The organism is Leclercia sp. CFBP8987 (assembly GCF_034044995.2).
In the GTDB taxonomy this organism is placed as follows: domain Bacteria; phylum Pseudomonadota; class Gammaproteobacteria; order Enterobacterales; family Enterobacteriaceae; genus Enterobacter; species Enterobacter tamurae.
In genome coordinates, this window is the sequence record NZ_CM188255.1 from 1381021 (window position 1) to 1437860 (window position 56840).

54 protein-coding genes and 1 riboswitch (2 of these 55 only partly in view) are annotated in these 56840 nt (G+C 59.2%); of the genes, 23 read left to right on the forward strand and 31 right to left on the reverse strand.

Annotation, left to right across the window (positions count from 1 at the left end; all coding sequences use genetic code 11):
• Positions 1-569 carry the 5' end (the start) of a putative acyl-CoA thioester hydrolase gene (locus SOM40_RS06550; protein WP_320530730.1) on the reverse strand. Its footprint begins 715 nt before the window's first position, so the window shows 569 of its 1284 coding nt (coding positions 1-569); the start codon lies at positions 567-569; its stop codon lies beyond the left edge, outside the window.
• A gap of 224 nt (positions 570-793) precedes the next feature.
• On the opposite strand from SOM40_RS06550, the gene hutI reads away from it, so the two are divergent.
• The 5 genes from hutI to hutH all read left to right on the forward strand — a co-directional run bounded on the left by hutI (position 794) and on the right by hutH (position 7062).
• Positions 794-2017 carry an imidazolonepropionase gene (gene hutI, locus SOM40_RS06555; protein WP_320530784.1) on the forward strand — a complete coding sequence of 408 codons (1224 nt, stop codon included), beginning with the start codon at positions 794-796 and terminating at the stop codon, positions 2015-2017.
• Positions 2014-2952, forward strand: a complete 939-nt coding sequence (gene hutG, locus SOM40_RS06560; RefSeq protein ID WP_320530729.1) for a formimidoylglutamase — start codon at positions 2014-2016, stop codon at positions 2950-2952. Before hutI ends, hutG begins: the two co-directional genes overlap by 4 nt.
• A 44-nt stretch (positions 2953-2996) precedes the next feature.
• Complete coding sequence (locus tag SOM40_RS06565; protein ID WP_106992405.1) at positions 2997-3731, forward strand: histidine utilization repressor; 735 nt, start codon at positions 2997-2999, stop codon at positions 3729-3731.
• 125 nt (positions 3732-3856) lie between these two features.
• Complete coding sequence (gene hutU / locus SOM40_RS06570) at positions 3857-5542, forward strand: urocanate hydratase (RefSeq protein ID WP_320530728.1); 1686 nt, start codon at positions 3857-3859, stop codon at positions 5540-5542.
• Complete coding sequence (gene hutH, locus SOM40_RS06575) at positions 5542-7062, forward strand: histidine ammonia-lyase (protein WP_261642351.1); 1521 nt, start codon at positions 5542-5544, stop codon at positions 7060-7062. Before hutU ends, hutH begins: the two co-directional genes overlap by 1 nt.
• A 93-nt stretch (positions 7063-7155) precedes the next feature.
• On the opposite strand, the gene SOM40_RS06580 is transcribed toward hutH, so the two are convergent.
• Positions 7156-7632 carry a kinase inhibitor gene (locus SOM40_RS06580; RefSeq protein ID WP_320530727.1) on the reverse strand — a complete coding sequence of 159 codons (477 nt, stop codon included), beginning with the start codon at positions 7630-7632 and terminating at the stop codon, positions 7156-7158.
• A gap of 44 nt (positions 7633-7676) precedes the next feature.
• Entirely contained in the window at positions 7677-8966 is a 1290-nt protein-coding gene (gene bioA, locus SOM40_RS06585) for an adenosylmethionine--8-amino-7-oxononanoate transaminase (protein WP_414672292.1), read from the reverse strand.
• An 87-nt stretch (positions 8967-9053) separates the two neighbouring features.
• Here bioA and bioB point away from each other — a divergent pair, with 87 nt between their 5' ends.
• The 4 genes from bioB to bioD are packed head-to-tail and all read left to right on the forward strand — an operon-like array spanning position 9054 to position 12705.
• Positions 9054-10094, forward strand: coding sequence for a biotin synthase BioB (bioB, locus tag SOM40_RS06590; RefSeq protein WP_166181901.1), 1041 nt, complete (start codon positions 9054-9056; stop codon positions 10092-10094).
• The gene (gene bioF, locus SOM40_RS06595; protein WP_320530726.1) at positions 10091-11248 is read left to right on the forward strand and encodes an 8-amino-7-oxononanoate synthase; all 1158 of its coding nucleotides are present in this window, start codon (positions 10091-10093) and stop codon (positions 11246-11248) included. Before bioB ends, bioF begins: the two co-directional genes overlap by 4 nt.
• Positions 11232-11987 carry a malonyl-ACP O-methyltransferase BioC gene (gene bioC / locus SOM40_RS06600; RefSeq protein ID WP_320530725.1) on the forward strand — a complete coding sequence of 252 codons (756 nt, stop codon included), beginning with the start codon at positions 11232-11234 and terminating at the stop codon, positions 11985-11987. Before bioF ends, bioC begins: the two co-directional genes overlap by 17 nt.
• Complete coding sequence (bioD, locus tag SOM40_RS06605; protein WP_320530724.1) at positions 11980-12705, forward strand: dethiobiotin synthase; 726 nt, start codon at positions 11980-11982, stop codon at positions 12703-12705. The genes bioC and bioD overlap by 8 nt, the downstream gene beginning before the upstream one ends.
• Here bioD and SOM40_RS06610 read toward each other — a convergent pair.
• The gene (locus SOM40_RS06610) at positions 12644-13342 is read right to left on the reverse strand and encodes an ABC transporter ATP-binding protein (protein WP_261642362.1); all 699 of its coding nucleotides are present in this window, start codon (positions 13340-13342) and stop codon (positions 12644-12646) included. The genes bioD and SOM40_RS06610 overlap by 62 nt on opposite strands.
• Before the next feature lie 745 nt (positions 13343-14087).
• Between SOM40_RS06610 and uvrB the strand changes: the two genes are divergently transcribed.
• Positions 14088-16103 (forward strand): excinuclease ABC subunit UvrB, encoded by a 2016-nt coding sequence (gene uvrB, locus SOM40_RS06615; protein ID WP_106992415.1) that lies wholly within the window; start codon positions 14088-14090, stop codon positions 16101-16103.
• A 96-nt stretch (positions 16104-16199) separates the two neighbouring features.
• On the opposite strand, the gene yvcK is transcribed toward uvrB, so the two are convergent.
• Positions 16200-17108, reverse strand: a complete 909-nt coding sequence (gene yvcK / locus SOM40_RS06620; RefSeq protein ID WP_106992416.1) for a uridine diphosphate-N-acetylglucosamine-binding protein YvcK — start codon at positions 17106-17108, stop codon at positions 16200-16202.
• A gap of 225 nt (positions 17109-17333) precedes the next feature.
• Positions 17334-17468, forward strand: a riboswitch (molybdenum cofactor riboswitch).
• Here yvcK and moaA point away from each other — a divergent pair.
• The 6 genes from moaA (at position 17456) to SOM40_RS06650 (ending at position 20921) form a co-directional block, all read left to right on the forward strand.
• The gene (moaA, locus tag SOM40_RS06625; protein ID WP_320530723.1) at positions 17456-18445 is read left to right on the forward strand and encodes a GTP 3',8-cyclase MoaA; all 990 of its coding nucleotides are present in this window, start codon (positions 17456-17458) and stop codon (positions 18443-18445) included. Its footprint overlaps the riboswitch before it by 13 nt.
• Positions 18446-18464: 19 nt before the next feature.
• On the forward strand, positions 18465-18977 hold the full coding sequence (gene moaB / locus SOM40_RS06630; RefSeq protein ID WP_320530722.1) for a molybdenum cofactor biosynthesis protein B: 513 nt from the start codon (positions 18465-18467) through the stop codon (positions 18975-18977).
• Between the two features lie 3 nt (positions 18978-18980).
• Positions 18981-19466 (forward strand): cyclic pyranopterin monophosphate synthase MoaC, encoded by a 486-nt coding sequence (gene moaC / locus SOM40_RS06635; protein ID WP_059308466.1) that lies wholly within the window; start codon positions 18981-18983, stop codon positions 19464-19466.
• The gene (moaD, locus tag SOM40_RS06640) at positions 19459-19704 is read left to right on the forward strand and encodes a molybdopterin synthase sulfur carrier subunit (RefSeq protein ID WP_262673057.1); all 246 of its coding nucleotides are present in this window, start codon (positions 19459-19461) and stop codon (positions 19702-19704) included. Before moaC ends, moaD begins: the two co-directional genes overlap by 8 nt.
• A gap of 1 nt (position 19705) precedes the next feature.
• Positions 19706-20158, forward strand: a complete 453-nt coding sequence (gene moaE / locus SOM40_RS06645; RefSeq protein ID WP_320530721.1) for a molybdopterin synthase catalytic subunit MoaE — start codon at positions 19706-19708, stop codon at positions 20156-20158.
• A 58-nt stretch (positions 20159-20216) separates the two neighbouring features.
• Entirely contained in the window at positions 20217-20921 is a 705-nt protein-coding gene (locus SOM40_RS06650; RefSeq protein ID WP_106992421.1) for a Bax inhibitor-1/YccA family protein, read from the forward strand.
• Positions 20922-20965: 44 nt separating this feature from the next.
• On the opposite strand, the gene SOM40_RS06655 is transcribed toward SOM40_RS06650, so the two are convergent.
• The 3 genes from SOM40_RS06655 to SOM40_RS06665 are packed head-to-tail and all read right to left on the reverse strand — an operon-like array spanning position 20966 to position 23927.
• Positions 20966-21928, reverse strand: a complete 963-nt coding sequence (locus SOM40_RS06655; RefSeq protein WP_225759261.1) for a lysylphosphatidylglycerol synthase transmembrane domain-containing protein — start codon at positions 21926-21928, stop codon at positions 20966-20968.
• On the reverse strand, positions 21928-23169 hold the full coding sequence (gene clsB, locus SOM40_RS06660; protein WP_106992428.1) for a cardiolipin synthase ClsB: 1242 nt from the start codon (positions 23167-23169) through the stop codon (positions 21928-21930). The genes SOM40_RS06655 and clsB overlap by 1 nt, the downstream gene beginning before the upstream one ends.
• Positions 23166-23927 (reverse strand): endonuclease/exonuclease/phosphatase family protein, encoded by a 762-nt coding sequence (locus SOM40_RS06665; RefSeq protein WP_166181909.1) that lies wholly within the window; start codon positions 23925-23927, stop codon positions 23166-23168. The genes clsB and SOM40_RS06665 overlap by 4 nt, the downstream gene beginning before the upstream one ends.
• Before the next feature lie 132 nt (positions 23928-24059).
• On the opposite strand from SOM40_RS06665, the gene SOM40_RS06670 reads away from it, so the two are divergent.
• Positions 24060-24470, forward strand: a complete 411-nt coding sequence (locus SOM40_RS06670; protein WP_106992430.1) for a YbhQ family protein — start codon at positions 24060-24062, stop codon at positions 24468-24470.
• Here SOM40_RS06670 and SOM40_RS06675 read toward each other — a convergent pair.
• From SOM40_RS06675 to cecR, 5 genes are all read right to left on the reverse strand, one after another.
• The gene (locus tag SOM40_RS06675) at positions 24432-25538 is read right to left on the reverse strand and encodes an ABC transporter permease (protein WP_225759259.1); all 1107 of its coding nucleotides are present in this window, start codon (positions 25536-25538) and stop codon (positions 24432-24434) included. The genes SOM40_RS06670 and SOM40_RS06675 overlap by 39 nt on opposite strands.
• Before the next feature lie 88 nt (positions 25539-25626).
• A complete protein-coding gene (locus SOM40_RS06680) occupies positions 25627-26760 on the reverse strand; it encodes an ABC transporter permease (RefSeq protein ID WP_106992432.1) in 1134 nt (377 codons plus the stop codon).
• Positions 26753-28489: an ATP-binding cassette domain-containing protein gene (locus SOM40_RS06685; RefSeq protein WP_320530783.1), complete on the reverse strand. Its 1737-nt coding sequence runs from the start codon at positions 28487-28489 to the stop codon at positions 26753-26755. The genes SOM40_RS06680 and SOM40_RS06685 overlap by 8 nt, the downstream gene beginning before the upstream one ends.
• Positions 28482-29474 (reverse strand): secretion protein HlyD, encoded by a 993-nt coding sequence (hlyD, locus tag SOM40_RS06690; protein ID WP_106992433.1) that lies wholly within the window; start codon positions 29472-29474, stop codon positions 28482-28484. The genes SOM40_RS06685 and hlyD overlap by 8 nt, the downstream gene beginning before the upstream one ends.
• Positions 29471-30148: a transcriptional regulator CecR gene (gene cecR, locus SOM40_RS06695; RefSeq protein ID WP_225759258.1), complete on the reverse strand. Its 678-nt coding sequence runs from the start codon at positions 30146-30148 to the stop codon at positions 29471-29473. Before cecR ends, hlyD begins: the two co-directional genes overlap by 4 nt.
• Before the next feature lie 271 nt (positions 30149-30419).
• On the opposite strand from cecR, the gene rhlE reads away from it, so the two are divergent.
• A complete protein-coding gene (rhlE, locus tag SOM40_RS06700; RefSeq protein WP_320530720.1) occupies positions 30420-31802 on the forward strand; it encodes an ATP-dependent RNA helicase RhlE in 1383 nt (460 codons plus the stop codon).
• A gap of 95 nt (positions 31803-31897) precedes the next feature.
• Positions 31898-34075 carry an ATP-dependent DNA helicase DinG gene (gene dinG / locus SOM40_RS06705; protein ID WP_320530719.1) on the forward strand — a complete coding sequence of 726 codons (2178 nt, stop codon included), beginning with the start codon at positions 31898-31900 and terminating at the stop codon, positions 34073-34075.
• Here the strand turns inward: dinG and SOM40_RS06710 are convergent.
• The 5 genes from SOM40_RS06710 to SOM40_RS06730 are packed head-to-tail and all read right to left on the reverse strand — an operon-like array spanning position 34062 to position 39392.
• Entirely contained in the window at positions 34062-34562 is a 501-nt protein-coding gene (locus SOM40_RS06710; RefSeq protein ID WP_225759256.1) for a fimbrial protein, read from the reverse strand. The genes dinG and SOM40_RS06710 overlap by 14 nt on opposite strands.
• Positions 34563-34570: 8 nt before the next feature.
• Positions 34571-35560 (reverse strand): fimbrial protein, encoded by a 990-nt coding sequence (locus SOM40_RS06715; RefSeq protein ID WP_106992438.1) that lies wholly within the window; start codon positions 35558-35560, stop codon positions 34571-34573.
• 16 nt (positions 35561-35576) lie between these two features.
• Positions 35577-38117, reverse strand: coding sequence for a fimbria/pilus outer membrane usher protein (locus tag SOM40_RS06720; protein ID WP_320530718.1), 2541 nt, complete (start codon positions 38115-38117; stop codon positions 35577-35579).
• 7 nt (positions 38118-38124) lie between these two features.
• The gene (locus SOM40_RS06725; RefSeq protein WP_106992440.1) at positions 38125-38799 is read right to left on the reverse strand and encodes a fimbrial biogenesis chaperone; all 675 of its coding nucleotides are present in this window, start codon (positions 38797-38799) and stop codon (positions 38125-38127) included.
• A gap of 56 nt (positions 38800-38855) precedes the next feature.
• Positions 38856-39392 (reverse strand): fimbrial protein, encoded by a 537-nt coding sequence (locus SOM40_RS06730; RefSeq protein WP_166181918.1) that lies wholly within the window; start codon positions 39390-39392, stop codon positions 38856-38858.
• A gap of 278 nt (positions 39393-39670) precedes the next feature.
• Between SOM40_RS06730 and ybiB the strand changes: the two genes are divergently transcribed.
• Positions 39671-40636, forward strand: coding sequence for a DNA-binding protein YbiB (gene ybiB / locus SOM40_RS06735; protein WP_106992442.1), 966 nt, complete (start codon positions 39671-39673; stop codon positions 40634-40636).
• 112 nt (positions 40637-40748) lie between these two features.
• Here the strand turns inward: ybiB and ybiJ are convergent, their stop codons facing one another.
• From ybiJ to mcbA, 5 genes are all read right to left on the reverse strand, one after another.
• Complete coding sequence (gene ybiJ, locus SOM40_RS06740; protein WP_106992443.1) at positions 40749-41009, reverse strand: DUF1471 family protein YbiJ; 261 nt, start codon at positions 41007-41009, stop codon at positions 40749-40751.
• A gap of 285 nt (positions 41010-41294) precedes the next feature.
• The gene (locus tag SOM40_RS06745) at positions 41295-41561 is read right to left on the reverse strand and encodes a DksA/TraR family C4-type zinc finger protein (protein WP_106992444.1); all 267 of its coding nucleotides are present in this window, start codon (positions 41559-41561) and stop codon (positions 41295-41297) included.
• Between the two features lie 72 nt (positions 41562-41633).
• Positions 41634-42311, reverse strand: coding sequence for a PKHD-type hydroxylase YbiX (gene ybiX / locus SOM40_RS06750; RefSeq protein ID WP_106992445.1), 678 nt, complete (start codon positions 42309-42311; stop codon positions 41634-41636).
• A 41-nt stretch (positions 42312-42352) separates the two neighbouring features.
• Positions 42353-44638: a catecholate siderophore receptor Fiu gene (locus tag SOM40_RS06755; RefSeq protein ID WP_320530717.1), complete on the reverse strand. Its 2286-nt coding sequence runs from the start codon at positions 44636-44638 to the stop codon at positions 42353-42355.
• A gap of 274 nt (positions 44639-44912) precedes the next feature.
• A complete protein-coding gene (mcbA, locus tag SOM40_RS06760; RefSeq protein WP_106992447.1) occupies positions 44913-45173 on the reverse strand; it encodes a DUF1471 family periplasmic protein McbA in 261 nt (86 codons plus the stop codon).
• Positions 45174-45415: 242 nt separating this feature from the next.
• On the opposite strand from mcbA, the gene rlmF reads away from it, so the two are divergent.
• A complete protein-coding gene (gene rlmF, locus SOM40_RS06765) occupies positions 45416-46330 on the forward strand; it encodes a 23S rRNA (adenine(1618)-N(6))-methyltransferase RlmF (RefSeq protein WP_262673069.1) in 915 nt (304 codons plus the stop codon).
• 8 nt (positions 46331-46338) lie between these two features.
• Here rlmF and ybiO read toward each other — a convergent pair whose 3' ends face one another.
• From ybiO to rhtA, 6 genes are all read right to left on the reverse strand, one after another.
• Positions 46339-48552 (reverse strand): mechanosensitive channel protein, encoded by a 2214-nt coding sequence (gene ybiO, locus SOM40_RS06770; protein ID WP_320530716.1) that lies wholly within the window; start codon positions 48550-48552, stop codon positions 46339-46341.
• A 125-nt stretch (positions 48553-48677) separates the two neighbouring features.
• The gene (glnQ, locus tag SOM40_RS06775; RefSeq protein ID WP_106992450.1) at positions 48678-49400 is read right to left on the reverse strand and encodes a glutamine ABC transporter ATP-binding protein GlnQ; all 723 of its coding nucleotides are present in this window, start codon (positions 49398-49400) and stop codon (positions 48678-48680) included.
• Positions 49397-50056, reverse strand: coding sequence for a glutamine ABC transporter permease GlnP (gene glnP / locus SOM40_RS06780; protein WP_106992451.1), 660 nt, complete (start codon positions 50054-50056; stop codon positions 49397-49399). The genes glnQ and glnP overlap by 4 nt, the downstream gene beginning before the upstream one ends.
• 80 nt (positions 50057-50136) lie before the next feature.
• A complete protein-coding gene (gene glnH, locus SOM40_RS06785) occupies positions 50137-50883 on the reverse strand; it encodes a glutamine ABC transporter substrate-binding protein GlnH (RefSeq protein WP_032617174.1) in 747 nt (248 codons plus the stop codon).
• Between the two features lie 361 nt (positions 50884-51244).
• A complete protein-coding gene (gene dps, locus SOM40_RS06790) occupies positions 51245-51748 on the reverse strand; it encodes a DNA starvation/stationary phase protection protein Dps (RefSeq protein WP_106992453.1) in 504 nt (167 codons plus the stop codon).
• A 281-nt stretch (positions 51749-52029) separates the two neighbouring features.
• Positions 52030-52917 carry a threonine/homoserine exporter RhtA gene (gene rhtA / locus SOM40_RS06795; RefSeq protein WP_261642391.1) on the reverse strand — a complete coding sequence of 296 codons (888 nt, stop codon included), beginning with the start codon at positions 52915-52917 and terminating at the stop codon, positions 52030-52032.
• Between the two features lie 355 nt (positions 52918-53272).
• Between rhtA and ompX the strand changes: the two genes are divergently transcribed.
• On the forward strand, positions 53273-53791 hold the full coding sequence (gene ompX, locus SOM40_RS06800; RefSeq protein ID WP_106992455.1) for an outer membrane protein OmpX: 519 nt from the start codon (positions 53273-53275) through the stop codon (positions 53789-53791).
• A gap of 480 nt (positions 53792-54271) precedes the next feature.
• Here the strand turns inward: ompX and SOM40_RS06805 are convergent, their stop codons facing one another.
• Positions 54272-55855: a phosphoethanolamine transferase gene (locus tag SOM40_RS06805; RefSeq protein WP_261642394.1), complete on the reverse strand. Its 1584-nt coding sequence runs from the start codon at positions 55853-55855 to the stop codon at positions 54272-54274.
• A 279-nt stretch (positions 55856-56134) separates the two neighbouring features.
• Positions 56135-56260, reverse strand: coding sequence for a manganase accumulation protein MntS (mntS, locus tag SOM40_RS06810; RefSeq protein ID WP_106992457.1), 126 nt, complete (start codon positions 56258-56260; stop codon positions 56135-56137).
• 184 nt (positions 56261-56444) lie between these two features.
• Here mntS and mntR point away from each other — a divergent pair, with 184 nt between their 5' ends.
• Positions 56445-56840 carry the 5' portion of a manganese-binding transcriptional regulator MntR gene (mntR, locus tag SOM40_RS06815; protein ID WP_106992458.1) on the forward strand. Its footprint extends 78 nt past the window's final position, so the window shows 396 of its 474 coding nt (coding positions 1-396); the start codon lies at positions 56445-56447; its stop codon lies off the right edge, out of view.

The following is a 56840-nucleotide window of genomic DNA, read 5'->3' on the forward strand; positions in this document are numbered from 1 at the left end:
CTGTGCTTGCTCTGGCAACGGTCAAACATGTACCAGGCCGGTTTACCCGGCATGTATTTACCGCCCGGGTTAACCAGACGACGCCAGGTGGCGGTATCGATTTCGGAGTCGATCGCCAGACCAATTTTCACATCAATCGGTTTTTCGCCCGTCCCGTACAGGGTCACGCTACCTGGTGCGGCAGGCACATACACGGTGCCTTCGTATTCGCCTGGTAAAATGGCGATGTACTGACGGGAGCTGCTGTGCTTAGCAATGGCTGCGTCAACCGCCGCCTGAATGGTGGTATGCGTAACACCCTGGGTTCCCGCCGGGCCAACCACAAAGTTTGGCTGTGCAGGCAGTCGAATAGCGTACGGGCTCCACGGCGTCGCGTTAGGATCCATGGCCGTAAAGTAGCGAGCCTGCTGGAAGTTTTTCGCTTCTTCGGCAGAAAGGATCGGGCGGGAAGCCGTGCCAGGTGCAGCCTGCTCTGAAGGCAGTTGATCCGGCGGAGTAGAGCTGCACGCAGACAACGTCACGCCAAATGCGAGCGCCAGCGCCAGACGAGAAATCCTGGAAATGTTCAAGGGAAAGCTCCTGCTAAGCATATCAATAGGGGGATAACCGAAATAGCCTGCTTTTTTATACTAAGTTGAGCGAAACGGGAAGATTAAAAGGCAAAAAGTTACTTTTTATTCCCACGCTTAGCGGTAAAGTTGTCACAAATAAATAACAATTTCGGTAAAGGCGATTGACAGGGCGACGGGAATGAAAATAAATGTCTATACAACTCATGACAAGCGGAAGCCCGATGCTGCAACTTCATCCCGACGACGTAGTCTGGCGTAACCTGCGCCTTGCGACCCTGGATCCCGACCACGGCACACCTTATGGCCTGCTGGAGAACCGGGCGTTAATCGTGCGCGGTGAGACCATCCTGTCGATCGTACCTGACGCCGACCTGCCTCAGGATCTCCCCAATGCCATCGATTTACAGGGGCGGCTGGTCACGCCGGGCCTGATCGACTGCCACACCCACCTGGTGTTTGGTGGCGACCGGGCCGCCGAGTGGGAGCAGCGGCTGAACGGTGTCTCCTATCAGACCATCAGCGCCCAGGGCGGCGGGATTAACGCCACGGTGACCGCTACCCGGGAGAGCACGCCGGCGCAGCTTGAGCAGCTGGCGCAGCAGCGTTTACAGCGGCTGATGCGCGAAGGGGTCACCACTATCGAAATCAAATCGGGTTACGGCCTTAACGACGAAACGGAAGAGAAGATGCTGCGCGTGGCCCAGCGTCTGGCTCAGACCAACCCCATTGAGATCAGCCCGACGCTGCTGGCCGCCCACGCCGTGCCGAAAGAGTATCGTCAGGATCCGGATGCGTACATCGCCCACGTGTGCCAGCACACCCTCCCGCAGCTGTGGGAGAAAGGCCTTTTCGACGCCGTGGATGTCTTCTGCGAGAACGTCGGTTTTACCCCTGAACAGAGCGAGCGGGTATTCCAGGCGGCACAGGCCCGGGGGATCCCGATTAAAGGCCATGTCGAGCAGCTCTCAAACCTCGGCGGCACCGCGCTGGTAAGCCGCTATCACGGGTGGTCTGCGGATCACATTGAATATCTCGATGAAGCCGGGGTATGCGCGATGGCGCAGAGCGGCACCGTGGCGGTGTTGCTGCCCGGCGCATTCTATTTCTTGCAGGAGCGCCAGCGCCCGCCGGTTACCCTGTTGCGCCAGCACGGGGTGCCGATGGCGGTTGCTACCGACTACAACCCCGGCACCAGCCCCTTTGCCAGCCTGCATCTGGCGATGAACATGGCCTGCGTCCAGTTTGGTTTAACCCCCGAAGAGGCGTGGGCAGGGGTGACTCGCTACGCCGCCCAGGCGCTGGGTCGCGGTGCCACGCACGGCCAGCTGAAAGCCGGGTTTGTCGCCGATCTGGCAGTCTGGGATGCGAAAAGCCCGGTGGAGATGGTGTATGAGCCGGGGCGTAATCCGCTTTATCAGCGCGTATTCAGAGGAAAAGTCCAATGAGCCTGTGGCAGCCGGTAGCACCTGATATCTGGCAGGGGCGCGACGACACCCGCGAGGCCAGCAACGCGCTGCGCCTGTTCCAGACCGTGCAACTTAGCGATTCGCCACATCCGTCTGGGGAGGGTATCGCCCTGATCGGCTTTGCCTGCGACGAAGGGGTCAGACGCAACCAGGGCCGGACCGGTGCGGCGCAGGCTCCGGACCTGTTACGCCGTGCGCTGGCGAACATGGCAAGCCATCAGGGCCACGCGCGGTTAACCGACATGGGTAACATTCACGTGGAAGGGGAGTCGCTCGAGCCCGCCCAGCAGGCGCTGAGCGAGACGGTCACCGCCTGCCAGCAGTCCGGGATGCGCACCCTGGTCTTCGGCGGTGGACATGAGACCGCCTGGGCCCACGGCCGCGGCGTGCTGGATGCTTTTCCCAACGAGCGGGTGGTGATTATCAACCTCGATGCGCATCTCGATCTGCGACATGCCAGCCAGGCGACCTCCGGGACGCCGTTCCGCCAGCTGGCGCTGTACTGCGCCGAACAGCAGCGTGAGTTTCACTATGCCTGCCTCGGCGTCAGCCGGGCGGCCAATACCCAGGCGCTGTGGGATGAAGCGGTCCGACTTAACGTCACTCTGGTGGAAGATCTCGACTTCCAGCAGCAGGCGCTGCCGGTGCTGGAAAGCACCCTCAGTCATGCCGATCGGGTCTATCTCACCATCGACCTCGACGTGATGCCTGCCGGGGAGATGCCCGCCGTGTCGGCACCTGCCGCACTGGGGGTTCCGGCCCGGGATCTGCTCCCGGTCATCGAGCGAATCTGTCGCAGCGGCAAACTGCAGGCGGCAGATCTGGTGGAATTGAACCCCGGTTTTGACCGCGACGGCCAGGGAGCGAAGCTCGCCGCCCGACTGGCCTGGCAAATAGCTCACTGGTGGGCGTAAAGCCTGTATATACTCGACTTTTTATCACGGCTTAAGGAATTGCTATGTTCTCTCGCGCCCCGCAGCAGCAGGCCAACACGCCAGCCCCTTTCTATGAAAAGGTCAAACAGGCGATTAGCCATCAGATCGCCACCGGCGTCTGGCGCCCGCACGATCGCATTCCGTCCGAGGCAGAGCTGGTGGCACAGTTCGGCTTTAGCCGGATGACCATCAACCGCGCGCTGCGGGAGCTGACCGATGAGGGGCTGCTGGTGCGTCTGCAGGGGGTGGGCACCTTCGTGGCCGAGCCAAAAGGGCAGTCGGCGCTGTTTGAAATTCGCAGCATTGCCGACGAGATTGCCTCCCGCAACCATCAGCACCGTTGTGAGGTGCAGTTCCTCGAAGAGACCCAGGCCAGCGCCGCACAGGCGACGGCGTTGAACGTCAAAGAGGGAACACGTATCTTCCACTCCCTGATGCTGCATTATGAAAACGACACCCCGGTACAGATCGAGGATCGCTGCGTCAATGCCGCGCTGGTGCCGGATTACCTGCTTCAGGACTACACCGCCACCACGCCCCATGCGTATCTGTCGCTGGTCGCGCCGCTGACGGAAGGGGAGCATATCGTTGAGGCGGTGCGCGCTACCCCGCAGGAGTGCGAGCTGCTGCGCATAAAAGAGCAGGACCCCTGCCTGCTGATCCACCGCCGTACCTGGTCAGCCTCGCACATTGTGTCCCACGCCAGACTGCTGTTCCCGGGTAACCGCTACCGGCTGCAGGGTCATTTCATGTCATAAGCCAAAAGCGTGATTGCTGACGCAATATAACAAAAATGTATCTAAATTGTTAAAACCAGCCTTGTGTGCACTTGTCTATACAAGTATATCTTACTGTATATTCTGTCCCCAATGAGGAGCACACAATGTCGTCAGGAAAGTATCGCCAGCAAGAGATCCGCGCCCCCCGTGGCACCACGTTAACGGCCAAAAGCTGGCTCACCGAAGCCCCGCTGCGCATGTTGATGAACAACCTCGATCCCGACGTGGCGGAAAACCCGAATGAGCTGGTGGTGTATGGCGGGATTGGCCGCGCGGCGCGCAACTGGGCCTGCTATGACGCCATTGTCAAATCCCTCACCGAACTGGAAAACGACGAAACCCTGCTGGTGCAGTCCGGCAAACCGGTCGGCGTGTTCAAAACTCACGAAAACGCCCCGCGGGTGCTGATTGCCAACTCCAACCTGGTGCCGCACTGGGCCACCTGGGAACACTTTAACGAGCTGGATGCGAAGGGGCTGGCGATGTATGGCCAGATGACCGCCGGGAGCTGGATCTACATCGGCAGCCAGGGCATCGTCCAGGGTACTTACGAGACCTTTGTCGAGGCCGGTCGCCAGCACTATAACGGCTCCCTGAAAGGGCGTTGGGTCCTGACCGCGGGCTTAGGCGGTATGGGCGGCGCACAGCCGCTGGCGGCGACCCTGGCGGGGGCCTGCTCCCTGAACATTGAGTGCCAGCAGAGCCGCATCGATTTCCGTCTGCGTACCCGTTACGTCGATGAGCAGGCCGACTCCCTGGATGACGCCCTGGCGCGCATTAACAAATACACCCAGCAGGGCAAAGCGGTCTCGATTGCCCTGTGCGGCAACGCAGCCGATATCCTGCCGGAAATGGTGGCCCGCGGCGTGCGTCCGGACCTGGTCACCGACCAGACCAGCGCCCACGATCCGCTCCACGGCTACCTGCCCAAAGGCTGGAGTTGGGAAGCGTACCAGCAGAAAGCGCAGCAGGATCCGGAAGGCACCGTGCTGGCGGCGAAGCGTTCGATGGCCGAGCACGTCAACGCGATGCTGGCCTTCAGCCAGCAGGGTGTTCCGACCTTCGATTACGGCAACAACATCCGCCAGATGGCGAAAGAGATGGGCGTCACCAACGCCTTTGACTTCCCGGGCTTTGTTCCCGCCTATATCCGTCCACTGTTCTGCCGAGGGATCGGCCCGTTCCGCTGGGTGGCGCTCTCCGGTGATCCGGAAGATATCTACAAAACCGACGCCAAAGTGAAAGAGATTGTCGCCGATGATGAGCATCTGCATCACTGGCTGGACATGGCCCGGGAGCGCATTAGCTTCCAGGGGCTGCCGGCGCGTATCTGCTGGGTCGGGCTGGAGTGGCGCCAGAAGCTGGGCCAGGCCTTTAACGAAATGGTTCGCAGGGGTGAAGTCTCCGCGCCAATCGTCATCGGTCGCGACCATCTCGACTCCGGCTCGGTTGCCAGCCCGAACCGCGAAACCGAAGCGATGCAGGACGGCTCCGACGCGGTCTCCGACTGGCCGCTGCTGAACGCGCTGCTCAACACCGCCAGCGGCGCGACCTGGGTCTCGCTGCACCACGGCGGCGGCGTCGGGATGGGCTTCTCCCAGCATGCCGGGATGGTGATCGTCTGCGACGGCACCGATGAAGCCGCGGCCCGTATTGCCCGCGTCCTGCACAACGATCCGGCGACAGGCGTAATGCGCCATGCGGATGCCGGGTATGACATTGCCATCGACTGCGCGAAAGAGCAGGGCCTGAACCTGCCGATGATCGCTGCGACACAAGGACAGCACTGATGAACGCCTTAACCCTGACCCCCGGTACCCTGACACTGGCCCAGCTGCGCCGGGTCTGGCAACAGCCGCTCCAGCTGACGCTCGACGAGTCGGCCCATAAAGCGATTAACGACAGCGTCGCCTGCGTTGAAGCCATTGTTGCCGAAGGGCGCACCGCCTACGGGATCAACACCGGTTTTGGCCTGCTGGCGCAAACGCGCATCGCCACCCATGATCTGGAAAATCTGCAACGTTCGCTGGTGCTGTCCCACGCGGCGGGCGTTGGCGAGCCGCTGGACGACGACATTGTGCGCCTGATGATGGTGCTGAAAATCAACAGCCTGGCGCGCGGTTTCTCCGGCATCCGCCTGAGCGTGATTCAGGCCCTGATTGCTATGGTCAATGCCGGAGTGTACCCGTGGATCCCTGCCAAAGGCTCGGTCGGCGCGTCCGGCGACCTGGCCCCGCTGGCGCACATGTCCCTGACCCTGCTCGGGGAGGGTAAAGCCCGCTACCGTGGGGAATGGTTACCGGCCACCACCGCTCTGCAAAAAGCGGGTCTGGCTCCGGTGACGCTGGCGGCGAAAGAGGGGCTGGCACTGCTGAACGGCACCCAGGCCTCCACCGCCTTTGCGTTGCGCGGCCTGTTTGAAGCCGAAGATCTGTTTGCCTCGGCGGTGGTCTGCGGGGCGCTGACCACCGAAGCGGTGCTCGGCTCCCGTCGTCCGTTCGACGCGCGCATTCATGAGGTGCGTGGCCAGCGCGGACAGATTGACGCTGCGGCGCTGTTCCGCCACGTCCTGACCGACACCAGCGCCATTGCCGAGTCGCATCATAACTGCGACAAGGTGCAGGACCCGTATTCCCTGCGCTGTCAGCCCCAGGTGATGGGTGCATGCCTGACCCAGATGCGCCAGGTGGCGGAGGTGCTGCTGGTGGAATCCAACGCTGTTTCCGATAACCCGCTGGTATTCGCCGCGGAAAACGAAGTGGTCTCCGGGGGCAACTTCCACGCCGAACCGGTGGCGATGGCGGCGGATAATCTGGCCCTGGCAATTGCCGAGATTGGCGCGCTGTCGGAGCGCCGTATCGCCCTGATGATGGATAAACACATGTCGCAGCTGCCGCCGTTCCTGGTGCGCAATGGCGGGGTTAACTCCGGGTTTATGATTGCCCAGGTCACCGCCGCCGCGCTGGCGAGCGAGAACAAGGCTCTGTCGCACCCGCACAGCGTGGACAGCCTGCCGACCTCGGCGAATCAGGAAGATCATGTCTCGATGGCCCCGGCGGCAGGTCGCCGCTTATGGGAGATGGCGGGCAACACCCGCGGGGTGCTGGCGGTGGAGTGGCTGGCGGCCTGTCAGGGGGCGGATCTGCGCGATGGTCTGACGTCGAGCCCACTGCTGGAGCAGGCGCGGCATATCCTGCGGGAGCAGGTGGCGCATTATGATGACGACCGCTTCTTTGCCCCGGATATCGAGGCGGCGATTAGTCTGCTGAATAAAGGCAGTCTGGTCGGGTTGTTACCGGCCTTCCTGTAAAAACACGCCCGGTGGCGCTGCGCTTACCGGGCTTACAAACGACAAAACGCGATCGTAGGCCGGGTAAGGCGCAGCCGCCACCCGGCGGTTTTTTTACGAATACATCGCTGTAATCGACGCGCTGCCCAGGGTGTGGAAATGGACGTTAAAGCCTACCATCGCGCCGCTCGCCTCTTCATCCACCTCTATTCTCTCCACATTCAGCGCATGCACCGTGAAGATATAGCGATGGGTTTCGCCTTTCGGCGGGGCCGCGCCGCCGTATCCCGCTTTACCAAAGTCGGTACGGGTTTCAACGGCACCCTCCGGCAGCGCCACCAGCGAGGAACCGGAGCCTTGCGGCAGCACGCGGGTATCGGCGGGAATATTGGCGACAATCCAGTGCCACCAGCCGGAGCCGGTAGGGGCATCCGGATCGTAGCAGGTCACAACAAAGCTTTTGGTGCCCGACGGCACCTCGTCCCACGCCAGATGCGGGGAGATGTTATCCCCCTCGTAACCCATGCCGTTAAACACATGGCGCAGCGGAAGTTTATTGCCGTCGCGCAGATCCTGACTGATAAGTTTCATCCTGTTTCTCCGTAATGAGCTCTGCCAGAAGTGTAACCTATAAACTAACGCGTAAAGTGCGCAGGCGCCTGAACGGCATCCACCACCGCCCGGGTCAGCTTGCTGAGCTGGTCCGGGCGAATCACATACGGCGGCATCAGATAGATTAACTTGCCGAACGGCCGTACCCAGACGCCGCGCGCCACGAAGAAGCGTTGCAGCGCCGCCATGTTCACCGGATGGGTGGTTTCGACAACGCCGATTGCCCCCAGCACCCGCACGTCGGCGACAAACTCCGAATCCCGCGCCACCGCCAGCTCCTCCTGCAACTGAGATTCGATGGCGGCCACCTGATCCTGCCACTCGCCGCTCTCCAGCAACGCCAGGCTCTCGCTGGCGACCGCGCAGGCCAGCGGGTTGCCCATAAAGGTCGGGCCGTGCATAAAGCAGCCTGCTTCACCGTTGCTGATGGTCTCCGCCACCTGACGGGTAGTGAGGGTAGCCGACATCGTCATGGTACCGCCGGTCAGGGCTTTGCCGAGACAGAGAATGTCCGGGGTGATGCCCGCGTGCTCGCAGGCAAACAGCTTGCCGGTACGCCCGAAGCCGGTGGCAATTTCATCGGCAATCAGCAGAATACCTTCCCGGTCGCACATCCTGCGAATACGCTTCAGCCACTCGGGATGGTACATGCGCATCCCGCCCGCGCCCTGCACGATGGGCTCGAGGATCACCGCCGCAATCTCATGACGGTGGGCGGCCATCAGGCGGGCAAAGCCGACCATGTCCATCTCATCCCACGCGCCGTCAAAGCGGCTCTGCGGCGCCGGGGCGAAGAGGTTTTCCGGCAGATAGCCTTTCCACAGGCTGTGCATCGAGTTGTCGGGATCGCACACCGACATCGCGCCAAAGGTATCGCCGTGGTAGCCGTTGCGGAAGGTGATAAATCGCTGGCGACTTTCGCCCTTCGCGTGCCAGTACTGCAGGGCCATTTTCATCGCCACTTCCACCGCCACCGAGCCGGAATCGGCCAGGAAGACGCACTCCAGCGTCTCTGGGGTCATCGCCACCAGCCGACGGCAGAGATCCACTGCCGGTTGATGGGTGATCCCGCCGAACATCACGTGCGACATGCGGTCAATCTGGGCTTTCATCGCCGCGTTGAGTCGGGGGTGGTTGTAGCCATGAATGGCCGCCCACCAGGAGGACATACCGTCCACCAGCTGTTCGCCGCTGGCCAAAGTCAGCTCGCAGCCGTGCGCTTCCGCTACCGGATAGACCGGCAGGGGCTGGGTCATGGAGGTGTAGGGATGCCAGATGTGTTGCCGATCGAAGGCGAGATCGTCCGTTGTCATAATCGACTTGTAAACCATTTTGAAAACATTTAGGTTTACGAGTATAAACCGAACCCATCCTGAACTAAACCCCTTTGGAGACGCCCCATGGCTCACCAGGCTCGCTGGACATTGTCGCAAGTCACTGCATTATTTGAAAAACCCCTGCTTGAACTGCTGTTTGAAGCGCAGCAGATCCACCGTCAGCACTTCGACCCGCAGCAGGTTCAGGTCAGCACCCTGCTGTCGATCAAGACCGGGGCCTGCCCGGAAGACTGCAAATACTGCCCGCAAAGCGCGCGCTACAAAACCGGTCTCGAGTCCGAACGCCTGATGGAGGTGGAGCAGGTGCTGGAGTCGGCCCGTCAGGCGAAAAACGCTGGTTCGACCCGCTTCTGCATGGGCGCAGCCTGGAAAAACCCGCACGAGCGTGACATGCCGTATCTCGAGCAGATGGTGCAGGGCGTGAAGGCGATGGGCCTCGAAGCCTGTATGACCCTCGGCACGCTGGACGATACCCAGGCCCAGCGCCTGGCTTCGGCGGGGCTGGATTACTACAACCACAACCTCGACACCTCCCCGGAGTTCTACGGCAACATCATCACCACCCGTACCTATCAGGAGCGCCTGGACACGCTGGACAAAGTGCGCGATGCGGGGATTAAGGTCTGCTCGGGCGGAATTGTCGGCTTAGGCGAAACGGTGACCGATCGCGCCGGTCTGCTGCTGCAGCTGGCGAACCTGCCGACCCCGCCGGAGAGCGTGCCGATCAACATGCTGGTGAAGGTCAAGGGCACCCCGCTGGCGGACAACGACGACGTCGACGCCTTTGATTTTATCCGCACCATTGCGGTGGCGCGGGTGATGATGCCAACCTCGTTCGTACGCCTCTCGGCGGGCCGCGAGCAGATGAACGAGCAGACCCAGGCGATGTGCTTTATGGCCGGGGCTAACTCCATCTTCTACGGGTGCAAGCTGCTCACCACCCCGAACCCGGAAGAGGACAAGGACGTGCAGCTGTTCCGCAAGCTGGGACTGAATCCGCAGCAGACCGCGGTGCTGACCGGCGATAACGAGCAGCAGCACCAGCTCGAACAGCAGCTTTTCAACGCCGATACCGACCAGTTCTATAACGCGGCGACGGTATGACCTGGCAACAACGCATCGATGCCGCCCTCGACGCACGCCGGGCGGCAGACGCCCTGCGCGTGCGCACCCCGGTGGAGAACGGCGCCGGGCGCTTTCTCATCCGTGAGCAGCGGCGGTACTGCAACTTCTCCGGCAATGACTATCTCGGTCTGAGCCAGCACCCTGAGATTATCCGCGCCTGGCAGCAGGGTGCGGAGCAGTATGGGGTGGGCAGCGGCGGCTCCGGCCACGTCAGCGGCTACACCCACGCGCATCAGGCCCTGGAGGAGCACCTTGCCGGGTGGCTCGGCTACCCGCGCGCGCTGCTGTTTATCTCCGGCTTTGCCGCCAATCAGGCGCTGATTGCCGCCCTGACCGGCAAAGAGGATCGCATTGTCGCCGACCGCTTAAGCCACGCCTCGCTGCTGGAAGCCGCCAGCCATAGCCCGGCCCAACTCCGGCGCTTCGCCCATAACGATGTCGCCCAGCTGGACTCGCTGCTGGATAAACCCTGCGACGGACAACAGCTGGTGGTGACCGAGGGGATCTTCAGCATGGACGGCGACAACGCACCGCTGGGTGTGATTCATGCGGCGGCCCAGCTCCGGGGCAGCTGGCTGCTGGTGGACGACGCCCACGGCATCGGCGTCACCGGGCCGGAGGGGCGCGGAAGCGCCGCCAGCCAGGGCGTGAAGCCAGAACTGCTGGTGGTGACTTTTGGCAAAGGCGTCGGGGTCAGCGGGGCGGCAGTGCTGTGCAGCGACGCCGTTGCCGACTACCTGCTGCAGTTCGCCCGACATCTGATCTACAGCACCAGCATGCCGCCTGCCCAGGCGGTGGCGCTGCTGGCGGCGTTTAACGTTATTCGCAGCGACGAGGGCGAAATGCGTCGCCAGCGGCTGGCAGCTTTGATCGACCAGTTCCGCGCGGGCGTGCGCGATCTGCCGGTGCAGATCACCGCCTCGCAGAGCGCCATTCAGCCGCTGATCGTCGGCGAAAACGCACGCGCCCTGCACCTGGCGCAGAGGCTCAGAGAGCGGGGGATCTGGGTAACGGCCATTCGTCCCCCCACCGTCCCGGCGGGCACGGCGCGCCTGCGCCTGACCCTGACGGCGGCCCATCAACCGGCGGATATCACCGCGTTAGTGGAGGCGCTGCATGTCGCAGGTGAATAAACAGGCGATTGCCGCCGCCTTCGGCCGGGCGGCGCAGAGTTATTCCCGCCACGATGCACTCCAGCGGCAAAGTGCCGACGGGCTGCGGGCCTTTCTGGCAGAGACCCGGTTCGCCAGCGTGCTGGATGCTGGCTGCGGCCCGGGGAGCAACAGCCTGGCATGGCGCCAGACCGGGAGCGTTGTGACGGCGATGGATCTCTGCGCCCCGATGCTGGAGGAGGCGCGCCGCAACCAGGCCGCCGACAGCTATCTGCAGGCCGATATCGAAGCCATTCCGCTGGCCGATGCGCAGTTCAGCCTGGTCTGGAGCCATCTGGCGGTGCAGTGGTGCGCCAGCCTGCCCCGGGCGCTGGCCGAGCTCTGGCGGGTGACGCAGCCGGGGGGCAAGGTGGCTTTCACCACGCTGCTCAACGGCTCGCTGCCGGAGCTGAATCAGGCCTGGCAGGCAGTGGACACCCAGCCGCACGCCAACCGCTTTCTGAGCGGGCAGCAGGTGAGCGATGCCCTCTCCGGCTGGCAATACCGCTGTGCGGTTCAGACCGTCACCCTGCTGTTTGACGATGCGCTTAGCGCCATGCACTCCCTGAAGGGGATCGGCGCCACCCATCTGCACGCCGGGCGGGCCGATAAGCCGTTAACCCGCGGCCAGCTGCAGCAACTGGCGCAGGCCTGGCCTCAGCAGGCGGGAAAATTCCCGCTCTCTTATCAACTTTTTCATGGAATTATCGAACGTGACTGAACGTTATTTTGTCACCGGTACCGACACTGAAGTCGGTAAAACCGTCGCCAGTACCGCCCTGTTACAGGCCGCACGAGCGCTGGGCCGCCACACCGCTGGCTACAAACCGGTGGCCTCCGGCAGCGAGATGACTGCGCAGGGGCTGCGCAACAGCGATGCTCTGGCATTACAGCGCAACAGCAGCCTGGCGCTGAGCTACCCGGCGGTGAATCCCTATACCTTCGCCGAGCCGACGTCGCCGCATATCGTCAGCGCTGACGAGCAGCGGCCCATTGAGTTTGCCACCCTCTCGGCAGGATTGCGGGCGCTGGAGATCCAGGCTGACTGGGTGCTGGTGGAAGGGGCGGGCGGCTGGTTCACGCCGCTGTCCCAGGAGCAGACCTTCGCCGACTGGGTGATGGCCGAGCGCCTGCCGGTGATCCTGGTGGTGGGGGTGAAGTTGGGGTGTATCAACCACGCGATGCTGACCGCGCAGGCGATCCGCCAGGCGGGGCTGCATTTTGCCGGTTGGGTGGCGAACGGGGTGGTAGTGCCCGGCAAACGCCATGCCGAATACATGGCGACGCTCAGACGCGTGCTCTCCGCGCCGCTGCTGGGGGAGATCCCCTGGCTGGGCGAGCAGGCCGACACCTCAGCCGTCGGGCAATACCTCGACCTTACTGCGCTGACGCCGTCGGCCCCATCCAGTGGGCAATCAGCGGGTCATCCAGCTCGCTGACCCGGCCCTGCGCCACGTTTCGCCCCCGGTAAAGCAGGCAAAAGCGATCCGCCACTCGCCGGATCAGGGAGAGGTGCTGCTCGGCCAGCAGCACCGATAGCCCGAGCTCCCGGTTGAACCTCAGCAGCAGCTGCGCCAGCTTGACGGTAAACAGCTGCCCGGTGCCGCGGCTGGGCTCGTCGAGGATCAGCAGGCGAGGGCGGGTCACCAGCGCATTCGCCAGCGCCAGCTGATACTGCTGGTCGTCGTTCAGGCCGGAGGCCCGCAGCTGGCGCAGCGGGTATAGCTCCGGGAAAAACTCAAAAACGTCGCGGCTCAGCGACCCGCCCGCGATGCCTTTCGCCATCTGCGCGATATGCAGATTCTCCTCCACCGTCAGTTGCGAAAAGATCCGCCTGTCCTGCGGCACAACGCTAATTTCCGTCCCGGCCTGGTGTACTGCACCGGGAGCCTCGTGCCAGACCATGGTACCGCTGGCGATAGGCAGCAGGCCGGCAATACAGCTCACGAGGGTGGTTTTCCCCATCCCGGGTAGCCCGACGACGCCGGTGCAGACGCCAGGAGGGAGATCGAGGTCAACATTCCACAGGGTGTGGCGATCCCCGTAATACTGATTTACGGCGCGCAGGCTTAACATGGTAATGCTCCTTTTCAGGTAACGGCGACCTTGATACTCTGCAAGACTCTTGCCACTGCCCGGGAAACGGCGATTAAAGCTCCTTTTTTAAGAATTGGCTCAAAAATCAGCACGACGAGGCCCGAACCCTGCACCGCGTCGGGGCCCTGAATGAGGTTGCTGGTGCAGGTGCTATTTTGGTTAAAATGTGAGTAGTGCCTCACCAATTCTTTCGCTGTTTTTTGTCATAAGATCGCCATAATTGGGTGATAAAAATTTTTTACCGCCCCGCTGTGGGTAAAAACCGGGAACGGGCCGAGTCACGTTCCGTATGGGCTGGAGGCAGTTATCCACTATTCCTGTGGATAACCATGTGCATTAGAGTTAGAAAACACAGGGTAAGCGAGAGAATACGCGGCCTGCGCCTGAATTGCTGCGAAACGCGTCTTTTTGAAAACTTTAATGCAGATCAACGCTTTAAATAAAAGCAATCATTGTCATCAAAGTGTCAATTTGATCGGCTACTGTCCGGCGGCTCGCCTTGACAAATGTTAAAAAACAAAAAATTCTGGGGATAACCGACCCCTGTTGGAATTTTATCCCGTTACAGCCGAAATTTTACGCAGCTTCGCTTGATTCCTGCTGGTGGTGGCACAAAATGGCGCGGATGCTACTGGGTTTATATCCAGTATAAATTACTGGCAAAAATAGCCATGAGGAGTAAAATTACACACCTGCCGTATTAACCATCATCAGGTCGCCGTTCATGAGTAAACCGTTCAAACTGAATTCCGCTTTCCGTCCTTCCGGCGATCAGCCTGAAGCGATTCGCCGTCTGAAAGAGGGGCTGGAGGATGGGCTTGCACACCAGACGCTGCTGGGGGTGACGGGTTCGGGTAAAACCTTTACCGTCGCCAACGTGATCGCCGATCTGCAACGGCCGACGATGGTGCTGGCGCCTAATAAAACCCTGGCCGCGCAGCTGTACGGCGAGATGAAAGAGTTCTTCCCCGATAACGCGGTGGAGTACTTCGTCTCGTACTACGACTACTACCAGCCGGAAGCCTACGTCCCGAGCTCTGATACGTTTATCGAAAAAGATGCCTCGGTGAACGAGCATATCGAGCAGATGCGTCTCTCCGCGACCAAAGCCCTGCTCGAGCGTCGTGACGTGGTGGTGGTGGCTTCGGTGTCCGCCATTTACGGCCTCGGCGACCCCGATCTCTACCTGAAGATGATGCTGCACCTCACCCAGGGGATGATTATCGATCAGCGCGCCATCCTGCGCCGTCTGGCGGAGCTGCAGTACACCCGCAACGATCAGGCGTTCCAGCGCGGTACCTTCCGCGTTCGCGGCGAGGTTATCGACATCTTCCCGGCGGAGTCGGACGACTTCGCGCTGCGCGTGGAGCTGTTCGATGAAGAGGTGGAGCGACTGTCGCTGTTTGACCCGCTGACTGGCCACGTGGAGTCGATTATTCCGCGCTTTACCGTCTACCCGAAAACCCACTACGTCACCCCGCGCGAGCGCATCGTGCAGGCGATGGAAGACATCAAGGTTGAGCTGGCGGATCGCCGCAAAACGCTGCTGGATAATAACAAGCTGCTGGAAGAGCAGCGCATCAGCCAGCGTACCCAGTTTGATCTCGAGATGATGAACGAGCTGGGCTACTGCTCCGGGATCGAAAACTATTCGCGCTATCTCTCTGGCCGTGGGCCGGGCGAGGCGCCGCCAACCCTGTTTGACTACCTGCCGGCGGATGGCCTGCTGGTGGTGGACGAATCCCACGTCACCATTCCGCAAATTGGCGGGATGTACCGCGGCGACCGGGCGCGTAAAGAGACTCTGGTGGAGTATGGCTTCCGCCTGCCGTCAGCGCTGGATAACCGTCCGATGAAGTTTGAAGAGTTTGAGGCGCTGGCGCCGCAGACCATCTACGTTTCCGCGACGCCGGGCAACTACGAGCTGGAGAAATCGGGCGACGAAGTGGTGGATCAGGTGGTGCGTCCCACCGGCCTGCTGGATCCGATTATTGAAGTGCGTCCGGTTGGCACCCAGGTGGACGATCTGCTGTCAGAGATCCGCGCCCGGGCATCCATCAACGAGCGCGTGCTGGTCACCACCCTGACCAAACGCATGGCGGAAGATCTTACCGAATACCTCGAGGAGCACGGCGAGAAGGTGCGCTATCTGCACTCGGATATCGACACCGTGGAGCGTATGGAGATCATCCGCGACCTGCGTCTTGGCGAGTTCGACGTGCTGGTGGGGATCAACCTGCTGCGTGAAGGGCTGGATATGCCGGAAGTGTCGCTGGTGGCGATTCTGGACGCCGACAAAGAGGGCTTCCTGCGCTCCGAGCGCTCGCTGATCCAGACCATCGGTCGTGCGGCGCGTAACGTTAACGGCAAAGCGATTCTCTACGGCGACAAGATCACCCCGTCGATGGCGAAAGCGATCGGCGAAACCGAACGCCGTCGCGAGAAGCAGCAGCAGTACAACGAAGAGCACGGCATCACGCCGCAGGGGCTGAACAAGAAGGTGGTGGATATCCTTGCGCTCGGCCAGAACATCGCCAAAACCAAAGCGAAGGGCCGCGGCAAGTCACGTTCACCGGTGGAGGCCGATACCGTTGCTCTGACGCCAAAAGCGCTGCAGCAGAAAATTCACGAGCTGGAAGGGCAGATGATGCAGCATGCGCAGAACCTGGAGTTCGAAGAGGCGGCGCAGATCCGCGACCAGCTGCATCAGCTGCGGGACCTGTTTATTGCGGCGTCCTAGGTAAAAGCAAAATGGCAGCCTTCGGCTGCCATTTTTAGGGTTTGCACCTTCTCCCTGTGGGAGAAGGCCGGGATGAGGGCATCAGGCTGCGCTATCCTAACCCAACCCCTGCACCGCCTTCTCCAGCGCCACGCGGAGTAAATGCCGGTCATGGCGGTACTTAATGTCGCTCGCTTCGAGCGGCTCCTGCACTACCACCCGGCCTTCCATGCCTGATACATCAGTCCCAGGCCCGACCACCACCGCATCGATAATCTTTTTCCCGACATACTGCTCCATCAGCGCCAGCTTAGCGGACAGCGAAAGCCCGGCGGCGGCAGGGCTGAGCTCGCGACCCAGATTGCCGATGTAGACCACGGGCGCCGGTGTCCTGCGCAGCGCCTGGGCCAGCTCGTTAATCAGCAGCAGCGGCATCAGGCTGGTGTAAAAACTGCCGGGGCCGACCAGAATTAAATCCGCTTCACCAATGGCCTCCACCGCTTCACGGGTCGCCGGAACGGTGGGGTAGAGCATCAGCTCTTTCGGCGGCAGCGCCAGCTGGTCGATATTCACTTCGCCATACACTTCATGGTCGTTACTGTCGATCGCCATTAAATCGACCGGAAGTTCGGACATCGGGATCAAAAACGCATCCACTTTGAGCAGGTTGCGGATTAAATTGATCGCCTCCAGAGGCCGCACGCTAAGGTGATCCAGCGCCTTTAACATCAGGTTTCCGAGGTTATGCCCCGAAAGTTCGCCATTACCGCCAAAACGGTACTCAAACATTGCCGAAGCGACGCTGGGTTCGGCGATGAGCTGGTTTAAGCAGTTGCGCATATCCCCCCAGGCGATCCCCCCTTCGGCACGACGAATTCGCCCGGTTGAACCGCCGTTGTCGGTGGTCGTCACGATCCCGGTTAGCCGTGAACCGAGGGATGACAGCGAGGACATCACCCGGCCCAGTCCGTGGCCTCCGCCGAGAGCGACAACGCGGTCGAGATCCGCAAAAGTGCGATTGCGCATAGAAATTCCTTAGTAAGACGAACACCTTAACAGTAACTCAACTACCCCTAAATGACGATGCTCCGCCCGGGGCTAAATGACATATATCAATGCAATAATATGATAATGACGTATTCTGGGACGAAATGGCATGATCATGACGATATATACAAGTTTATATAACGAAAGACGATAATAGCGAAACTGCTTTTAACGAGCTACTATCGGCATAACCACGTTTTCGAAATCGAAAACATACACTCTAGCCTTTGCGCCTGTGTCGACAGATATGGTGCTCTGGCCGTGGCGGTTTCGCCACCAGGGTACAGAAAGAAATGACTGTGCCTCCCGTATCAGGAAAGGTGTACATGGCTTCACAACTTACCGATGCATTCGCGCGTAAGTTTTTTTACCTGCGTTTGTCTATTACCGATGTGTGCAATTTCCGTTGCACCTACTGCCTGCCGGACGGCTACAAACCCGGCGGCATCACTAATAACGGCTTTCTCTCCGTGGACGAAGTCCGCCGCGTGACGCGTGCGTTCGCCGCCATGGGCACGGAGAAGGTCCGTCTGACCGGCGGCGAACCCTCGCTGCGCCGTGACTTCACCGACATCATCGCCGCGGTACGCGAAAACGACAGCATCCGTCAGATTGCGGTGACCACCAATGGTTATCGTCTGGCACGCGATGTCGCCGAATGGCGCGACGCGGGGCTGACGGCCATCAACGTCAGCGTCGACAGCCTCGATGCCCGCCAGTTTCACGCCATCACCGGCCAGGATAAATTCCACCAGGTGATGGAGGGCGTCGATGCGGCCTTTACGGCGGGCTTCGATAAGGTGAAGGTCAACACCGTGCTGATGCGCGATGTGAATCATCATCAGCTGGAGACCTTCCTGGCCTGGATCAAACCCCGCCGCATTCAACTGCGCTTTATCGAGCTGATGGAAACCGGCGAGGGAAGCGATCTCTTCTCCCGCCATCACATCTCCGGCATGGTGCTGCGCGATGAACTGCTCAAACGCGGCTGGATCCATCAGCTTCGCCAGCGCAGCGACGGCCCGGCGCAGGTCTTTTGTCATCCCGACTACGAAGGGGAGATCGGCCTTATCATGCCGTATGAAAAAGATTTCTGTGCCAGCTGTAACCGCCTGCGCGTCTCGTCGGTGGGCAAGCTGCACCTGTGCCTGTTTGGCGACGGTGGCGTGGACCTGCGCGATCTGCTGGCCGATGACGCCCAGCAGCAGGCGCTGGAAGCGCGCATTTCTGAGGCGCTGATGCACAAAAAACAGACCCACTTCCTGCATCAGGGCAACACCGGGATCACCCAGAACCTGTCCTACATCGGCGGGTAATCGCAAAAGGAATCAGAAGATGAGTCAGGTAAGCGCTGAATTTATCCCGACGCGTATTGCTATCCTTACCGTGTCCGAACGTCGCGGTGAAGAGGATGACACCTCCGGCCACTGGCTGCGCGATGCGGCCCACGAGGCGGGGCACCAGATTGTCGACAAGGTCATCGTCAAAGAGAACCGCTACGCCATTCGCGCGGAAGTGTCGCGCTGGGTAGCCAGCGACAACGTGCAGGTCGTCTTAATCACTGGCGGGACCGGCTTTACCGTGGGCGATCAGGCTCCGGAAGCGCTGCTGCCGCTGTTCGATCGCGAGATCGAAGGCTTCGGGGAGATGTTCCGCATGCTGTCGTTTGAAGAGATCGGCACCTCCACGCTGCAGTCGCGCGCCGTTGCCGGTATTGCCAACAACACGGTGATCTTTGCCATGCCGGGCTCCACCAAAGCCTGCCGCACCGCGTGGGAAAACGTCATTGCCCCACAGCTGGATGCCCGTACGCGTCCGTGTAATTTCCATCCCCATCTGAAGAAGTAAGCTATGTCGCAACTGACCCACATTAATGCCGCGGGCGAAGCCCATATGGTGGATGTTTCCGCCAAGGCCGAAACCGTACGTGAGGCGCGCGCGGAAGCGTTCGTCACCATGCTCCCCGAAACCCTGGCCATGATCATTGACGGCAGTCACCACAAAGGGGACGTCTTCGCCACTGCGCGGATCGCCGGGATCCAGGCGGCGAAACGCACCTGGGATCTTATCCCGCTGTGCCATCCGCTGATGCTCAGCAAAGTCGAGGTTAACCTGCGGGCCGAGCCGGAGCATAACCGGGTGCGCATCGAATCACTCTGCCGCCTGACAGGCAAGACCGGGGTGGAGATGGAAGCCTTAACCGCCGCATCGGTGGCGGCGTTAACCATCTACGACATGTGCAAAGCGGTACAGAAAGACATGGTCATCGGCCCGGTTCGCCTGCTGGCGAAAAGCGGCGGTAAATCAGGTGATTTCAGGGCGGAAGAGAATGATTAAGGTACTTTTTTTTGCGCAGGTGCGTGAGCTGGTGAATACCGACAGCCTGACGCTGGAGAGTGAGTTCGACACCGTGGAAGCGCTGCGGGCGCATCTGGCGGCGCAGAGCGACCGCTGGGCACTGGCGCTGGACGCGGGCAAACTGCTGGCGGCGGTGAACCAGACCCTGGTGGAGTTCAACCATCCGGTTACGTCGGGCGATGAAGTGGCCTTCTTCCCACCGGTCACCGGGGGCTGAGATGACAGAGACCAAAATCGTCGTCGATCAGGCGCGTTTCAACGTCGGCACCGAATACACCTGGCTGGCGGAGCGTGACGAAGACGGGGCGGTGGTTACCTTCACCGGCAAAGTGCGTAACCATAATCTGGGCGACAGCGTAAAGGCCCTGACCCTGGAGCACTATCCGGGGATGACCGAAAAGGCGTTAACGGAGATCGTCGATCAGGCGCGGGAGCGCTGGCCGCTCGGTCGGGTAACGGTGATCCACCGCATCGGTGAGATGTGGCCCGGAGAAGAGATCGTCTTCGTGGGCGTCACCAGCGCCCATCGTGGCAGCGCCTTTGCCGCAGGCGAGTTTATTATGGATTATCTGAAAACCCGCGCCCCGTTCTGGAAGCGCGAAGCCACACCGGAAGGGGATCGCTGGGTGGAATCACGCGACAGCGACAAGGACGCTGCCAGCCGCTGGTAGCCGGATTGCGGGGATGTGTTAGGCTATAACAGTGTGTCCACTTAAAAAGGAGTGCGTTATGGACAGATTTCCCCGTTCCGATTCTATCGTGCAGACCCGTAGCGGCCTGCAAACTTATATGGCGCAGGTCTATGGCTGGATGACCTGCGGATTGCTGCTCACCGCGTTTGTCGCCTGGTTTTCCGCAAACACGCCTGCCGTGATGATGTTTGTCTTCTCCAGCAAAATTACCTTTTTTGGTCTGATTATCGCCCAGCTGGCGCTGGTGTTTGTCCTGTCCGGGCTGGTGCATAAGCTCAGTGCCGGGATGGCCACCACGCTGTTTATGCTCTACTCGGCGCTGACCGGCCTGACGCTTTCCAGCATCTTCATCGTCTACACCTACTCCTCGATCGCCAGCACCTTCGTGGTGGCAGGCGGGATGTTTGGCGCGATGAGCCTTTACGGCTACACCACCAAACGCGACCTGAGCGGCATGGGCAACATGCTGTTTATGGCGTTGATTGGTATCGTGCTGGCCTCGCTGGTTAACTTTTGGCTGAAGAGCGAAGCGCTGATGTGGGCGGTGACCTATATCGGGGTGATTGTGTTTGTCGGCCTGACGGCCTACGACACGCAGAAGCTGAAAAATATTGGGGAGCAGATCGACGTCCGCGACAGCTCTAACCTGCGCAAGTACTCGATTCTCGGGGCGCTGACGCTCTATCTGGACTTTATCAACCTGTTCCTGATGCTGCTGCGCATCTTCGGCAACCGCCGGTAAGTGTTTTGCCCGGCGGCGCTTCGCTTGCCGGGCATTTTCCTCCTTCACTTCGCCATCTGCTGCTCGTTTTTGGCCCGCAGCTTCTTCGCCCGGCTCTCCAGCACCAGATAACAGACTGTTGCCAGCCCCAGCGGCAGGAAGTAATAGAGCATGCGATAGGCCAGCAGGGCGGCGATAATGGCGCCATGAGAGACATGTTCCCCTGCCAGCAGGGCGATAAACACCGCTTCCAGCACGCCGATCCCGGCGGGAATATGCACAATCACCCCGGCGATACTGCTCACCAGCAGCACCCCCAGCACGAAGAAGTAGTTAATATCTTCGCCCAACAGCAGCCAGATAATCGCCCCCATTGCCATCCAGTTACCGGCTGAAATACCCATCTGCGCTAACGCAAAGCGCCATGAGGGGAGCACCAGCTTTTGCTTTTTGATGGTCACATGGCGCCGCTTCGCAAATGCACAGGCCCACAAATAGACCGCAATCACCAGCAGCAACACTACCCCAAGAATACGCAGCGTCGTCTGGTCGATGTACCAGTGGTCAGGCAGTTGCACCACCCCGGCGGTAAAGATCACCCCACCCAACAGGATATAGCCCAGCCAGTTAGTGGTGATGCTCAGGGAGAAGATGCGGGTGATGGTGCTGCTGGGCAGTCCCAGGCGGGAGTAAAGCCGGTAGCGCATCCCGATGCCACCCACCCAGGTGCTCAGGGTCAGGTTAAAGGCATAGCAGATAAACGACACCAGCATCACCTGGCGTTTGGCCAGCTTATGCCCGCAGTAGCGCCGCCCGAGCAGGTCGTAGCAGCCATACAGCAGATAGCTCACCACCACCAGCGCAATCGCGCTCAGCAGCGAGACCCGGTCATAGTCACGAATAACCTTCCAGACTTCAGTCCAGTCGACCTTTTTCGCGTAAACCACCAGCAGCACTGCAACGGCAATAAAAAATACCCAGGTGAGGATCTTTTTAGCCAGACGCCAGCGCGAATGTTTTTTGCTCATCAGGGTTTCACTCCCGTATGACCTGCTTCGACCCGGTCCTGGGTCTCCATTTCGGGCTGTACCGGCGGCGGCACCTGCGCCAGCTTCGGCGTATGGGCCGGCAACCAACCCACCAGCGCCGGGAAATGGCGCAGGAAGTGGAACACCACCACGCTTTTACCCAGATTCCACCAGGTGCGTTTCGGCACCATCGTCTCATCCACCCGCACACAATCTTCGGCAATGATGGCGGTGAGATTGTCGCGCAAGGTCTGGTTAAACTCGCGATCGTGAATAATCAGGTTGGCCTCCAGGTTCAGCGACAGGCTGAGGGGGTCGAGGTTGCTGGAGCCGACGGTCACCCAGTGATCGTCCATCAGCGCCACCTTGCCATGCAGGGGACGGCGGCGATATTCGTAAATCTCTACCCCGCCTTTCACCAGATAGTTGTACAGCAGGCGTGCGCCCACCGTGACAATCGGCATATCCGGCTCTCCCTGCACAATCAGTCTGACCTTGACCCCACGTCGCGCCGCATTACGCATGGCGTGCAACAGGCGATAGCCAGGGAAGAAGTAGGCGTTGGCGATAATCACTTCCCGCCGGGCGTTGGTCAGCATCTTGAGATAGTGCCGCTCAATGTCGTCCCGGTGTTCTTCGTTATCGCGCCAGACAAACAGCGCCTGCGCCTCACCGGGTTTAACATTCTCTTCGGGGCGATGACGCCGCTTCCACCAGCGACGCACCGCGGCTTTGCCGGGCAGGTTCTCTACCACAAACTGCAAAATATCCTGCACGACCGGGCCTTCGACCTGGACGGCATAATCCTGTTTTGCCTCCGGACCGTAGTCAGACATGTGTTCAGCGGAGTAGTTAATCCCGCCGACAAACGCCACCTGCTCATCCACCACCACAATTTTACGGTGCATACGGCGGAACACGTTGGTACGCATGCCTAACAGAGGAGGGCGCGGATCGTAGTAACGGAACACCACCCCTGCCGCGGTGAGCTCCCCGACGAAATCGTCGTCGAGATCGGGGGAGCCGTAGCCGTCGAGCAGCACTTCGATATGCACGCCACGCTGGGCGGCGCGCAGCAGGACGGCATGCAGCTTGCGGCCCACGTTGTCATCGAACCAGATGAACGTCTCAAGGAACACCCGGCTCTCGGCTTTCTCAATGGCGGCAAATACCGCCGGATAATAGTGATCGCCATTTTCCAGCAGCTTTATTCGGTTGCCGCTTTGCCATGAACATTTCATAGATGAATCTCCGCACTTAACGGCGCATGGTCGGAAAGGTGACGCCAGTTACTCAGTGCCAGCGCGGTCGGGCTGCTGGCATGGGCATTTTTGACATAGATACGATCGAGACGCAGCAGCGGCAACCTGACCGGGAAGGTACGGGCTGGCTTGCCGTGAGCAAGGGTAAACACCTCCTCCAGTCCAGCTTCCGCTTTCAGCGGATGGCTGGCGCGCTGACGCCAGTCGTTAAAGTCTCCGGCCACCACCACCGGGTCCCCCTCGGGCAGAGCGTTGACCCAGTCGGCCATCATCTGCAGCTGTGCCTGGCGATGTGCTTCCCGCAGGCCCAGGTGCACCGAGGCCACATGCAGGGGGATGTCCAGCTCCGGCACGGCTACCCGGCAGTAGAGCAGGCCGCGTTTTTCGCTCTCGCCAACCGACACATCGTGATTTTCGTAATGTTCGATGGGATAGCGAGAGAGGATCGCATTGCCGTGATGCCCTTCAGGGTAGACGGCATTGCGCCCGTAGGCGTAATCGCTCCACATGGTGTCAGCGAGAAATTCGTAGTGGCTGGTGTCGGGCCAGTTTTCCACATGCAGCGGATGCACTTCATGCGCGCCCATCACCTCCTGCAGGCAGACAATATCCGCGCTGACGGTACGTACGGCGTCGCGCAGTTCGGGCAAAATGAAACGGCGGTTAAAAGCCGCGAATCCTTTATGAATGTTGATCGTTAACACTTTAAGCGAAAAATGCCGGGTTTGTTGGGCCATACACTCCTTCCCGCGTCACTATCCTGATGAAAATAAAGTGTAGTCGTCGTCACAAAAAGGTGCTGTGTTACGGAATTTTCCGTAAAGTGCGATAGTCTGAACAAGCAGAGTAAAATCCTTCAGGAGAGTGCCATGAAGTGGCAACAACGCATACGCGTCGCGACCGGTCTCAGTTGTTGGCAGATTATGTTGCATTTATTGGTGGTGGCCGTACTGGTGATGGCCTGGATGAGCGGCGCCCTGGTGCGTGTCGGCTTAGGATTATGTGTGTTGTACGGCGTTACCGTACTGTTAATGCTCTTTTTACAGCGTCATCATGATCAGCGCTGGCGCGAAGTGGCGGATGTGCTCGAAGAGCTGACCACCACCTGGTATTTTGGTGCAGCCGTCATCGTGTTGTGGCTGTTGTCCCGCGTGCTGCAAAACAACTATTTGCTGGCCGTCGCAGGGCTGGCGATCCTTGCCGGACCCGCGGTCGTTTCGCTGTTAGCCAAAGATAAAAAGCTACGCGATATTGCGTCTAAACATCGCGTACGCCACTGATCCCGTCACGGCCGCTATCACCAGTAGCGGCCACAAACTCCCCCAGACAATATCCAGACTCGCATCCTTGAGATAGATCTGCTTGGTGATATCGGTGAAGTGACGGATCGGGTTCACCCAGGTTAAGTTCTGCAGCCACACCGGCATGTTCTCTACCGGCGAGACATAGCCCGAGAGCAGGATCGCCGGCATCATAAAGACAAACACCCCGATAAACGCCTGCTGCTGGGTTGAGCACAGCGCCGAGATCAGCAGCCCAAACCCCACCAGCGACAGCCCGTAAATCACCATCGTGAAGTAAAACAGTGCCAGCGAACCGGCAAAGGGGATGTGATAGGCCCAGATGCCAATCGCCAGCACGATACTGGCCTGGAAGGTGGCGACAATCAGCGCCGGAACCGCTTTGCCGACGAAGATCTGCCAGGTCGCCAGCGGGGAGACCAGCAGCTGATCCAGGGTGCCCTGTTCGCGCTCGCGGGCCACCGACAGCGAGGTCACAATCATCACCCCGATGGTGGTGATCATGGCGATCAGCGATGGCACCACGAACCATTTGTAGTCGAGGTTCGGGTTGTACCAGTTGCGCACCACCAGCTCGCTGTTGTTCGGTTTCGGTTTGCCCTCCATCAGCTCCTGCTGATACTCCTTCACCACCTGCTGCAGGTAGTTGGCGGCAATCTGGGCGCTGTTGGAGTTGCGTCCGTCGAGGATCAGCTGCATCGGGGCGGTTTGCAGAGTGTCGAGATTGCGGGAGAAATCGGCCGGGAAGCGCACCAGCAATAGCGCCTTTTGCGTGTCGATGGTCGGCTGGATCTCCTGCGGGCTGTTGAGGATCAGCACGTGGGTAAAGGCTTTGGCGCGGGCAAAGCGCTGGGTCAGCTCCACCGAATGTTTGCCGTTATCTTCGTTATAGACGGCGATGGTGGCGTTGGTCACCTCCAGGGTGGCCGCCCACGGGAACAGCAGCACCTGGATCAGCACCGGCAAAATCAAAATCGCCCGGGTCTGCGGCTCGCGCAGCAGGGATTGCAGCTCTTTGCGGATCAAGGTCCATAAACGGTAAAACATAGTCACTCCTCAAAACGCCGGGCGGCACTGCGTTTGCCCGGCCTACAAGACCCGTAGGCCCGGTAAGCGTAGCGCCACCGGGCGAAACCTAATCTAATCGCCGTTTAGTTTTCATCCACGTCAGCCCGATAAACATCACCGCCGAGGCAATCAAAAACAGCAGATTCACAATCAGCACCACCGGGATATTGCCCGCCAGGAACAGGCTTTGCAGGGTGCTGACGAAATAGCGCGCCGGGATAATGTAGGTCGCCGCGCGGATCGCTGCGGGCATACTGTCGATCTGGAAAATAAACCCGGACAGCATAATCGACGGCAGGAAGGCGGCATTCAGCGCCACCTGGGCGGCGTTAAACTGGTTGCGGGTGACGGTGGAGATCAACAGCCCCATCCCCAGGGTACTGAGTAAAAACAGGCTGGTAATAATAAACAGCACCAGCAGCGAGCCGCGGTACGGCACCCCGAGGATGAAGACAGCAACAAGCATACAGAGCAGCATCGCCAGCATCCCGAGGAAGTAGTAGGGGATTAGCTTGCACAGCAGCAGCTCGGTGCGCGTCACTTCGGTGGAGAGCAGGGCCTCCATGGTGCCGCGCTCCCACTCGCGGGCGATCACCAGCGAGGTCAGGATCGCGCCGATCACCGTCATGATAATGGTCACCGCCCCGGGGATAATAAAGTGCTGACTGATGGCCGCCGGGTTAAACCAGTACCGGGTCTGGACGTCAATCAGCGGCTCGAACGTTTCACCCCGATCTTCCGCCCGCTGCATCTGCCACAGCTGCCAAATCCCCTCGGTGTAGCCCTGCACAAAGTTGGCGGTGTTGGGCTCGCTGCCGTCGGTGATCACCTGGATCGGGGCGGTGTCACCCGGGCGCGCCATGCGGGCCGCGAAATCCACCGGAATGACAATCAGGCCACGAATGCGCCCGGCCTGCATCATCTGGACCAGCTGCTGGCGGTTATCGCTGATGGTGGCGTCGATATAGGGCGAGCCGGTCATGGCGTGGGTGAAGTCGAGCGCCTCTTCGCTGCGCTGCTCCAGCAGGATCCCCACCCGCAGCTTGCTGGAGTCGAGGTTAATCCCGTAGCCAAAGATAAACAGCAGCAGCAGGGGGATCACCACCGCAATCAGCCAGCTGCTCGGGTCGCGTACAATCTGTCGCGTCTCTTTGATGCACAGGGCGCGCACCCGACGCCAGGAGAGGGCGGTATCAGACATGGCCGTGCTCCTTATCCCAGTCGTTAATCAGGGTAATAAACGCCTGCTCCATGGTGGGGTCGGGCTGCTGCTCATCCGCCACCTGGGCTTTCAGATCGTCAGGCGTGCCGTGGGCGATCAACTTCCCGCGGTAGACCAGCCCGATGCGGTCGCAATACTCCGCCTCGTCCATAAAGTGGGTGGTGACCATCACGGTGACCCCTTTCTCCACCATGCTGTTGATATGCAGCCAGAACTCGCGGCGGGTGAGGGGATCGACCCCGGAGGTCGGTTCATCGAGAAACAGAATATCCGGCTCGTGCATCAGGGAGCAGGCCAGCGCCAGCCGCTGCTTAAACCCGAGCGGCAGCGCGTCGGTGGCCTGGCTGGCGATAGTGCTCAGGCCAAACGCCTCGCTCATGCGGTTGATTTTCTCATCCTGCGCCCGTCCGCGCAGGCCGTAGACACCGGAGAAGAAGCGCAGGTTCTGCCCTACGGTCAGGTTGCCGTAGAGGGAGAATTTTTGCGCCATATAGCCCAGATGCTGGCGCGCCTTGCCGGAGCTGACTTTCAAATCCATATCCAGCACCAGCGCCTTGCCGGCGGTGGGCACCAGCAGGCCGCACATCATTTTGAAGGTGGTGGATTTGCCCGCGCCGTTGGGGCCCAGCAGGCCAAAGATCTCCCCGCGTTTCACGGCAAAGTTCACGTCATCCGTCGCGGCAAAATCACCGAACTTTTTGGTCAGGGATTTGGCTTCAATCACCGTTTCGCCCGGCGTGCCCTCCACGGTATGCAGGATCGCCCCCAGCGGGGACTCCGCCGTGCCCGCGCCGCCGAGCAGATCGATAAAGGCATCTTCAAAGCGCGGGGCGGTCTCCTCGATGGTCAGATCCGGCAGATCCGCACTCTGGCGCAGATCGTCGGCGCTGGCCTCTTTTTTGAGGATCACCCGTACCGATTTCCCCTGGATCATGCCGTCGCTCACCTGGGGCAGCTTCAACACCCGCTGCAGCAGGCGGCGGTTGTTCTCATGGGGCGTGTGCAATAGCAGGCTGCGCCCGGTCATGCTCTGGGTCAGCTTAGTCGGGTCACCCTGATAGAGCAGTGCCCCTTCGTTCATCAGCAGTACGTCCCGGCACTGCTCCGCTTCGTCGAGGTACGAAGTGCTCCAGAGGATCAACATCCCGTCGCCCGCCAGCTCATGCACCATCTGCCACAGCTCGCGGCGGGAGATGGGATCCACGCCAACGCCCGGCTCGTCCAGCAGCAGCACCTTCGGCTCCCCGACCAGGGTGCAGGCCAGCCCCAGCTTCTGCTTCATCCCGCCGGAGAGTTTGCCTGCCAGCCGGTCGGTGAAGGGGCCAAGGGAAGTAAATTCCAGCAGACGCTGGAAGGTTTTCTCCCGCGTCTCACCGGTGACGCTGCGCAGGTCGGCGTAGAGGGTCAGGTTCTCCATCACGGTCAGATCTTCATACAGCCCGAACTTCTGCGGCATGTAGCCCAGCATGGCGTGCAGGGCGCGATCGTCATTAATGGGGTCCAGTCCCAGGACGCTGGCGGTGCCTTCGTCCGGCTTCAGCAGCCCGGCGAGCATTCGCATCAGGGTAGTTTTACCTGCGCCGTCCGGGCCCACCAGCCCGGTGACGTAGCCTTTCTGCAGCGTGCAGTCGAGCGGCGCGACGGCGGGCTTGTCCATCCCGGCAAAGCGTTTGACCAGGCCGGAGAGCTGGATCACCGCGTCATTCATGGCGTTGACCATCATCGAAGCTCACCGTCACCGGCATCCCCTGGCGCAGGGCGTCATCGGCATCGTTGACGATAATGCGCAGGCGATAGACCAGGTCGGTACGCAGGTCCGGGGTTTCGACGGTTTTTGGCGTAAATTCGGCGGTTGGAGAGACAAAGCCGATTTTGCCGCGGTAAGGCTTATCCGGGCGACCGTCGGTGTAGAGCAGCACCTCGCGGCCCGGTTTTGCCTCCCCGAGACTGGCTTCATTAACATAGGCGCGTACCCACACCGGACGGGTTAACGACAGGGTCAGCACCGTGCTGCCGGCGTTCAGCATGCTGCCGGGCTCGACGGCGCGGGTCAGCAGGGTGCCGTTGGCAGGGGCCACCAGGGTGGTGTCGTGCAGATCCAGTTGTGCCTGGGCCAACTGAGCCTGAGCCTGTTCGAGGCTGGCTTTGGCCTGGGCGATATCCTGCTCGCGGTTGCCGGAGCGGTACTGGCGCAGTTTGTCCTGAGAGGATTTCAGCGTCGCCAGAGCCTGGTCGCGCGCGGAGCGGGCGTTCTCCAGATCGTTGGCCGACACGGTGCGGCTTTTCCACAGCCCCTGCTGACGGTTAAAGAAGTTCTGCGCATAGTCGTAGGCGGCCTGCGCCTGCTTAACGGCGGCGGCGGCCTGGGCCACCTCTTCATCCCGGTAGCCCGCCTGCATAAGATCGTATTGCGCCTGAGCCACGGCTACCCCTGCCTGAGCCTGCAGCAGGGCGTTCTGATAAGGGGCTTTATCCAGCTCGCCCAGGGTCTGCCCGGCGGTAATGGCATCCCCTTCATCCACGGTTAACGACGCCAGCCGTCCGCCGACGCGAAAGCTCATGTTCACGGTGCGAATATCAACGTTGCCGTACAGGGTTAACGTTTTATCCTGCTGGCTCTGATACCACCACCAGCCACCGAATCCGGCGGCCAGCACCACCACTGCCAGAAGAATAACAACCGATTTTTTCATGACTCCAGGCTCCTTTGGGTTAAACCTTGCAGGATCAGATCAACGTGGCAGGTGATGACCTGGCTTATCTGCGCGGCTTTGTCCGCATCAAATTCGGTCCAGCCGGTACGTAATAAAATGGTTTCCCGCCCGAGACGAAAGGCGAGCACTTCGCCCAGCAGGGCATGGGTATGCAATATGGTCTGCGTGTCACTGGCATCGCGGCCGGTGTAGGCTGCCACCAGCCGGGTCAGATGGGTGTGCATCGGGGCGATAACCTGATCGTGCACCAGCTGATAAGCGGCAGAAGGCGAGAGTTGCTCCCGTGAGATAAACTTACTCAGGTTCAGCGTATCGTCATGGGTCAGGAGCTGAATCATGTTGTTGCAGGCGGTTAAGATCAATTCGCGGATGGCAGCGCGATCCGGGGCAGGCTCGTCCAGCAGAGCGGTAGCCGCCTCCACATGGGGGCGAAAGTTGGTGCCGATGAAATCCGCGATCCACTGGGCGCAGGCGAGGTAGAGATCCTCTTTCGAGCCAAAATAGTAGGTGATCGCGGCGATGTTCTGCCCCGCCTGAGCGGCAATGTCGCGGGTGGTGGCGTGCATCCCGTATTCGCCAAACTGCGCCAGCGCGGCGGCAATCAGCTGGCTTTTGGCCTGTTCGCCCTTGGTGGTGGTCGGGATCGGATTCATAGTGTCACTAAAAGTTAATCAATCGATTGATTAAGATTATGACTGTTTTTTGAGCTTGTCCAGTCCGCTTGTTCAATGTTGCGCCGGGCGGCACTGCATTTGCCCGGCCTACGTAATAGCGTGGATGCATCGGTTTACGGGATATTTTATGCGCCACATCACAAAAGCTGTTACACTCCGCTGCTTCGCGACACTGTGGTTTTTGTCCTTCTATTTGTCACTATCTCCCTGAAAACTACACCTGAAATGGTCGGGGCGGTTCGGAGTTTTTATGTCTTTTGATACCCTTGGCCTGAACCCGGAAATTCTGCGTGCTGTAGAAGAGCAGGGCTACCGCGAACCTACCCCAATTCAGCAGCAGGCCATTCCTGCCGTGCTGGCGGGTCGCGATCTGATGGCCAGTGCCCAGACCGGGACCGGTAAAACCGCTGGCTTTACCCTGCCGCTGCTGGAACGCCTGATTCAGAAAGAGTCGCACGCCAAAGGCCGTCGCCCGGTGCGCGCCCTGATCCTGACCCCGACCCGTGAACTGGCCGCCCAGGTGGGTGAGAACGTGCGTGAGTACAGCCGCTATCTCAACATCCGCTCGCTGGTGGTGTTCGGTGGGGTCAGCATTAACCCACAGATGATGAAACTGCGCAGCGGCGTGGACGTGCTCATCGCCACCCCTGGCCGTCTGCTCGATCTGGAACACCAGAACGCCGTCAAGCTCGACAGCGTGGAAATCCTGGTCCTCGACGAAGCTGACCGCATGCTCGACATGGGCTTCATCCACGATATTCGCCGCGTGCTGGCAAAACTGCCGGCCCGCCGTCAGAACCTGCTCTTCTCCGCCACCTTCTCCGACGAGATCAAAGGCCTGGCAGAAAAACTGCTGCACAACCCGCTGGAAGTGGAAGTCGCGCGTCGCAACACCGCTTCCGAGCAGGTGACCCAGAAAGTCCATATGGTGGACAAAAAGCGTAAGCGCGAGCTGCTGTCGCAGATGATTGGCGAGGGCAACTGGCAGCAGGTGCTGGTCTTCACCCGTACCAAGCACGGCGCGAACCACCTGGCGGAACAGCTGAACAAAGATGGGATCCGCAGCGCGGCGATCCACGGCAACAAGAGCCAGGGGGCACGTACCCGCGCGCTGGCAGACTTTAAATCCGGCGATATCCGCGTGCTGGTAGCGACCGACATCGCTGCCCGTGGCCTCGACATCGAAGAGCTGCCGCACGTGGTCAACTACGAGCTGCCGAACGTGCCGGAAGATTACGTTCACCGTATCGGCCGTACCGGTCGCGCAGCGGCCACCGGCGAAGCGCTCTCCCTGGTCTGCGTGGATGAAATCAAACTCCTGCGTGACATTGAACGTCTGCTGAAGAAAGAGATCCCACGCATTGCCCTCGAGGGTTATGACGTTGACCCGTCAATCAAAGCCGAGCCGATCCAGAACGGTCGTCAGGGCGGCGGTCGTGGTCAGGGCGGCGGTCGTGGTCAGGGCGGTGGACGCGGACAGGGCGGCGGCGGTCGTGGTCAGCAGCAGCCGCGCCGTAGCGAAGGCGGCGCGCCGAAAGCGGCCAGCAAGCCACCGCGCCGTGACGGTGACGCGAAACCGGCAGGGGAAGGCCAGCGCCGACGCCGTCCGCGCAAACCTGCCAGCGCACAGTAATCTGGAAGCCCGGTCGTAAAGCCGGGCTTTTCTTTTGCGGCCCGCTGAAGAAAGTGCCACAATAGTGGCTGTTTATACAGTATTTCAGGTTCATCATGGCTTTAACCGCCGCGCTGAAAGCGCAAATTGCCGCCTGGTATAAGGCGCTACAACAGCAGATCCCCGACTTTATTCCCCGCGCACCGCAACGGCAGATGATTGCCGATGTGGCGAAAACGCTCGCCGGTGATGAGGGCCGACATCTGGCAATTGAAGCCCCGACCGGGGTAGGTAAAACCTTGTCCTACCTAATCCCCGGCATCGCTATCGCCCGGGAAGAGCAAAAGACGCTGGTGGTCAGCACCGCCAACGTCGCCCTGCAGGATCAGATCTACAGCAAAGACCTGCCCCTGCTGCGCAAAATTATCCCCGAGCTACGCTTTACCGCCGCCTTCGGGCGCGGGCGCTACGTCTGTCCGCGCAACCTGGCGGCCCTGGCCAGCAGCGAACCGAACCAGCAGGATCTGCTGGCGTTTCTTGATGACGAGCTGACTCCCAACAACAAGGCCGAGCAGGAGCAGTGCGCGAAGCTGAAGACCGATCTTGACGGCTACAAGTGGGACGGCCTGCGCGATCACACCGATCAGGCTATCGGCGATGACCTGTGGCGCAGGCTCAGCACCGACAAAGCCAGCTGCCTGAACCGCAACTGCCACTACTACCGCGAATGCCCGTTTTTTGTCGCCCGCCGCGAGATCCAGGAGGCCGAAGTGGTGGTCGCCAACCACGCGCTGGTGATGGCGGCAATGGAGAGCGAATCGGTATTGCCGGACCCGAAACACCTGCTGCTGGTGCTGGATGAAGGCCACCATCTGCCGGATGTCGCCCGCGACGCGCTGGAGATGAGCGCCGAGATCACCGCCCCCTGGTTCCGCCTGCAGCTGGATCTGTTCTGCAAGTTGATCGCCACCTGCATGGATCAGTTCCGGCCGAAAACCATCCCGCCGCTGGCGGTCCCGGAGCGCCTCAGCGAGCACTGCGAAACCATCTACACCCACATCGCCTCGCTGAATAACATCCTCAATCTCTATCTCCCGGCCACCCAGGAGGCGGAGCACCGCTTTGAGATGGGCGAGCTGCCGGATGAGATCATGGCCATATGTCGCGAGCTGGCGCAGCTTATCGAGAAGCTGCGCGGGCTGGCGGAGCTGTTTTTAAACGATCTCAGTGAAAAAACCGGCACCCATGACGTGGTGCGCGTTCACCGGGTGCTGCTGCAGATGAACCGCGCCCTCGGCATGTTCGAAGGGCAGAGCAAGCTGTGGCGACTGGCGTCGATGGCTCAGGCCTCCGGCGCGCCGGTCACCAAGTGGGCGACCCGGGAGGTCAAAGAGAATCAGGTGCATCTCTTCTTCCACTGCGCGGGCATTCGGGTCAGCGATCAGTTGGAGAAGCTGCTCTGGCGCAGCGTTCCGCATGTGGTGGTCACCTCCGCCACATTACGCTCGCTAAACAGCTTCTCGCGGCTGCAGGAGATGAGCGGCCTGAAGGAGAAAGCAGGGGATCGCTTTGTGGCCCTCGACTCGCCGTTCAACCACTGCGAGCAGGGCAAGCTGGTGATCCCGCGCATGCAGCATGAACCGCTGATCGACAATGAAGAGAATCATCTGGCCGAGATGGCGGCGTACTTCCGCGAACAGCTCGAAAGCAAAAAATATCCCGGGATGCTGGTGCTGTTCGCCAGCGCCCGGGCGATGAATCTGTTTTTAACCTTCGTCACCGATCTGCGCCTGCTCCTGCTGGTGCAGGGGGATCAGCCCCGCTACCGGCTGGTGGAGCTGCACCGTAAACGGATAGACAGCGGCGAGCGCAGCGTGCTGGTGGGGCTTCAGTCCTTTGCCGAAGGGCTGGATCTGAAAGGCGATTACCTGACCCAGGTGCATATCCACAAGATTGCCTTCCCGCCTATCGATAGCCCGGTGGTGCTCACCGAGGGCGAGTGGCTGAAAAGCCTGAATCGCTTCCCGTTCGAAGTGCAGAGTCTGCCGGCGGCGTCATTCAACCTTATCCAGCAGGTGGGGCGTCTGATCCGCAGCCACAGCTGCTGGGGCGAGGTGGTGATCTACGATAAACGCCTGCTGACCAAAAACTATGGCAAGCGCCTGCTGAATGCCCTGCCGATCTTTCCTATCGAGCAGCCCGAGGTGCCCGAGGTAAAAAAACGCCCGGCTAAACTCGCCGCCGGGCGTAAAAAAAGCATCCATGCTAAGAGGCGCGGTCCTACTGGTAAGTGAAGGTAAACTGCACCACGCTGGAGAACTGACCCGCGCTGACCGGGGTATGCGAGGCGTAATAGCGTGCCGCCATCGGGAAATCGGCGGTGTGGGTCACCGGGTCGATCACCGCATTAAAGCGTGACTCCGGGGCCAGAATGATCGAGTCGGTGCGGTCTGCCAGCTCCAGCGCCAGCCCGTTGGCGGTGCCGGTGTTGGCGAACTTAAACGGGTGCAGTTTGTCGCGTTGCCCCTCGAGGTTAATCGTCGCCAGGGTCAGGCTTTGCGGGCAGTGGGAGATGGTGATATCAAAATCCTTCCACACCCCGGTATCCCCCACCGCTTTAAAATCACTGGCCACCGCCTGGCCGAGATCGACCACTTTGTTCTGGCTGGTGCTGTCCACCTCGCAGGCGGTATCGTAGATATTGCCTTTGATGCTGAGGATCACGTCAGTGGCCGTCGCGGGCAGGCTGGCCAGCAGTACGATCAGGGCTACATATTTCATCGGGGATCTCACTGGTATTCAATGTCGATGGTGGCAAGAGTATTGGCTCGCCCGGCTGTCGCCTGAGCGCCCGTCTGGTAATACTGCACCTGGAAGGGCAGGTTGAACGGCTGGTTAGGCACGGTCTGGTCGCCAAAGGGGATCGGATAGTCGTAGCGCAGCGTTACTCCGCCCACCAGCATTTTCACCCCGATACCGGTGGCGCTGTCGCTGCCCGGGGTCAGGTTCAGCACGTCATTGCCGTCCCCGAGCGAGGTGCTGCCGTTGACGCTGGTGACGCGGGCGGTCATGGTCACCGCGTCGGTACAGGTCGCCGTCAGGTTGAAGCTTTTCCAGTCGCTGGTGCTGCCGACGTGGGTAAAGAGGCTGACCGGGAAATCTCCCAGCATAATGACCAGGCTTTTGGGATCGACCGAGCAGGTGGTGGCCTTCAGCGCCAGACTGCCGCCGTAGCGCACGGCATTCAGCTCGCCGAGCTGCTGGTCCGGGTAGATCCCCAGCGACCAGATGCCGTTGTGCACCGTCGTCGACGCATGTTCTCCGGTAGTGCTCGCGGTTTTGATCAGCTGCATCGTCAGGGAGACATTAAAGCTGCCGGAGCCGTCACTGCTGACGTACCCCAGCGGCGTGCTGCGGCTGTCGCAGTGGGCGGCGCGGCCGCGCACCGGCTGTCCGGCGCTGTTCAGCAGTTCAATACCTATCCCCTCGATACCGCTGCGATAAACCCCCGGCATTCCCGGCACTTCCTCGCCTTCGCCAAGATGGCAGGCGGTGATCGGCTTGCCGCTGTCGGCGGCATCACAGTGGCCTTGCACCCTGTGCGAGAGGGCAGAGCCGGGGACGGCATTGCCAATCCCGAGGGTGGTGGGCACCGTCAGCGTCCCCGGCGTGGCGGTCCAGGGCAGATCGGATGTTGTGCAGGCCGCTTTCGCCTGCGGCATAAACAGAAACAGGGCGGCAAACAGGGCCAGAACACAGCCGTAGCGGAAGGGTTTCATCTTTTCCTCGATGCCGTCAGGAGCACTGGGCGGTGACGCTAATCACCGGGTCAGCGGATCGGGACGGCAGTTGATAGTGGGCGGAGCAGTGCGCACCTGCGCCTTTGCCCCAGCTGACGTTGACGCTGCCCCGGGCGTGCATCCCGGTCAGGTAGACCTGGCCGCCATCGCCAACGATAAACTCACCGCTGTCATGGGCCGGGGCCGCCGTGGCGCCAAAGGGCACCGGACGACCGTCGGCGCGGGTAAGGGTCAGCAGTACCCGGCTGCCGACGCGGGTATCAAAGTGGGTTCGCACAATCGCCCCCCGGGTTGGGGTGATCACTTTGGCCGCCTGGCCGACGTCGGCCCCCGCCGGCAGGCTCTCGGTATTCAGCGCCACGGTGTTGTGATGGTACGGCGTGACGTAAGGCACGATGGCGTAGCCGCGAGAGTCGGTTTTGACCCCGGTCTGGTTGTCGATCCCGGTCCCGCTGGCTCCCGGTGCCTCCACCAGGGCGACGGTATCCCCCATTGGCAGGCCGAAGGTGACGCCGTGGGCATGAACAATCATGCTGCCCTGCACCCCGAGGTTGAGCTGGCGCTGCTGGTTATCCTGGGAATAGCCCGCCGTCATTTCGCCGTAAGTGGCTTTGTAATCGCTGTTCAGATTGGTGCTGTAGCCGGAAGCCTGGCTGTGGCCCTGCTGCACCCCCCAGCTGAGGTTATTGTCTGCCAGGGCGGTGCCGTTCAGGCCGACGCTCTGGCTGGTGTCATGCTTGCTGTTGTTAAGGGTGTAATTGACCCAGGTGTTGCTCAGCCAGCGATCCAGCGGAACGGAGACGTTAAAGCCGAAGGTCTGCTCGTTCTCCCGCTGGTTATCGTCATCTTCATCCTGAGTGTTTTTGCTCAGGCCATAGTTGATGCCGTAGCTGATGCCGTGCCAGCTGCCGTTATAGCCGAGGCTCAGCGAGGTCATGCTCTGATCGCTGTGCCAGTAATTCTCTTTCACCAGGCTTAAGGTCATCGACCCAAAGGAATCGCCCAGGGACTGATCGAGAGTCGCCTCCTGACGGTTGCGCCGCCTGTCGGCGGGCGTCCAGTCGTCGTCATGGGTGTGGGAGTCAAACACATCCCCCATGGTGTTAAATCCGGCGCTGTTGTAGCGATACCCGGCCACCGTAAAGTGGGTGCCGGTGGTGGAAAAATCTTTGCTGTAGCGCACCCGCCAGGCGCGGCCCCGGGTGGTTTTTTGCCCCTGCATCTGTGATTTCGCCGCGGTCATATCCACCGAAAACGCTCCCCAATCGCCGATGTTTTTCCCGCTGCCGATCGCCAGGGCATCGTAATACTGGCTGGTCTGGATCCCGCCATAGGCGGTGATGTCCCAGGGCAGGCCGTAGATCCCGGTGCCCTGCAGGAACGGGGTCTGCTCCACGCTGTGGTCATAGCTGCGGTAGCGCCCGCCGGTCAGGCTGTATTTGAACCGGCCTTCACGCTGCAACACCGGTACCGAGGCGTAAGGCACCACGAAGTGCTGCTCGCTGCCGTCGGTCTCTTTGACGGTGACGTTCAGATCGCCGCTGCCGCCGGTAGGGTAGAGGTCGTTAATCTCGAACGCGCCGGGGGCGACATAGTTCTGATAGATCACGTAGCCGTTCTGGCGCACCACCACCTCGGCGTTGCTGTGCGCCACGCCGCGAATGCGCGGGGCAAAGCCTTTCAGGCTGTCCGGCAGCATGTCGTCGTCGGAGGCGATCTGCGCCCCGGTGAATGACAGGCCATCAAACACGTCGGAGGGAGTGGTGCTTTGTCCGAGGGTGACGACGCTGCCCAGCGACAGAATATTGCGCTGGGCGTAGCTGTAGACCGAGGAGAACTCGCGCTGGGTGGTGCGGTCGTCCTGAGTCTGGCTCCAGGTGGAGTAGTTGCGCAGGCGCCAGGCCCCGAGGTTCAGCCCCGGGCGCAGGTTCAGGTACTCATTGCGCTGGTGGCCACCCTCTTCACCCCGGCTGCGGCTGTCCCCGGCGGAGTAGCTGTAGTTCAGCAGGAAGGCGTTGATGCCGTTGTCCATCTCTTCCGGCGCCACGTACCCGTGAGGCACCGGGGTGATGGCCGCCTGGGGGATACTCAGCAGCAGCTGCTGCTGGCCGGGTCGGAAGGTGGCGCTGGCGGCAGGTAACCCAGAGAGATCGACACAGTCGTCATTCTTTGTGACGCTGAATTTATCGCTCTGGATACCCAGGCTTTTGAGGGTGTCTACTGACAGACAAGGTTGCAGGGTGGCCGGGCCGGTGGCCGACTGTTGCAGGCCAAAGGCGATCTTTCGGTTGGCCACTTTGTTGTTATTCACATAGACATCCACCTGATAACTCCCCGGCGCGATACCCGGACCCTTCTCATACACCGAGAGGTCGGTTTTGCCCTGCCCGGGGGTGTCGATGTCCAGCAGCGCCGGGTTGAAATAATCCTCCGCCAGCACCTGCTGGACGCAAAAGCTCAGCGCCGCGCAGCCCAGCGCAATCAGCAGGCTGTGCGCGGTTTTACGCGGCGCTTTGGTGGAGTAGTCCCAGGCCATGGTGGACTTATTGCAATGGCGCAGACCAGGCGTGGCTCACCGCACCATAGTCGTTAATGATTTTCCAGGAAACCGTGCTCCCGGTGATGCCGCCCGGGACGGCAAAGTGCGCGTCGCTGTCGGGTGCCACCCAGGTCACATTGCTGACTTTTTTACCGCCGACGGTGATCGCCTGGAAGTTCATATAAAACGGCGTCGGGTTGCTCACCACCAGGGTATTGCCCTGTTTATGCCAGCGTAATTTCTCCGCCACCTCATCCGGTTTGCCGCTAATTCCCGTCGGGCGATAGATCAGTTTGATCCGCGTCTTAATGGCGATTTGCAGGGTGTTATTGCTCTCGTCGTGGTTGGTTGACGGAATGGATTTGATATTCAGCCAGTAGAGCGATTCGCGATCGGTCGGCAGATTGCCCCCGGTTCGCACCACGCGCAGGATGTTGTCCTGTTTGCCGTCGAGGCGAAACAGCGGCGGGGTGATGAGAAACGGCGCGTTATCCCGCGCATTGTCGGCGCTCTCTACCCAGGACTGCACCAGGTAGTCGAGGTTATCCGGGTTGGAGAGCCCCAACGACGCTTCTTTTTTATCTCCCTGATAAATTAAACGGGTCCCTTCGATAATCACCCCGGCGTGCGCGGCGGTGGTCATGACTAACAGGGAGGCGATGAAAATAGATTTACGCATGGCGAGGCTCTGAATAAAGCTGACGCTGCCTGGCCCTGCGGCCAGGCGTCGCAGGATTAGTTGTACATGACGGTAAAGGTGGAGACGGCGTTAGCCGGGCCGGCGGTGATGGTGCTGCCGGTCTGGATATAGCGTGCGCCAAATACCAGGTCGTTAGTGGTCGTGCCGGACTGCAGCGTATAGCTGGTGGAGGCGGTATACAGGCTCAGTGGATTTTCTGTTTTATCCAGCAGCTGAATACCAACACCGGTCGCGGCACCGGTACCCGGAGTGACGGCCAGCACGTTGGCATTGGTACCGTCCGCAGAACCACCAAAGGTGATCGCCGCGCTGGTGATGGTTTCCGGGCAGTCTTTCAGCTGGATATCAAAACGGGTGGTCGAGGTGGTGGAGCCTGAACCGGTAAAGGCCGTTTGCGAGACTTTGCCCAGCGAGACATCCAGCGGGCTGCTGACGCCATTCACCACCTGGCAGGCGGAGTCGATGATTTCGCCGGTGAAATTAACTTGCCCCTCGCCGCTGTTCGCAGCCCAGGCAGAAACAGAACAACACAATGCAGTGGCAATAAAGGTGCCGGAGACAATTTTACGCATAATAATTCCTGAGTGAATTCCGGTGTTAATAACATCCGTTGTGATTAATTGATGAAAAAAGCGGGGCGACTTTTATCCCGGGCTAATTTACGGAATAAATCGTTGATGGATAACTATTGACCGGGTCAATAGTGATTTCATTAACAGTTGAATTTTTATTTTTGCTTTATTTACAAGGGGATGGTGTTATCGCCGCCCGGCAGCGATAAGAGAAATGTCTGTCCGGGGGCACCTTATCAACGCTATAGTGTTAATAAGATGTCACAAGGAGAAACAACGTGGATTATCGCAAAATTATCAAAGAGGTCGGGCGGGGGAAAAACCACGCGCGCGACCTGGATCAGGAGACCGCACGGGCGCTCTATACCGCGATGCTTAACGGCGAAGTGCCGGAGCTGGAGATGGGCGGCATTCTGATTGCGCTGCGTATTAAGGGTGAAGGCGAAGCCGAAATGCGCGGCTTCTATGAGGCGATGCAGGCCCAAACCCTGCGCCTGACGCCGCCGGTGGCGAAGCCGATGCCGGTGGTGATCCCGAGCTATAACGGCGCGCGCAAGCAGGCCAACCTGACTCCGCTGCTGGCGATACTGCTGCAAAAGCTGGGTTTCCCGGTGGTGGTGCACGGCGTGAGTGAGGACCCCTCCCGCGTGCTGACCGAAACCATTTTCACCCTGCTGGGCATCGAGCCGACCCGCCACGGCGGTCAGGCCCAGGCGAAGCTCGACGGCCATCATCCGGTCTATATTCCCATCGGCACCCTGTGCCCGCCGCTGGAGAAACAGCTGGCGATGCGCTGGCGGATGGGGGTGCGTAACAGCGCCCATACCCTGGCCAAGCTGGCGACCCCCTTTGCGGAAGATGCTGCCCTGCGGCTCTCCAGCGTTTCGCACCCGGAATATGTCACCCGGGTGGCGACCTTTTTTGCCGATATCGGTGGCCGGGGGCTGTTGATGCACGGTACCGAAGGCGAGGTCTATGCCAACCCGCAGCGCTGTCCGCAGCAAACCCTGATCGATCCGACGGCGGGTACCCGGGTGGTGCTGGAGCGTGGGGAAGAGAACAGCGATGTCTCCCTGCCGCAGGCCAAAGATCCGGAAACCACCGCCCGCTGGATTGAGAGCTGCCTCGCCGGACGCGAAGCGGTACCGCACTCTCTGAAGCTGCAGATGGCCTGCTGCCTGCTGGCGACCGGTCAGGTTGAGACGGTCGACGCCGGGCTGGCGCGGGTTAATCAGAGTTTTTAGATAAAAAAAAGCCCGTCCAGCGATGGACGGGCCAAAAAAATAACAACAGGGTCAATGAGGGTTGGAGCAGCCCGCCAGCGAACTGGCGAGCGGGGCAGAGATAAGGGTCAGGTTATTTGTAAATAACCGCAGTACCGCTCAGTTTGTTATTGGTGTTAGCGGAGGTAATGGTGTAACCGGTCGCGCCAGCCTCTTCAGCTTTCGCCGCCAGGCGAGCTTCCAGACCGTCCAGCGTGGTCGCGCCTTCAGCACTCACCACACCGATTTTGTTCATGCTGTTTGCCTGGGCAGCGGTCAAAGATTCCGCAGCGAAAGCACCGAAAGAGAGGGTAGTCAGAGCAACAGCAGCAACAGCATATTTGATGGTTTTCATGGTTCGTATCTCGCAGGTTATTCTGTTAAGGGGACGTTGTTCCGTCGATGTGATAAGTATCACGCTTTTTTGCGAGAGATAAAATCGAAGAGAATTGACGAGATCGTTCGAAAAATTTGAATGACAAATAAGTTATTGAATATTAATAAATTCAGTGAATGGATTTACGTTTCTTGCCGATACGCTTTACAGACGCGCCGGTGAGGGCACGTTTTGCGAAACCTGCGGTGAAAATTCGTGCACAAAAAAGAAACCGCTTGCGTGGCGATGCTGCCGCCAGGCTAGTCATCGCAACTGGCTGTCTTTCGAACCTCTGCGATTATATCCTGCGTGCGACGCATTATGTGAATCTTTCTCCTGTTGGCAGGCGATACACAGCCGGACGCCAGGCACCGCTTTGCGCCGCGCCTCGGGGATCGGCTCCCCGCACTCCTCGCAGTTTTCCAGGCTCTCGCCCTGCGGAATTTCACCCCGCGCCCGCGCCACCGCATCTTCAATGGTACTGTTGATCTGCTCGTTAACGGCGTCATCATTCGCCCAACCGGAAGCCATACACCCCTCCTGACAGGATATTGCGCTGTACAGTAACTATGGGGTGAAAAAACGCACAATCAAGGCGCAGGGCTAGATTTCAGACCATTCACGCAGCAGGTTATGGTAGAGGTTGAGAAGGGAAAGCACTTCATCGCTTTCACCGTGACGGGTGCGCAGGGCCTGGATGTTGCGGTCCAGGTCGAACAGCATGGCGCGCTTTTTATCGTCACGGATCATCGACTGGATCCACATAAAGGAAGCCACCCGTACCCCAGCGGTTACCGGAGTCACGCAGTGCAGGCTGCTGGAGGGGTAGAGCACCAGATCCCCCGCCGGAAGCTTGACGCTGTGCTGGCCGTAAGTGTCGTTTACCACCAGCTCCCCGCCCTCGTAGCTGTCGGGCTCGCTTAAAAAGAGGGTCGCGGAGAGATCGGTCCGCATCCAGCCGCTCTGCGGGTGACTGCGCACCGCCCCGTCAACGTGAAAGCCGTAGGTCTCCTGCTGCTGATAGCGGTTAAACAGCGGGCTGGAGATCTGGCGCGGCAGGGCGGCGGCAAAAAAGAGCGCGTGCTGATTCACCGCCTGCAACACTGCCGCCTGCAGGGTGGCGTAGAGCGGGCTTTGAGTGTCGACCTGCTGGTTGTTTTTGACCTGCGCCCCCTGGTTGCCCACGGTAGCGCGGCCGTCGATCCACGGGGCCTGATCCAGCTGAGCGCGAAACTGCGCCACCTCATCGGGGTTCAGCACGCCCGGAATGTGATACATCATAAAAAGTTCTCCGAAAGGTGGGGCCGAAGCCCCACGCGGGATCAGAAGTGCATGTTCGCCGTCAGCATAAAGGTGCGCGGCTCGCCCGGATGGTAACGGTAGCCACTCTTGTTGATGGAGGCGACATAGTCTTCATCAAACAGGTTGTAGACGTTGAGCTGCATATCGAGGTTGCGGTTGACGCGATAGCCCAGTTTGGCATCTGCCACCCAGTAGCCTTCGGTGAAGGACGGGGTACCGACCGCACCGTCAGAGCCACGGTGCATGCTGCCGATATAGCGCCCACCGGCACCCACGGAGATCGCATCCGTGGCCTGGTACTGGCTCCACAGGGTGAAGGCATGTTCCGGGGTATACGGCAGGGAAGAGGTGCCATCCTGGGCCACGTCATTGCCGGTGCGCACGCTGGCACGCTGCTGGGTATAACCGCCGATCACCTGCCAGGCCGGGGTGATGTTGCCCGCGGCAGAGAGTTCATAACCTTCAATACGTTTTTTACCGTACTGCGAGTAAGTTCCGTCATCATTCTGCTCGACTTCGTTTTCGATGTCGGTGCGGAAGATCGCCGCGGTCAGCAGGAGACGTTTATCCAGCACTTCCCACTTGGTCCCCAGCTCGCTGGTCTTGGCCTTCTGCGGTTTAAAGTCGGTGCGGTTGGCGCTGCTGCCGGTGCCGCCCTGGGCCAGGGCAAAGTTATTCCCGCCCGGCGGTTGCTGGGAAATAGCGTAGTTGACGTAGACGTTGCCGTGCTCGGTCAGATGATAGAGCGCACCGGCTTTCCAGTTGACCAGGTTGCCCGAGGTGGCGGTATCCACGGTAGTGACCGGGGAACCTTTTGGCGTGCCGGCCGGGCAGGCAACCGCCCCGCGACCCGTGCCGCCGCAGATGCTGGCGCTGTCATACTCGGTATGGTAGGTGTCGAGACGAATGCCGCCGTTCAGCTCAAAATCACGGGTGATTTGCAGCGTATCGAAGGCGTACAGGCCAAAGGTGTCGGTCCGGCCGTTGGCGTTGGCCCCGCTGTTGTTCAGGCCGCCCAGGCTGACACTGCTGCTCGGGTGATAGATATTCACCGGCGGTGGAGTGATGGCATCCACGCCGTAATTGGTCTGGGTTTCGCGGGTGAACTCCACCCCGGTGCTGATATCGTGCCCGACGCTGCCGGTATAGAACTTCGTTGTCAGGTTGGTCTGGTTGGTCAGGATCTTATTGCTGACATCTTTGGTGTTGGCGTTACGCGACCAGGTCCAGGTATCCACATCGTTACGATTTGGCTGAGTGATGTTGCTGGCTCCGCCCATCACCGCAGTCATCAGATAATCCTGCTTCACCCGCGACCAGCGCGTGGTGTTACGCATGGTAGTATTGTCGTTGAAGTCATGCTCAAAGCGCATCGTGGCGGTGTCGGAGGTGGAGTCGTCGTAATCGGAATCGGTGCCGTAGAAGTTGCTGGTGTCCACCTTGCCGGAGTGGTTCAGCGCCGCGGTGCCCGCCGATGGCGCAGAGTAGCCCGGCAGCCCGATGGTCGGGATGCCGCCATCCGGGGTGTTGTGCTGGGTCACGTGCAGGTAGTTCAGATACAGACGGTTCTCCGTCCCCAGGCCAAAGGCGAGGGAAGGGGCCACGCCGTAGCGTTCGTTTTTGACGTTATCGCGCCCTTCGTCGTGGGTCTTTTCCCCCATCAGGTTCAGACGAAACGCTGAGGTATCACCCATCACCTGGTTGATGTCGATCGTCCCGCGACGCATGTACGCGCTGCCGATGCTGGCGGAGGCATCAATGCCTGAGTCCAGACGCGGCTGCTTGCTGATCATATTGATCGAACCGCTGGGGGCGCTACGTCCGTAGTCGCTGCCGGAGGGGCCTTTAATCACTTCGACCTGTTCGGTATTGAAGGTGTCGCGCGTGGTGGTGCTGATGTCGCGGATCCCGTCCACGTAGATGCTGTTTGAGGTGTCCACGCCGCGCATGTACACCGCGTCGCCGGTGGTGGAGTTGCCGTTTTCACCGGCAAAGAAGGCCCCCACGCCCGGGACGTTTTTCAGGGCGTCGGTCAGGTTGGTGGTGCCCTGATCCTTCAGCACCTGCTCGGAAATCACGGTCATGGTGCGAGTGGTATCGGCCACCGGGCGGCTGAACTTCGCGTCGGCAGACTTTTGCGGCGCATAGAGCGAAGGCTGGGCCGCTTCCACCACCAGGGTGTCGTCAGTTTTGTTCTCGTTATTATCAGCAGCAAGCGCACTCGCTACCGGGGAGAGACCGATACACAGCCCCGCAAAAAAGGTCAGCGAGCTGAAGCTATTCGGAACGTTGCGATTTTTATCCATATTGTTTAGCGACTTATAATTTTTAGAATCGAGTTTCCATTACGGTGTCAGGCAGGACTGTGCCTTTTCCTGTGCCACGTGAATATCCGTAATGAACCTACAAATGATAATAATTGTGATAAACATTATCATTTGGCGTGACTTTTTATCACTCTCGTAAACAAAATGAAATACGTAAATTTACATTCTCTGCTAAAAAACTTCACAAAGTGGATTTTGGGCAAAAAACGAACTGCACCCCAGAGGATGCAGTATGTAGTGCAGAGCGGGGAGACTATTTGTAGATGGTGGCAGTACCAAACATGGTGTTGTCGCCGCTGGCAGAGTTAACAATATAGCCTTTGGCACCTTGTTCACGCGCTTTTTCAGCCAGTTTATCCTGCAGGTCGTCGAGGTTACGTGCGCCCGAAGCCTGCACCGTTCCGGCTGGCCTGAGTTGGCCGGTGTCGCTGCTGCTGAGTGATTCAATCGACCATGCAGCAAACGACGCGCCTGCCAGTGAAGCGGCAGCGAGCATTACCAGGTATTTTTTCATAATCACTTCCTCTGATTGACAACGGGGTGATGCACACTAAGTGTAGAACGGGTCAGAGTGTGATTTAGTGCAAAAAATTGATGATGATCTGCTTATTTTTTGAACAACATTTTTTGACAATTTTATGACAAATCAACTACATACAGGTCACTGATTTTCGGTGTTTTATTCTGCGGCGCAGAGAAATATTTACCGTTGCGCCCGCAAGGGGTATCTTACGCCGCTGTTTACAGGAGAACGCCATGACACCCGAGAAGCCGGGGTTGCACCCACGCAACCGCCACCGCAGCCGTTACGATATGAATGCCTTATGCGAGAGCTGTCCGGCACTACGCGAATTTATCACCCAAACCCCGACGGGCGAGCCGACGGTGAACTTTGCCGATCCGCAGGCGGTGAAGACGCTGAACAAAGCACTGCTGATGCATTTCTACGGCGTGGCGCAGTGGGATATTCCGGAGGGCTACCTCTGTCCGCCGGTACCGGGACGTGCTGACTACATTCACCATCTTGCCGATCTGCTGGCGGAAGGGAATAACGGCGCGGTACCTGCCCAGGCGACGATCCTCGACATCGGAACCGGCTCCAACCTGATCTACCCCCTGATTGGCGTGCATGAATATGGCTGGCGCTTCACCGGCAGCGAAGTGGACCCGCAGGCATTTGCCAACGCCACCGCCATCATTAATGGCAACCCCGGTATGGCCCGCGCCATTCGTCTGCGCCGCCAGAAAGAGGCTTCCGCCATTTTTGCCGGGGTGATCCATAAAAACGAACAGTACGATGCCACCCTGTGCAACCCGCCGTTCCACGATTCGGCGGAAACCGCCCGGGCGGGCAGCGAGCGTAAGCGCCGCAACCTCGGCCAGGCGGCCGATGCCGCGCTGAACTTTGGCGGCCAGCAGCAGGAGCTGTGGTGCGAAGGGGGCGAAGTGGCCTTTATCAAGAAGATGATTGCCGAGAGCGCCCAGTTTGCCCGTCAGGTGAAGTGGTTTACTACTCTGGTCTCGCGCAGCGAAAACCTGCCGCCGCTGTATCGCGCCCTGACGGACGTCGGCGCGGTGAAGGTGGTGAAAAAAGAGATGGCCCAGGGTCAAAAGCAGAGCCGCTTTATCGCCTGGACCTTTATGGATAACGACAAACGCCGCCAGCGTTAACGGTTTTTTTACAGCGTTGGCTCCTGAGGCGAAGAGGGTGCCGGGCCCGGCGACGGCAACAGCTGATACATCTGCACCGGCATCCGCACTTCCGCCAGGTCGAAATGTTTTTTCACCATGCTGTCGAGGGCGAAACGCACCGTCCACTGCTTCAGCGGCTGGGTGGTGAAGGAGACGCGCAGCGTAAAGGCGGTGCTGGTCAGCCCGACAATCCCGGCGAACGACGGCTCGCCGATAATCAAACCGCGAATATCCTCTCTCTCCAGCAGCTCATCCACCGCCGCTTTTAATGCGGCTTGGGCTTTCTCAGCATCTTCATGCCTGTCCACATCGTAATTTGCGACTACCGAACCGATGCCGCGGACAAAGTTGGCGAAGGTGGTGATCGAAGACCACGGAATAATATGGTATGCGCCGGTATCCTGGCGCACCCCCACGGAACGAATCGACATCCGCTCTACGGTGCCGGTCAGCGGCCCGATAGTCACCAGATCCCCGGTATTCATCCCATTTTCAAACTGAATGAAGATCCCGGTAATGATGTCCTTCACCAGCGTCTGTGAGCCGAAGGAGATCGCCAGTCCCAGTGCCCCGGCACCCGCCAGCAGCGGGGCGATATTCACCCCGATCTCCGACAGCACAATCATGATGGTGATGGTGCTGATCACCACCGCCAGCGCGTTACGGAACAGGGTTAACAGCGTGCGGGCGCGAGCGCTGGGCAGCGGGCGGCCATGAATATCCGACGCCAGTCGGTTCTCGATCAGGCTTGCCAGAACCGTCCAGCCGATGGCGGAGAAGAACAGGATCAGCGCGATGCGGATCAAAATATCCACCGTCTTTTCGCCGGCGCCGTTGTGCAGCCAGTTCCAGAAGTCGAACAGCCCCCAGGCGCTAAGCAGCAGCATGATGGCGACACTGACCGTCAGGAACCGGGCCACCTTCAGCGACATGGAGATCCAGCCGTTGAGCCGCTTCTGTAGCTCCGGGTAGCTACGCTGCACGTGCGGTGACAGGGTGATAGTTTTCGCCAGCCAGCGCGACAGCAGCCCCGACACAAAGGCGGCGATCCCGACGATGGCCAGGCTGCGGAAAGTGGCACCCATCATAAACTTCAGGCTGTTTCCCGGATCGAACAGGGAGAAGAAGCACAGCACGATAAAGTAAGCGCTCGCCAGCCAGTGCCACACCAGCGCAAAGGCGCGAATAAACAGGCTGAAGAAGGCGAGAGAGCGGTCGGCAAGGTGGAGCAACCCCTCGGTAATGGCACGTTTGTTGTGAAAAATCAGGTACAGCGCCCAGACGGTGATGCACAGCATAATCAGCACGTTGGCCAGGGCGCCAATCTGGACGTTAACCTGATTGGAGATAATAGGCACCGCCACCAGCAGGCCATAGCCGATCATGCTGCTCAGAATGCTCAGCCGGAGCGACCAGTAGTGGGCGGCGCGATCACTAATCCCAAAGGGACGCAGATCCGGCACCCGCGGGCAAAATATCAATCGCAGGATCGCTTTGAAGAACTCAATCAGCGCGAAGGCGTTGAGGAACAGCGTCTGCTGGAAGGCGATGGTGGGGTTGCCGGTATTAAGATATTCGCTGAGGATCTGGCCGACAAACAGGGTCAGCGCCAGCAGCAGCAGGTCGATAATAAAGGCGCTGGCGATGGTCAGCGGCAGGTGGATCCAGCTGCTGGTTTCCCGGTTCTTTCTGCGTCCCCAGCTGCCCATTTTGCGGTACAACGGCCAGGCGCAGAGCCTCACCAGCCAGTAAAAGGCAAAGACTAACCCGGCGAGGAGCAAAAACTGCCGTGCGGCAACGACGAAGGTCTGCGGGTTAAAGGCTTTATGCGGAGAGCCAATCAGGTTGCGGTAGAGCTGGGCGAAACGGGAGGAGAGCGCATCGCCGTAATGACGGCTGATATCGGTCACGTTCTCCAGCACGGTCTTCTCTTCTTCGATCTCCGGCGGCGTGATTTTGGGCACCGGCTCCTGCGGCGGCGTGGCGGCCACGCTGCGCAGCTGGGTGATCAGCTCCTGGCGTGAGGCGTCATTTTCCAGCACGTCGGCCAGCGCGGAATAGGCGGCTTTCTTCTGCTCTACGTCCGGCTCGGCAGGCGGAGTTGTTGCTTCACTGGCAGCAGCAGCGGGAATGCCCGGCAGGCTGACCGCCTGAGCAGGCAGGCAAAACAGGCTTATCAGAAGCAGCAGGATCCAGGGCACAGCGTCCTCCGGTGACAATATTGTGCAAAGTGATAAGTATAGAAGGCGAACGGAAGCGGGGGTTTTTTGGGAAGATTCCGGGGGAATAACAGGCCGGGCAAGCGTTAGCGCCGCCCGGCGAGACATTACGAAACGTGCTGGAGGAACTCCTGCAAACGCTGGCTCGGTGGGTTCTCAATCAATGCCTGCGGATTGCCATCTTCGGCAATACGGCCTTTATCGATAAAGATCAGACGCGAAGCCACTTTCTCGGCAAAACCGATTTCGTGGGTCACGATCACCATCGTCATCCCTTCTTCCGCCAGATCCTGCATAACCTTCAGCACTTCATGGCGCAGTTCCGGGTCGAGGGCCGAGGTCGGCTCATCGAACAGCATCATTTTCGGTTTGACCGCCAGCGCACGGGCAATCGCCACGCGCTGCTGTTGGCCCCCGGAGAGCTCGGACGGGTAGTGATGCCCGCGCTCCGCCAGCCCAACTTTTGCCAGCAGCTCTTTTGCAAGCCGCTCCGCCGCCGCTTTGTTGGCACCGCGCACGCGCAGCGGGCCGAACATCACGTTCTCCAGCGCCGTCAGGTGCGGGAAGAGGTAGAACTGCTGGAACACCATCCCGGCTTCCTGACGGATCAGGCGCTCGTCCACCTTCGGGTCGTTGACCTTGAGGCCATCAACAATCAAATCGCCGCTGGTGATCTCTTCCAGCTTGTTGATGCAGCGCAGCAGGGTCGATTTACCGGAGCCGGATGGCCCGATAATCACCACCACTTCGCCGGTCTGGATCTGCAGATCGATATTGTGCAGCACCTGGGTCTGGCCAAAATGCTTGGAAACGTTTTTAAATTCAATCACAGGATTTTCATCCTTCTTTCAAGACGACGCAGCACGAAGCTCAGTGCCAGGGTAATAATCAGATAGACCACCGCAACGGCGCTCCAGATCTCCAGGGCGCGGAAGTTACCGGCAATGATCTCCTGGCCCTGACGGGTCAGTTCAGCCACACCGATAACAATAAACAGCGAGGTATCTTTAATGCTGATGATCCACTGGTTGCCCAGCGGCGGCAGCATGCGTCGCAGCGCCAGGGGCAGGATCACGTGGCGAATGGTTTCGCGACGGGAGAGACCCAGCGCCAGACCGGCCTCGCTAAAGCCCTTGTGGATCGACAGCACCGCACCGCGGGTGATCTCAGCGATATAGGCCCCGGAGTTGATCATAATGGTGACCACCGCCGCGCTGAACGGGTCAATGCGCAGATCGGTAAAGGCCATCGGCAGGGCGAAGTAGATAAACATCACCTGCACCACAATCGGCGTGCCGCGAATCACTTCGATGAAAACCAGCGCTACGTGGTTGGCTATCCAGCCGCCGTAGGTGCGGGCAAAACCGGCAACGAGGCCGATGATCAACCCGCCAACCAGACCGAGGACCGAAATCCACAGGGTCATTTTGGCGCCTTCAAGCAACAGAGGAATGGCAGGCCAGATGGCGCTCCAGTCAAACTCCATGATGTGTTCCTGTATACCGTGGTGAAAACAACAGGGGGCGAAGTTCGCCCCCAGGATAATAACTGCTCAGAACCTGATTATTATTTTGGTTCAGTTCCGAACCATTTTTTGTAAATTTCGTTGTAGGTGCCGTTGTCGCGCAGGGTTTTCAGCGCGCCGTTCACCTTAGTACGCAGGTCGTCGGAGCCTTTCGGGAAGGCGATACCGTATTCCTGTGCTTCCAGGGATTCACCTACCGCTTTGAACTTGCCGTTACCTGCGGTTTTGATGAAGTACAGGATGTTTGGCGTGTCGTGCAGCACGGCGTCAGCACGGTTGGTGCCGAGTTCCATGTAGGCGTTGTCGATGTTCGGGAACTGACGCAGGTCTTTGGTTTTGATATTGGCTTTCGCGTAATCAACAGAACCGGTGCCGCTCTTCACCGCGACCACTTTACCGTCGAGATCTTTCGCGCTTTTTACGTCGTTGTTGTCCGCTTTCACCATCACCAGCAGGCCGCTTTTGTAGTAGCCGTCAGAGAAGTCGATCGCTTTTTTACGTGCGTCAGTGATGGTGATACCGGCCAGCGCCAGGTCAACGTTTTTAGTTTGCAGTGCCGGAACGATGCCGCTGAAGTCCATTGGCTTCAGGGTGTAGTCCAGTTTCAGTTCTTTCGCGATGGCCGCCCACAGATCCACGTCAAAACCAACGTACTGATCGCCCTGTTTAAATTCAAACGGTACGAAGGCGGTGTCGGTGGCAACAATCAGTTTTTTATCAGCGGCCTGAGAAGAAACCGCAAAAGCCAGGGTAAGTGCAGCCAGTGAAACTTTTAATACAGACTTCATAGCATTTCCTTTTATATCCACGGGGCGATCCCCTGCGAGAACGAACGGCTCTATGAAAAAATCGTGCCAACTTTACAAGGGATTGTTTTTAAAAGGCCAGCACGCATTTCATTGCACAAAAGGTGTAGCAATGACGGCAGATTGCACCATAACGAAGCACTGTTTTGGTGCAGAGAAACGCCATCACTAACGGTTATGCTATTAAGCGCAAATATCGATGAGAAAACAATCTTTCGTTAACGATTGTGTGAAGTGATTATTACAAATGCTTTACGTTTGCGGCGAGAGAGGGGAAATGGCTGCACTATAAAAGTGCAAAACCCCCGCCAAGGGCGAGGGTGTGATAGCAAAATGCTATGGATTACTCGATGTTAGACTCGATGAACCACAGGAACTGATCCAGGTCGCGGGAAGCGGCGGTCAGGATGTCAGCGGTATCTTCGTCTTTCGCTTCGCCAATCGCTTTACGGACGTCGTTTGCCACGACAGCATAACGATCCGCCAGCTCTTTCAGGTGGTCCTGCACGCTGTGGATATCCAGCGGGTAGCTTTTCAGTGCTGTTTTGCTGTTGATCACCTGAGTGGTACCCAGCGCCACGCCGCCCAGCTGCACGGCACGTTCAGCCATGGTATCCAGATGGGTAGTCAGTGCAGTACGGAAGCCATCCAGCATCTCGTGTACACCAATAAAGTTTGCGCCGCGCATATTCCAGTGGGCCTGTTTGGTAATCAGCGACAGGTCAATGAACTGGATCACCTGGCGATTCAGCAACTCAATCGTCGCTTTCTTATCGCTGTCAGAGACATCGTTACGGGTATACAGCAGATTAGGTGCTTTTGTTTTTACCAGTTTAGCGGTAGGCATAATCTCATTTCCTCTTGATGTTGGCGTCCAAAGTAATTTCCGAAATCAAGTATAGCACCGGCTATAGAAGGCGCGATTGGGTACTGCCTATTGGTTTAATAGTGAAAGGCGGGTTGTGATAGTTAATTCATTGAAAATACAGTGGTATTTATATTGAGGGGTAAATTTATCTTATTTTTCACTCGCCTGGCGAAGGGATAAGGCGATATTTCAAAATAATGACACCAAATGCGAATGGGAATATTTTGCCGGGAAGCCGCTTCCCGGCGAAATAATGGCGGCTAGCGGATATCCACCTCTTCGACTTTGCTCTCCCGACGCAGGGTGAGCGTCGACCCCATCGAGGCGGCAATGATTGAGCACAGCGCCAGGGTCTGGGTAAAGGTCAGGGATTCGCCGAGGAACACCATCCCGGAGATCGCCGCCAGCGCGGGCTCCATGCTCATCAGGGTGCCGAAGATGCGCGTCGGCAGGCGCGTCAGGGCAATCATCTCCAGCGAGTAGGGGAGCGCGGTTGAGAGCACCGCCACCGCCAGGCCCACCGGCAAGATCGACCACTGCCAGATCGACTCGGTAGCCTGGGCCATCCCCAGTGGCACAAAGACGATAGCGGCAATTAGCGAGCCCAGCGCCACGGTGGCCGGGCCGTGCTCTTCCCCGGCACGCTGCCCGGTAAGGATATAGACCGCCCAGCAGGCACCCGCTCCCAGCGCCAGCGCTGCACCGGTCAGGTCAACGTGCGAGACGTCCTGCCCCAGCGGCAACAGAAACCACAGCCCCAGCACCGCCAGCACTACCCAGACGAAATCCACCGGACGACGGGAGGAGAACAGGGCCACCGCCAGCGGGCCGGTAAACTCCAGCGCCACGGCGATCCCCAGCGGCACCGTCTGAATCGACAGGTAGAAGAGATAGTTCATCGCCCCCAGCGACAGGCCGTACAACAGCAGGGGCAGGCGCTGCTCTTTCTGGAAACGCAGCCGCCAGGGTTTAAAGATCACTACCAGGATCAGGGTGCCAAGCGCAATACGCAGCGCCGTCACGCCAGGGGCACCTACTATCGGGAAGAGCGATTTTGCCAGCGAGGCACCGCTCTGAATTGAGAGCATGGCGATGAGAATGACAACTATGGGCAACCAGACCGGCGCCCTGCGAGACAACCCAGGCATCCTTTCTCCTGTCAGTTTCTGTCAAAGGAAGTAAAGAGGGGGAGTGTAAAGGAAATAACGCCGCGCGGTTGAGACTTTGTTGAAAAAAAGTCGCCGTAAATCCGTAAAATGGCCTCATAGCGCCGGGTGATTTCTGTAACAGATTAGGAATTGTCTGGATGAATGTATTGTGACTGACGCGCATTCTTAGCTCATCGCAACACAAATTCAGTGTTTTTTGAACAAGATAGCTGTGGTTGGAAATGTTTAGTTACATGAAAAGCCGCGTTAGACATCACGAAGCACAAAGAGTTTCACAAGATTTTTTGATATATTTAAAACTTACGGATTTACTTGAAGCACATTTGAGGTGGTTATGAAAAAAATTGCATGTCTTTCAGCACTGGCAGCTGTTCTGGCTGTTTCCGCAGGTTCCGCTGTAGCAGCGACCTCTACCGTGACTGGCGGTTACGCTCAGAGCGATATGCAGGGCGTGATGAATAAAACCAACGGTTTCAACCTGAAATATCGCTACGAGCAGGACAACAACCCGCTGGGTGCTATCGGTTCCTTCACCTACACTGAGAAAGACCGTTCCGAAGACGGCGCTTACAACAAAGCTCAGTACTACGGCATCACTGCTGGTCCAGCTCTGCGTCTGAACGACTGGGCAAGCATCTACGGTGTTGTGGGTGTTGGCTACGGTAAATTCCAGCAGACTGAAAACCAGGGCTTCAACCGCACTGCAACTAACAGCGACTACGGTTTCTCCTATGGCGCTGGTATGCAGTTCAACCCAATCGAAAACGTTGCGCTGGACTTCTCTTATGAGCAGAGCCGCATCCGTAACGTTGACGTTGGCACCTGGATTGCAGGCGTAGGTTACCGCTTCTAATCACTTCGGTGAGCCAGTAAAAAAAACCCGCTTCGGCGGGTTTTTTGTTTTTGTTCTTTACCTTTGGGGTGAAGAGCCACCAGTAATATTTTCGCTTCTACAGCAATGATCAAATTCTAAAAGCATACATAACTTACAGCGACTCCCTGGTCCGGCTGAAAATCGCCGAAGCGTTTCCGGAAGGCCGGGGCGAGGCGCATGGACGCGCCGAGAGGGCATAGCCTGCATGGATGCAGGCTGGTGCCCGACCCGAAAGCCTGAAGGAATAAGCTGAGGGCACCGCGAAGCGGCGATTTTCTTTGCCGGGAGCCGGGGTCGCCAGGGGGGAGGCGGCGAGCCCCCCTGGCACGTTCACCGGTTCCGCAGTAACAGAGAAGCAATAGACTGGAAGTGAACGGAACAACCACCGGTGCAGCATGTTCCCCCTCACCCCAGCCCTCTCCCTCAAGGGAGAGGGGGCCGTACGGCAGGGCAAAAAACCTACCGGCTTTTCGTCTCAAACAGATCCGTCCCCAGATGGTTGTAATCCACTTTCTGCAACTTAAAGTTGGTCACATACACCGGCGGCGCCTTGTCGTTGGTCATAAAGCGGTACTTACTGACGATCTCTTTCGCCTTAATCCCCGTCCACTGCGAGAAGAAGCTTAAAAAATCATTCGCCGAACGGCGCGCCTTGACGATGCGATGGGCTTTATCATCGCTCGACAGCACCATAAACGGTACCTGGAAGTTCTGCTGGAAGTTGTCGTCGTGGGCCAGGTACTGCACCTCTTTCCCGCGCTCTTTAAACGCCAGCCCGTGATCGGAAAAATAGACCATCGAGAAACTCTCCCCGGTGTTTTGCAGTTGGGTATAGAGCTTGCTGAGCAGGTCGTCGGTCTGGGTCATGGTGTAGAGATAGCACGAGGTCTCTTTCGACTGCACAAAATCAGTATATTTCCCCTGGGTGCGATCGCAGGCCTGCGGGTGGGAGCCCATCAGGTGCAGGACGATCAGCTGCGGCTGGGTGCGCTGGGTGCTGAAGACCTGTTCGGTCATTTTCAGCAACGCCTCATCCCGGGTGTTTTTATCCGCCTCGAAATCACCGCTTTTCAGGAACTGCACTTCGTCAGCCCGCTTAGCGATGCTGGCGATAGCCGTATCGTATTCACCGATCTGTCCCTGGTTGGAGAACCACCAGCTCTGGAAGCCGGCGCGGTTAGCCAGGGTGACAAAGTTATCCTGGTACTGCGGCTTGTTATCCACCACCCGGTTAAGCGTCAGCCCGAGCGACTTCTGCGTTGAACCACTGGCGGCAACGTAGTCGGTAAACAGCGTGCCGTTGACCTTGCTGGCGAACGGGGTGTTGTTCCAGTGTCCACCGAAAGCGCCCAGCGCGTCACGACGGGCGCTTTCACCGATCACCACCATATAGATGTGGTACTTCGGCTTCACCGCCAGCACGTTCCAGGTGTCCTTCATCTGCGACAGCGCGGCCATCCGGGCCTGCTCCTCAACCACTTCCTGGTTGTTTACCACCACATCTTTGACAAAGCGAAACACCGGATAGCCCGTATCTTTCAGCTTGAAGACGCCACCCCAGGCCAGGTTTTGCACCGGGGCGACAAAAAAGGCCACCAGGCTGAACACCAGACACAGGCCGTCGATTTTGCCCCACGCCTTTTTAGGCTGCGGCTTACGGCGCACGGCGATAACGCCGAGCGCAAAGATAAACAGGCCGACGACGTAGCTGTACCACGGGAAGATGGTGAGGATCTCCGTCGACTCCTCCATGTTGGTGGAGTGCATTGCCAGCAGGGTATTAAAGTTTGGCGCGCCGTAGGCCTGGCCAAAGGGGAAATAGGTCGCCGCCACCAGGGAGCAGATCCCGAGCAGCCCTTTTTGTACCCGTGGCGCGCTCAGCCAGAGCAGATGCAGCACACAGGTAAAGGCAACGGCATACAGCAGGCTGAAGGGGTAGCCAAAGGCAAAGTTAATCAGCAGCGACTGTAAAAAGTAGAATCCGGTCCACGGGCTTAAGGCCCGGCTGCGGGTGATGAGCGTTTCTTTCAGGGTTAAATTCATAGGTCACTATCGTGAAAACGCCATGTGCTCACCCTGGCGTCAAGGGTCAAAACCTGCCTGAGAATGCGTAGAAGGGGAGAGGAGGTCCGCATCTGCGAGCCGCAAATAGTGCAGGGCTGCAAGAAGATAGAGCCAGTGGCCGTTAAGGTCAACAGTTATAAAGGGGGTGTTTTGCGAAGGGGATTACATTTCCGCAAAAAAGGTCCGGGCATAGCGTGGAGACGAGCAGTATAGAGGGGATAAATGACACAAAAATGAAGCGGCGTACCGCGACGCCGCTTAGTTCGAAGGTTTGTTCTGCTGGGGTTTGCCGTTAATGATGTCGCAAATCATATTCAGCAGCATTAAGCGTACTTTAAAGGGAGAGTGGCTGAACACGCGTATACACCTCTTGAATTCGTTCATCGTGACCTCCTGCGGGTTGATCCCTTCGATCCGTGAAGGGTGACTGCATTACATACAGATATAGCACAGGCTATATTATATGGCTATGGCTATATCGTTAATTTTTTGTGGTTGTGTAGTGATGGTTTACAATGGCCGCTTATCTATTGATACGCTTGATGTGTCCCCCGCTTGAGGAAGCACAATGAACCGCCGTGCAGGTAATCCAACAACAAAAAAAATGACGCAACTGGTCAATGTCGAAGAGCATGTCGAAGGATTTCGCCAGGTTCGGGAAGCGCATCGCCGCGAGCTGATCGATGATTATGTCGAGCTGATCTCAGATCTGATCCGCGAAGTGGGGGAGGCCCGTCAGGTGGATATGGCCGCGCGCCTTGGCGTCTCTCAGCCGACGGTGGCAAAAATGCTCAAGCGTCTGGCAACGGTTGGCCTGATCGAAATGATCCCCTGGCGCGGCGTATTTCTTACCCCGGAAGGGGAGAAGCTGGCGCAGGCCAGCCGCGAGCGCCATCAGATTGTCGAAAACTTCCTGCTGGTGCTGGGCGTCAGCCCTGATATCGCCCGCCGTGACGCCGAAGGG

Excerpts from the sequence above, each read along its gene's own strand:
- hutI (WP_320530784.1), top strand. The coding sequence starts at position 794 with ATGCTGCAACTTCATCCCGACGACGTAGTCTGGCGTAACCTGCGCCTT.
- hutG (WP_320530729.1), top strand. The coding sequence starts at position 2,014 with ATGAGCCTGTGGCAGCCGGTAGCACCTGATATCTGGCAGGGGCGCGAC.
- SOM40_RS06565 (WP_106992405.1), top strand. The coding sequence starts at position 2,997 with ATGTTCTCTCGCGCCCCGCAGCAGCAGGCCAACACGCCAGCCCCTTTC.
- hutU (WP_320530728.1), top strand. The coding sequence starts at position 3,857 with ATGTCGTCAGGAAAGTATCGCCAGCAAGAGATCCGCGCCCCCCGTGGC.
- hutH (WP_261642351.1), top strand. The coding sequence starts at position 5,542 with ATGAACGCCTTAACCCTGACCCCCGGTACCCTGACACTGGCCCAGCTG.
- SOM40_RS06580 (WP_320530727.1), bottom strand. The coding sequence starts at position 7,632 with ATGAAACTTATCAGTCAGGATCTGCGCGACGGCAATAAACTTCCGCTG.
- bioA (WP_414672292.1), bottom strand. The coding sequence starts at position 8,966 with ATGACAACGGACGATCTCGCCTTCGATCGGCAACACATCTGGCATCCC.
- bioB (WP_166181901.1), top strand. The coding sequence starts at position 9,054 with ATGGCTCACCAGGCTCGCTGGACATTGTCGCAAGTCACTGCATTATTT.
- bioF (WP_320530726.1), top strand. The coding sequence starts at position 10,091 with ATGACCTGGCAACAACGCATCGATGCCGCCCTCGACGCACGCCGGGCG.
- bioC (WP_320530725.1), top strand. The coding sequence starts at position 11,232 with ATGTCGCAGGTGAATAAACAGGCGATTGCCGCCGCCTTCGGCCGGGCG.
- SOM40_RS06610 (WP_261642362.1), bottom strand. The coding sequence starts at position 13,342 with ATGTTAAGCCTGCGCGCCGTAAATCAGTATTACGGGGATCGCCACACC.
- uvrB (WP_106992415.1), top strand. The coding sequence starts at position 14,088 with ATGAGTAAACCGTTCAAACTGAATTCCGCTTTCCGTCCTTCCGGCGAT.
- yvcK (WP_106992416.1), bottom strand. The coding sequence starts at position 17,108 with ATGCGCAATCGCACTTTTGCGGATCTCGACCGCGTTGTCGCTCTCGGC.
- moaA (WP_320530723.1), top strand. The coding sequence starts at position 17,456 with ATGGCTTCACAACTTACCGATGCATTCGCGCGTAAGTTTTTTTACCTG.
- moaB (WP_320530722.1), top strand. The coding sequence starts at position 18,465 with ATGAGTCAGGTAAGCGCTGAATTTATCCCGACGCGTATTGCTATCCTT.
- moaC (WP_059308466.1), top strand. The coding sequence starts at position 18,981 with ATGTCGCAACTGACCCACATTAATGCCGCGGGCGAAGCCCATATGGTG.
- moaD (WP_262673057.1), top strand. The coding sequence starts at position 19,459 with ATGATTAAGGTACTTTTTTTTGCGCAGGTGCGTGAGCTGGTGAATACC.
- moaE (WP_320530721.1), top strand. The coding sequence starts at position 19,706 with ATGACAGAGACCAAAATCGTCGTCGATCAGGCGCGTTTCAACGTCGGC.
- SOM40_RS06650 (WP_106992421.1), top strand. The coding sequence starts at position 20,217 with ATGGACAGATTTCCCCGTTCCGATTCTATCGTGCAGACCCGTAGCGGC.
- SOM40_RS06655 (WP_225759261.1), bottom strand. The coding sequence starts at position 21,928 with ATGAGCAAAAAACATTCGCGCTGGCGTCTGGCTAAAAAGATCCTCACC.
- clsB (WP_106992428.1), bottom strand. The coding sequence starts at position 23,169 with ATGAAATGTTCATGGCAAAGCGGCAACCGAATAAAGCTGCTGGAAAAT.
- SOM40_RS06665 (WP_166181909.1), bottom strand. The coding sequence starts at position 23,927 with ATGGCCCAACAAACCCGGCATTTTTCGCTTAAAGTGTTAACGATCAAC.
- SOM40_RS06670 (WP_106992430.1), top strand. The coding sequence starts at position 24,060 with ATGAAGTGGCAACAACGCATACGCGTCGCGACCGGTCTCAGTTGTTGG.
- SOM40_RS06675 (WP_225759259.1), bottom strand. The coding sequence starts at position 25,538 with ATGTTTTACCGTTTATGGACCTTGATCCGCAAAGAGCTGCAATCCCTG.
- SOM40_RS06680 (WP_106992432.1), bottom strand. The coding sequence starts at position 26,760 with ATGTCTGATACCGCCCTCTCCTGGCGTCGGGTGCGCGCCCTGTGCATC.
- SOM40_RS06685 (WP_320530783.1), bottom strand. The coding sequence starts at position 28,489 with ATGAATGACGCGGTGATCCAGCTCTCCGGCCTGGTCAAACGCTTTGCC.
- hlyD (WP_106992433.1), bottom strand. The coding sequence starts at position 29,474 with ATGAAAAAATCGGTTGTTATTCTTCTGGCAGTGGTGGTGCTGGCCGCC.
- cecR (WP_225759258.1), bottom strand. The coding sequence starts at position 30,148 with ATGAATCCGATCCCGACCACCACCAAGGGCGAACAGGCCAAAAGCCAG.
- rhlE (WP_320530720.1), top strand. The coding sequence starts at position 30,420 with ATGTCTTTTGATACCCTTGGCCTGAACCCGGAAATTCTGCGTGCTGTA.
- dinG (WP_320530719.1), top strand. The coding sequence starts at position 31,898 with ATGGCTTTAACCGCCGCGCTGAAAGCGCAAATTGCCGCCTGGTATAAG.
- SOM40_RS06710 (WP_225759256.1), bottom strand. The coding sequence starts at position 34,562 with ATGAAATATGTAGCCCTGATCGTACTGCTGGCCAGCCTGCCCGCGACG.
- SOM40_RS06715 (WP_106992438.1), bottom strand. The coding sequence starts at position 35,560 with ATGAAACCCTTCCGCTACGGCTGTGTTCTGGCCCTGTTTGCCGCCCTG.
- SOM40_RS06720 (WP_320530718.1), bottom strand. The coding sequence starts at position 38,117 with ATGGCCTGGGACTACTCCACCAAAGCGCCGCGTAAAACCGCGCACAGC.
- SOM40_RS06725 (WP_106992440.1), bottom strand. The coding sequence starts at position 38,799 with ATGCGTAAATCTATTTTCATCGCCTCCCTGTTAGTCATGACCACCGCC.
- SOM40_RS06730 (WP_166181918.1), bottom strand. The coding sequence starts at position 39,392 with ATGCGTAAAATTGTCTCCGGCACCTTTATTGCCACTGCATTGTGTTGT.
- ybiJ (WP_106992443.1), bottom strand. The coding sequence starts at position 41,009 with ATGAAAACCATCAAATATGCTGTTGCTGCTGTTGCTCTGACTACCCTC.
- SOM40_RS06745 (WP_106992444.1), bottom strand. The coding sequence starts at position 41,561 with ATGGCTTCCGGTTGGGCGAATGATGACGCCGTTAACGAGCAGATCAAC.
- ybiX (WP_106992445.1), bottom strand. The coding sequence starts at position 42,311 with ATGATGTATCACATTCCGGGCGTGCTGAACCCCGATGAGGTGGCGCAG.
- SOM40_RS06755 (WP_320530717.1), bottom strand. The coding sequence starts at position 44,638 with ATGGATAAAAATCGCAACGTTCCGAATAGCTTCAGCTCGCTGACCTTT.
- mcbA (WP_106992447.1), bottom strand. The coding sequence starts at position 45,173 with ATGAAAAAATACCTGGTAATGCTCGCTGCCGCTTCACTGGCAGGCGCG.
- rlmF (WP_262673069.1), top strand. The coding sequence starts at position 45,416 with ATGACACCCGAGAAGCCGGGGTTGCACCCACGCAACCGCCACCGCAGC.
- glnP (WP_106992451.1), bottom strand. The coding sequence starts at position 50,056 with ATGGAGTTTGACTGGAGCGCCATCTGGCCTGCCATTCCTCTGTTGCTT.
- glnH (WP_032617174.1), bottom strand. The coding sequence starts at position 50,883 with ATGAAGTCTGTATTAAAAGTTTCACTGGCTGCACTTACCCTGGCTTTT.
- dps (WP_106992453.1), bottom strand. The coding sequence starts at position 51,748 with ATGCCTACCGCTAAACTGGTAAAAACAAAAGCACCTAATCTGCTGTAT.
- rhtA (WP_261642391.1), bottom strand. The coding sequence starts at position 52,917 with ATGCCTGGGTTGTCTCGCAGGGCGCCGGTCTGGTTGCCCATAGTTGTC.
- ompX (WP_106992455.1), top strand. The coding sequence starts at position 53,273 with ATGAAAAAAATTGCATGTCTTTCAGCACTGGCAGCTGTTCTGGCTGTT.
- SOM40_RS06805 (WP_261642394.1), bottom strand. The coding sequence starts at position 55,855 with ATGAATTTAACCCTGAAAGAAACGCTCATCACCCGCAGCCGGGCCTTA.
- mntS (WP_106992457.1), bottom strand. The coding sequence starts at position 56,260 with ATGAACGAATTCAAGAGGTGTATACGCGTGTTCAGCCACTCTCCCTTT.